This window comes from Pirellulales bacterium (genome assembly GCA_019694455.1).
Taxonomy (GTDB): Bacteria; Planctomycetota; Planctomycetia; order Pirellulales; family JAEUIK01; genus JAIBBY01.
Map to the genome: position 1 here is coordinate 1 of JAIBBY010000046.1, position 40,750 is coordinate 40,750.

Below are 40,750 nucleotides of genomic sequence, written 5' to 3' on the forward strand. Positions count from 1 at the left end.
CTTTGGCGCGGGAAGCTTGGCGCGGGAGAGCGAGAGTGCGCGCGCGCCGCGGGGCGCCAATCAGCCATTGCCGTCCACACGCGAGGAAATGGCTGCTCGCGGTTGGGAATGGGTCGACGTGGTGTTTGTGACCGGCGACGCCTATATCGACCACCCCAGTTTCGCGATGGCGCTGTTGGGCCGGCTATTGGAGGACGAGGGCTTTCGGGTGGCGATACTTAGCCAGCCCGACTGGCGCAATTGCGACGATTGGCGCGAGTTTGGTCGGCCGCGGCTCTTCTTTGGCGTGAGCGCGGGCAACATGGACTCGATGATCAATCATTACACCGCCAACAAAAAGGTGCGCAACGACGACGCCTATAGCCCGGGCGGTCGAATTGGGCTGCGGCCCGATCGGGCGACGTTGGCCTATTGCCAGCGGGCGCGAGAGGCGTACCGCGGCGTGCCGGTGATCGCCGGCGGCGTGGAGGCGAGTCTGCGGCGGTTGGCGCACTTCGACTATTGGAGCGAAAAGGTTCGCCGCTCGATCATCATGGATTGCAAGGCCGATCTGGTGGTCTACGGCATGGGTGAGCGGGCGATTGTCGAAATCGCGCGGCGCATGGCTGAAGGTCAAACCACGCGCGACCTGCGCGACATGCGCGGCGTGGTCTATCGCCTCGGCGCCAGCGAGTCGCCGCCGACGGAGAACACCGTCGCGCTGCCAAGCTACGAGCAGGTGACCGGCGACAAGTTGGCGTTCTGCGACGCCACGCGCCTGATTCATCACGAGACGAATCCGCATAACGCGCGGCGACTGACGCAGCGACACGATCGCGAGACCGTGGTGGCCAATCCCCCGGCGCTGCCGTTGACGGAAGGAGAAATGGACCGCGTGTACGGGCTGCCGTACACGCGGCGGCCGCATCCCATGTACGGCAAGGCGAAGATACCGGCCTACGACGTGGTGCGGCATTCGGTGCAGATCATGCGCGGCTGCTTTGGAGGCTGCACTTTTTGCTCGATCACGGCGCACGAGGGGCGGATCATTCAGAGCCGCTCGCACGATTCAGTGCTGCAGGAGATCGAGCGACTAGGCGATGATCCGACCTTTAACGGCGTGGTGAGCGACATTGGCGGCCCGACCGCCAATATGTACCAAATGCGTTGCACTCGGCCCGAGGTGGAGGCGAAATGCCGCCGGCTGAGTTGCGTCCATCCCACGATCTGCAAATTGTTGGGGACCGATCATGGCCCGCTTGTGCAATTGATGCGCGACGCGCGCGAGCAGCCGGGGGTGAAGAAGGTGCTGGTCGCGTCGGGCATACGCATGGACTTGGCGCGGCGCGATCCCACCTACATGCGCGAACTGGCGCAGCATCACGTGGGAGGGCTGCTTAAGGTGGCGCCCGAACACACCGATCCCGAAGTGCTCGACCTGATGAAGAAGCCGGGCAAAGAGGATTTTCTGGCGTTCGATCGCGAGTTTCAGCGCGCGTCGAAGCAGGCAGGCAAGCAGCAATATCTGGTGCCGTACTACATTGCCAGTCATCCGGGCAGCTCGCTCGACTCAATGATCGAACTGGCGGTGTTCCTCAAGCAGAATGGCTACGAGCCGGACCAAGTGCAAGACTTCATTCCCAGCCCGATCGACATCGCCACCTGCATGTACTACACCGGACTCGATCCGTTCACCAAGCGGCCAGTGCATGTGGCGCGGCATTTGCGCGACCGCAAGCTGCAGCGGGCGCTGTTGCAGTTCTTCAAGCCGGAGAATTATTTCGAGGTGCGTCAGGCGCTGGAGCAGGCTGGCCGGCACGACTTGATCGGCGCCGGCTGCGATTGCCTGATCCCTTCGTCGCCGCCCGTCGAGGCGCTGCGCAAACGGCGCGAGGAGGCGAACCGGCAGATTAAGCGGCGGCAGGAGCGCGACCAGCGATCGCAAGAGCCCGCGGCCGGCGAGACGGGCAAGCGTGGCTATCGGCCGCATCGCAAGACGCACGGCCGCCGGCGCCGTAGTGATTGATTGGTGTCGAAAGGTCGCGTCCGCGCGCAGGCCAAGACAGTTAGGAGTGTCTTGGTCGAAGAACGTCGCGCGCGTTACTCGGCGACGTAGGGGAGCAGGGCCATGAAGCGAGCCCGCTTGATCGCCTCGCTGACGGCGTGCTGGCTCACCGCGGTGCAACCGCTCTTGCGGCGGCTGACGATGCGGCCATGTCGGCTGATGAGCTTGCCGAGCAGTTCCAAATCTTTGTAATCGATGTACATGGGACGCGGCCGCTCGCCGTTGACGAAGACCGGATCCTTCTTCTTGGCGCGAGCGCCGGCGCGAGCGCGTTTTTTGGCGGTGCGAGCAGGGGGCTTGCCGCTGCGCGGGCCTTTGAAAAATGCCATGATGCCGCTAATGGGTTTGAGGTTATGGGAATCGGCTAATATAGCGATCCCCACCTCACCCGTCAAAGGCGTCATTTCGGTGATTCAGGCTCGACTCGCGCGGCGTGGTGGCCGTAAATTATCGCGATTCACTGCGAAAATCGTTCGAGCAGCGGGAAGTCCGCGGTATTGAAGACTTCCCGCACTTCGACGCCCACCTGGCGAAATCCGCCTCCCAGTTCGGTCTGATGGCGAATCTTGCCGCGCAGTTGCGACACCCGCGTCTCGGAGGGGAGCCGGATGCCCAGCAGCACCTCGTCGAACTCCAAGGGGGAGTTGACCACGAACGCCACGCCGCCGACCGAGATGTTTTTGGTGACGGTGAAAAACGACAGATCGACCTGTGGAACCCCGTTGATCATGGGCGTCACGACCACCACCACCGACAGGTCGAATCGCTCGGCCGAGCGGCGAGTGTGATCAAACGCCTGGTCTTGCGCGTGTTGCTCGTAGAGCAACCGGGCGAGCAGTCGTTGCGTATCGGGTTGAGATGGCGATCCTGTTTCGTGAACCTTGTGCTGCGTCATTGGACGAGTGCCCTCTTATGTTTCCAGGTTTTCCCCTCAGGGAACAATTAGCTCAAGACCGCGCGACGGTCCAATGCGGTCGTGCCTGGCGTCCGCACGACGGGTTATGCCAGTCGAGCCGTCTTTACGGCGCTGGACGATTTTGCGAGGGCTGGGAACGTGGATGAGCTATGTTTTTCAAGGCAACCTATCCGCAGCTTTCTGCACGCGGGAGGCAACAAGTGGTCGTGGTGCTCGTCGTATTGGCGATGCTGAATCTGCTCATCGGCTACGTGATGGGCTGGCATCGCGTTTTGGGGCGTCTGCCAGGTTTCAGAGCGGATGAACCGGCGGACTTGACTGGCGCTCGACCGCAGAGCGCGGCGGCGGCGATGGAGGCAGCGCAATCGGCGGAATTTCTGGCGCGGTTGCATGAATTGTCGTCGAACATTCAGGACATCACAGGGCGTCATACGTCCCGTGTCGGCGAGATCACCGAGGAGTTATCGCTGGACGGGGACGAGAGTAATCCGGCCGCAGTGCTGGCGGCCGCCACGGAGTTGATTAAGGCCAATCGGCTGCTGGAAAACGAGCTGGCCGCCACGAAGAACGAGATCGAACTGCAGCACCAAAAGCTCGAATCCACGTTGGCGGTGGCGCGGACCGACGCGCTGACCGGTCTCGCCAATCGGCGCGCTTTCGACGAAGAATTGACGCGCCAGTTGGCGCTAGCGCAGCGCACTGGCGCCGCGCTATCGCTGTTGATGCTGGATATCGATCATTTCAAGCATTTCAACGACCAATATGGTCATCAGGCCGGAGATGAAGTGTTGCGCCGCGTGGCGCGCGTGTTGCAAGATACGCTGCGCCACGACGATGTGGTGGCTCGCTACGGCGGCGAAGAAATCTGCGCGCTATTGCCGGGCGACTCTATCGGTGAGGCCAAGGTGGCGACGGAGCGGGTGCGGGAGGCGATTGAGCGGGCGCGCGTCGAATTTCAAGGCGCCGAGTTGGCGGTGAACGCCAGCTTGGGGCTAGCCGTGGCGACCGCCACCGACACGGGCGAGACGCTTGTGCGCCGCGCCGATCAGGCGCTGTACGATGCCAAAGAGAATGGCCGCAATCGCTCCTATTTTCACAACGGCGCCATGACCGAGCCGATCGCCGTGATGCTGCGCGACAGCCGCCGCTATCATTTCGATAGCGTGCAACAAATTGCTCCTTATCAAAACGGCGTGATTCCGATTGGGTCGCAATTTCGCCAGTACCATTGTGAAGATCTGTCGTCGACCGGCTTCGCGTATATCGCGACCGAGCGTCCTGACTATGAGCAGGTGGTGGTTTCGTTTGGCGCCGCCGACGACCCCTATTTTCGCACCGCGACCATCGTGAACTGCTCTGTGATTGGCGATCCGGAGCGGCCCCTGCATCGAGTGGGCTGCGTGTTCGTCGACCGCATCGATATGGATTCGCTGCACGAAAATGGCGACGGCGCACATGTTGCCATGTCGCCCGCGGTTGCAACTTAGCGGCGGCCGCTATGCGAGCGGATCGTCGTCGTGAGCGATGATCGCATCGACCTCGATTTCGACCAGCATTGCCGGGTCGATCAGTCGCTGGACCTGCACCATGGTGGCAGCGGGGCGAATCTCGCGGAAGAACTCGCCGTGCGCACGGCCGATCTCCTGCCACTGCTCGATATTGGTCACGAACATTCGTGTGCGCACCACATCGGCCAACCGCGCGCCAACACGCTGTAGCGCGTGTTCGATGTTGCGCAGCGCTTGCATTGCTTGAGTATGAGGATCGCCCCGGCCGACGACCTGTCCCTGCTCGTCGGTGGCGGTGGTGCCCGCGACGAACACCTGCTGACCCACGCGCACCGCGCGGGAATAGCCGACTAAGGGCTCCCAAGGGGCATCGCTACTGAGCACCTGGCGTTGCATGGCGTGTCCTTTCCGTGCGCATAGCTTACTCGAACGCCGCTGTCGGTTAGAATCGACTGCGTGATCACCGTGTCGAATTTGGCCCGCGCGAGGGGCAGTTGAATATCGTTGTGAAAACCTGCTGGGGAACAGTGGCCACCGTCGCGTTGGCGACGCTGTGCGCGTCGGCGGCGGCTGACGATTCGAAGTTGCCAGCCGTGAATTTGCTGGCCGCGGATGGAGCGGCCGCGCCTGGGGAGGGCGAAGCGCCGCGGACGGCGCCGGAGGAGTTCGCCCCGACCGCCGAGCCGCGACTGGATGGAATCGAAAACCCCTGGCGGCTGACGCCCCATCTGTATTCTGGAGGCGAGCCACACGGCGACGCCGATTTTGCCAAGTTGGAAAAGCTGGGCGTGCGCACGATTGTGAGCGTTGACGGACAGCGGCCCGATTTGGACGCGGCGCGACGCCATGGCATGCGGTATGTGCATGTGCCGATCGGCTACGACGGGCTGCCGCAGTCGGCGCAATGGGCACTGACTCGTGTGGGTCGTGAGGCCAAGGGGCCGATTTACGTGCACTGCCATCATGGCCAGCATCGTGGGCCGGCGGCCGCCGCCATCGTCTGCCAGGCTGCCAGTGGCATCAATCATCAGCAGGCCCAAGATATCTTGAAGCTCGCCGGCACTGGTAAGCAGTATGGCGGGCTGTGGCGCGATGTGGCTGGCTTTGTTCCGCCAGCGCTCGATCAGGACTTGCCTGAATTGGTCGAAGCGGCGCGCGTCTCTTCGCTTGCCGAGGCAATGGCGGCGCTCGATCGACAGGCCGACCATCTGGGGATGTGCATGAAGGCGGGTTGGAAAGCGCCGCCGGAGCATCCCGATTTGGCGCCCGCTCAAGAAGCGCTGCTGGTTCGCGAGGGGTTGCACGAAGCGCGGCGCTTGCTGTCGCCGCAGCATGCCAAGGAGTTTGGAGCGGCCATGAGCGCCGCGGAAAATGTGGCGGCGGAGTTGCAAACCGCGATTGAAGCGAACGAACCAAGCCGCGCGACCAGCGCGTACGAACAGCTTCGCCGCTCATGCACTGATTGCCACAAGAAGCATCGTGATAAGTAAACAAGTCATTGTGTGGCGGTGGGCCACGGTCGTTGCGCTGGTCGCCTGTATGGCCGGCTGCTGGTCACGCGCTGGCGGCCGCTCGGTCGTTGTCTATTGCGCGTTGGATTCGGAATTTTCGCAGCCGATCTTGGCGGAGTTTACTCGTGAAAGCGGCATTGAGGTGGCGCCCAAGTTCGATGTGGAGAGCACTAAAACCGTGGGTTTGGTCAACGCCATTTTGGCGGAGCAGTCGCGCCCACGCTGCGACGTGTTTTGGAACAACGAGATACTGAACACCATTCGCTTGCAGCGGCGTGGGCTGCTGGCGCCGTATCAGCCGCCCGAGGCCGATGAGTTTCCGACGGAGTTTCAGGCCGCCGATCACACCTGGCACGGTTTCGCCGCGCGTGCGCGGGTGCTGTTGGTAAACACCCAGATTGTGGCGGAGGCGGAGCGGCCCGATTCGATTTACGACCTGCTGGACGCAAAATGGCGCGGCAAAATTGGCATGGCCAAGCCGCTGTTTGGCACCACGGCCACCCATGCGGCCTGCCTGTTCGCGTCGCTTGGCGATGACGCCGCACAAGAGTTCTTTCGGCAGCTCAAAGCGAACGACGCGCAAATCTTGTCGGGTAACAAACAGGTGGCTCAGGGGGTGGCGTCGGGCCAATTGGCGTTTGGAATCACCGACACCGACGACGCGATCATTGAAGTAGAACAGGGACAGCCGGTCGCGATCGTTTACCCCGACCGCCGAGCAGATCAGCTCGGCACGTTGTTCATCCCGAACACCGTGGCCATCTTGCGGGGAGCGCCGCGGCCCGAGGACGCCCAGCGGTTGGTCAGGTATTTGTTGTCACCGCCGGTCGAAGCGGCGCTGGCCCAGGCCGAGAGCGCCCAGATTCCGCTCAATCCGCGGGTCACCGTCGCTCCACGCGTGGAGACGCCGCGCAGCGTGAAGGCGATGCCGGTCGACTTTGAACAGGCGACCGAGTGCTGGGACCGCGCGGCGCGCTTCTTGCGCGACGAGTTCACGGCTGGTTAACGCTGGGGGGTTGGCTCGCGGCTACCAGCCGTAGGAGTCGATGCCGAGCCGCATCCGCAGTTCCTCGAATTGCTCGCGATATTGATCGCTTGAGGAGTGGACGTGCTCGGCTTCGGTGATGAAGCGCATCTGGTCGTTGCAGCGCACGCGTTGGTCGTCCAACACGTCTTCGAAGGCGCGCAATTCTTGTCCGTAGACGATCAGCAGCTTGTGCTCGTCGAACTGCACTTCTTGCGGGGCCATCGGGTTCAAAACGGCGATGCCGGTGCAACCGTCGTTAAGGAGCATATCCTCGTAGTCCCAAAGAATGCTCTTGAGCACCGGCATGTCGATGTGTTCGCGGTACAGATCGTTGTGGCCGCGCTCGTCGCGATTGTGGCTGGTTTCCAGCACCACGTCGACGACGGAGCCGAGCGGGTCGAGCAGTTCCATGAAGACTTCGAACAACTCGCGCCGCGAGGCGGAGGCCATGAGCACCGGCACCGAGGAGCGCGTCTCCTCGTCATGATAGGTGTCGTGTCGATAGCCGGCGGTGGGCACCACTTGCAGGTCGTAGGAAGGGCGAATCGCGTCGGTCAACACGAATTCGCCATAGCGCACGACCCGCAGATGGGCTTCCAGCTCGGCTTCGCTCAAATGATCGAAGCTGCTGGCGCCGTGCGGCACGCCACCGTCTCGAAAAACATTCCGGAATAAACGCTTTAAGAAGCCCATCGGTTTCGCCAATTCAGTGTTCCAGCGACAGTTAACAGCCGGCGCAGTTAGTTCTCGCGGCGCTAGTCGAAAAGACCTGCGAATAACCAATAAAAAGCGGGTCTGCGGCCTGCCGTTGGTCGGCCGCGATGGTTGCACGCAGAATCCGTAACCAGCGTTGAACACGGCGTCTCCGATGCGTGTCCGACCAACTCTAGGTCAGCCGGCGTCGACTATCCGCCAATTGGGGCGGCGATTGATTCGCAGGCGGCGGCCTCGTTACAGGCCGAATAACCGGTAGTCCCGCATCCCGCGTGGGTGGGGGGCCGGCTGCCAGCGAATCTTCGCGCTTAAGTTGGCGTGCGATATCAACGCGCAAGGAGCGTGTTCAAACCAACTCTAGCACCCGTGAGATGGGCGAAACGGAGCTGACGATGGCCGAGCCGCGAAATTCGCGGCCCGGTTTGCGAAGGCCTGCGCCGTGGGAAAAATGTTCCACACGACCAGTCGCTTCACTCGCCACAACCGGATCGTTCGCGGAAGGCGCCCTCAAAAAAAAGAGGAAAGTTCCGCGAACAAAACTTCCCTATTCAAGATCGCGCTGGATCGCCACGGCGATTTCGCGCCGGGCGCAGCGCGTCTGCTATGATTGGCCAGTCTCACTACGCACGCGACGAAAAAAGGGTTCGCATGAGGCAAACCGAATTGCTTTGCGCCGGCGGCAGGTCTGTCGCCCTGGCAGGGGCCATCCTGGCGCTGGCCGGCTGCGCGGCCGGTTGCAGTGGTCGCGCCGCCAGCACCGAAAGCGAATCTGCGCCGAACCAGCAAGCTGGCGTGCTAGCAAACCGCGACTGGTGGGACGCCTTCTACATGGGCGACGCGCGGGTGGGTTACACCCACACCACCACTCGGACGACGATGTGGCACGGCCGACCGGCGATCGAACTGGCCGTTGAAAACCGTCTGGTGCTGGAGCGATTTGGCCAGAAGACGACGCAGGAAGTGACGACCACTGCCCACGAGACGCCGGCAGGGCAATTGCTCGATCTGCGCAACGAGACGCGTGTGGCCCAGGCGCCGATTGTGTTGACGGCCAAGGTTGTCGGGTCTGAACTGCGCGTGGAGACGACCGCCAGCGGGCAAGCGCGGCAAACGGCCATTCCCTGGTCGACGGACATTGGCGGACTAATGGCCGTGGAGCGCAGCCTGTTGGAAAAGCCACTCCGGCCGGGCGAAAAGCGCTCGGTGCGATTGGTCATGCCGATGCTGGATCAGGTGGTGCTGGCCACGAATCACCTGGAAGCCGGCGATTACGAAACGACCGAGATGCCAAGTGGTCCGGTCGAATTGTTGCGCGTAACCAGTCGGGTGGAGTTGCCGGGGGGCGGGATCACCTCCACGATCTGGCTGAACCGCCAGGGAGAAACGCTCAAAACGCGGATCGACGCGCTGGGCATGCAATCGTTCCGCACCACGAAGGAGGTGGCGCTGGGCAAGCCAGAAGCGGCGAGCTTCGACCTGGGCTACGACACGGTGGTGCGGCTGGCGCGACCGCTTGAGAACCCGCGGGCAGGCCGGCTAGCGCGCTACCGGGTGACGCTAAAGCAGGGGGACCCGGCCGCCGTGTTCCCTCATGGACCGACTCAAGAGGTACATGCCGAGGACGCGCATACGGCTCTGTTGACGGTGCGCGCCGTACGTCCTGGCGAGCCGGTCAAAGCAAGCGCTGATGCTGCGCCAACGGCGGCGGACCGGGAGCCGAATTCGCTCATTCAGAGCGACAATGCGCGCGTGACGGAACTAGCGCGCGAAGCAGTGGGCGACGAAACCGACCCGGTGAAGGTCGCGATTGCGCTGGAGCGATTTGTTCATGAGCGGATTCGCAAGAAGAATTTCAGTCAGGCGCTGGCGACCGCGGCGGAAGTCGCCAAAAACTTGGAAGGAGACTGCACCGAGCATGCGGTGTTGTTGGCCGCGCTAGCGCGTGCCAAAGGCATCCCCGCGCGGGTGGCGATTGGGCTGGTTTATATCCCGTCCGAGCAAGGGTTTGGCTACCACATGTGGAACGAACTGTACCTGGACGGCGCCTGGATCCCGATGGACGCCACGATCGGCCGAGGGGGCATTGGCGCCGACCATCTCAAATTGGCGCAGTCCAATTTGCAAGCGGCGGGCGCCTTGACCTGTTTTTTGCCAGTGGCCAAGGTCATGGGACAACTCGGGATCGAATTGATCGAATCGGAGTAGTCAGAGGCGCTGTTAAAAGTTGGGACGGTGCTCCTCAAAGCCGACCGGCTCGATCTGCACCGTAATGTGATCGATGCCAAAACGGTCATGCACCGTCTCGCGAATTTCGCTGAGGATGGCCTGCGGTTGACGATCGCCCTCGACAACGACATGCGCTGAGAGGGCTTCGAAACCGCTGGTGATGGTCCAGACGTGCAGCGAATGGACTTCGGCCGCGCCGTCGAGGCTCAACAGGGCCTCGCGAACTTCGTCGAGATTGATGTGCTGGGGGGCGCTTTCCATGAGGATCGCGACCGATTCGCTGACCACGCCCCAGGCCGAATGGACGACTAGCAAGGCAATGACCACCGAAGCGGCGGGGTCGACCCAGCGCCAATCGACCGTCCAAATCATGATGCCGGCGAGAATCGCCGCCACGCTGCCGAGCGCGTCGGTGAGCATGTGCAACCAGGCGGAGCGCACGTTCAAGCTGCCGGCGCGACCGCCCGATAAAATCGCGAGGCCGGCGATATTCACCAGCAACCCGCCCGCGGCAATGGCCAACATGACCGGACCGATCACGGGGGGCGGTGCGCGAAAGCGACCAATCGCCTCGACGATGATCCAGCCCGAAATAGCCAATAGGGTGGCGCCGTTGACGAGCGCGGCGAGAATCTCGGCGCGGTAGTAGCCAAACGTGCGGCGCGACGTGGCGGGGCGGCGCGCGACCCAGATGGCAAACATGCTCAACGCCAATGCGGCGGCGTCGGAGAGCATGTGACCGGCGTCGGCCATTAGCGCAAGCGAGTTCGCCCAATAGCCGCCGGCAAACTCGGCGATTGTATAAACACTGACCAACACCAGGGCAGCGGCCAAGCGGCGCAGATTGTCGGCCGCGCGCGCGGTTGCGCCATGCGGGTGCTGATGGCCGTGTGCTAGTTGATGCATCCGTTGCAGGCTCCGAACCCAGGCGCGTTGCGCCGCTCGGCTTCAGAGCCTAGCAGAAGTACGACCGAGGGGAACAGATCGCCGGCGTTTGTGAGCGCCGAGCAGGCGCTGATCGACCCATCGCGCTGCGCATTGTGCGCGCAGAAGCGCGAGCTTAAGTATCGCTCGTCGCGGGCGCCGTTAGCTGTTTGTATCCCCTTCCTGGCCGATCGAAGTCTCCGATTCGTGCGAAGGACCACGGCCCTTGCGCGCTGGCGGAAACTTCGGTCCGCAGTCCGCTGCTTGCGGCGGATGATAGCCATGCTCTTCGCGGCGTGTCTCGCCGTAGTCCCCCAGCAATTGTCCAGCGGCATACGAACACGGCGCCGCGGCCGCTTCGCAGGGGCTTGCGTTTGGCTTTTTCTTGACAGTCTGTGCCATCTCTCGGTTCCCCCGAACAGTTCCGTTGGCGAATGCCCCGCCTCTCGCTTGAACTCTAGTGCAAAGCTCAAGCCAAAACCTGGAGAAATTGTTATCCCGTCTTGGGCGCAGCTCGCTATTTCGTTGTCGCCTCGCGACTTGCGGCTAATTTTTCGCTTTGGAGAAGGCTGTCTCCAGTCGCTGTTTCAGACGGGACTCTACCGCTTTTGTCTCGCTCTGAGCGGCCAAATTGACAAGTTCCTGCGGATCTTGCCGATGGTCGTAAAGCTCTGCGGGACCATCGCCCCACTGTGTATAACGCCAGCGATTGGTGCGAATGCTGCGCCCCATGACCGGCTGTTTTTGCCGGTTCCGACGCGTGACCTGAGTGAACGCCACGGCGTCGGTCTCGGTGGCGGGGTCTTGCAGCAGTGGCGCCAGACTTTCGCCTTCCAGGTGGCCGGGATTCGTCAGTCCGCACAACTCGACCAGGGTTGGATAAAGATCGACCAGTTCGGCCGGTTGCGAACACGTGCGCCCCGCTCCCTTGGCGCCGGGCGCGGCGATCACTAATGGCACGCGCGCCGACTCTTCGTAGAGCGACATCTTTTGCCACAGTCCATGCTCGCCCAGATGCCAGCCATGATCTCCCCAGAACACAACGATGGTGCGGTCGGCCAGCCCGAGCCGCTCGAGCGCGTCGACCACCGCGCCAACCTGACGATCGACAAAGGTCACAGCGGCATAGTAAGCGCGGATCGCTGCCCGCTGCTGCTGCTCGCTGAGACCATAGTTGGCGGGCGTCACCGTGAGCGCCATCTCAGGCTTGGTCGCTCGATCCGTGGCGGGAGAAGCGGGGAGCTTGATGTCGGCTGCAGCGTACCGCTGTAGATCGGACTGTGGCACGATCCACGGCACGTGCGGTCGATAGAAGCCAACGGCCAGGAAGAACGGCTCGTCTTGATGTTGCTCTAGCAAGCGAATGGCCGCGGCCGCGCCGAGGCCATCGGTGTGCTCGGCGTCGGTGGCGTCGTCGCCAAAATAGCTGAGCGCGGCGCCGATCTGAAACTGCGGTGTGAGTCGCGTGAGCAGGTCTTCTTCGTCCTTGTCCTGTCCTCGCGGATTGATGACATCTTGCCAACTTGGCGGGTCGTCCAAGCCGTTGGTTCCGATCTGTCCGGGCACGCCGTAGTGATAGAGTTTGCCGACGCGCGCCACATAGTAGCCGTTTTGGCGGAAGCATTGCGGCAGCGTGACCACATTCGGCACGACCTCGCGAAAGTGAGTTTTGTTCTCCAGCACTCCGCTGCTATCGGGGCGCAAGCCGGTGAGCACCGAGGCGCGGCTGGGATTACACAGCGGAAACTGGCAATACGCGCGATCGAATCGCACGCCGCGACGGGCCAGCCGATCGATGTTTGGCGAGGCGACGACGGGGTTGCCATAGCAGCCGAGCGCTGTGTTCAGATCGTCGGCAGAGATGAACAGCACATTCAGCCGAGTCGTCGGTTCGGCGGCCAGCGCGTTTGCGCTGCGCGCGAACACAACAGTGAATAGCACCGTGCGTGCCAATACGCGTAGCAACATGCGATCTCCCCTTCTCGTGACAGCGGGTGGCTATTCGGTGGCGACTTCTTCGCCCGCGCGCGTGGCGAGCGCCTGCCAAACCGCTGTATCGACCTCGTTGCGAACGAAGCGCACCGAACCATCGGCGAAGAGCGCGCCGACGCCGTGTGGGTGCCGACTGCGCGCCGCGCGCCAGCCATATGGCGAATAGCGAATGGCGGTGGGACCGGAGATGCGCACGCCGATGCAGTCGGACTTCACATGGTTTGGCGGGTAATAGTGGTTGTATAACGCGCAGCGATACTCGCCGTTGGCCCAGGAAAAGCCGCGCAGATCGGCGAAGTTCCATTTGCGGGTCGCCTCGCAGGCGCTGTCGGTGAGCGGCGCGGCGAAAATATAGCGATACGCGGTGTCGGGTTCGATCTTGGTCGGGTCGGTGGTGCTCGCCTCGCCGGCGCCGAGCAGGCTTTCTGACATGCAGATCGTATTGCTCGCGCCGTCGCGAATATCGGCAAAGCGAGTTTGCGAGTTCACGTAGAACACGCCGTTGGTGTCGACGGGCGTTCCACCCCCGATGCCTGTGCCAGTGCAGGCGGCGTAGTTGGTGGGCCCATATCCCTCCGCCACCGGTATTCCCTGGTCGCTGGCGCACAGCAGCAGCGGAATCACGATCGCCACCCCGGCCCGATTCTCGGGCGTCACTTGATAATCGGTGCCGTAGAGCGGCAGCGACATACGCAATTGCTGGGTGGCCGTGCCCATCTCGAAGTGGGGGGCCAAGTGCGCGAACACCGACCAGCGATAAAACGTGTGGGGGTGCGACGGTACGCGCTCGTATCGCTTGGCGTCGGCGCCAGGTGGGAAGTGCCCCTGTCGCGATTCGTAGCCGTGCAGCGCCAAGCCCAGTTGTTTGAGGTTGTTGGCGCAACTGGCGCGGCGACTCGATTCGCGCGCGGCCTGCACCGCCGGCAGCAATAACGCGACGAGCAGTCCGATGATGGCGATTACCACCAAAAGCTCGACCAGCGTAAAGCCGCGGCGCCGCACTCTAGGTCTCCCGTTGCGCGCCCGCAACGCGGAATTCCCAAGGCGCGCGGGCAGGGTCTAAATTCTACGCGCGACGGCGGCGCGCCGCGAGCAACAGGGTCAGGCCGCCCAAAAGCGCCAAGGCGCCAGTGGTTGGCTCAGGAATGGCTAGCGCGGCCGTAGCGGCGCCGGAGGTGAAGTTGTCCGCCCACACGGTGTAGTCGGCGCCGTCGACCTTGCCATCGCCGTTGTAGTCGCCTTGGGCAATGTTGTACGTGCCCGGCAGATTGAAGTTGTCTGCCCAAACGGTGTAGTCGGCGCCGTCGGCCAGTCCGTCGCCATTGGCGTCGCCGTAGGTGAGCAGCAGCATTTGCGAGGGGAGCAGCAATAATCCGCCGGGACCGGTGGCCTGGGTCGACGATCCATTGGAGAGATCGAACCGCATCACGCGGCCTGGAATGGTCTTCAAATCTCCCAGTTCGGTGACCAGCAGCGCGCCGTCTCGATCGAGCATCGCGCCGGCAGGGAACGACAAACCGGTGGCGAAGGTGTCGATCGGCGCGCCGGTGACGGCATTGAAGCGCTCGATGTTTCCGCCCACGAGATCGATGACGTACAAGTTGCCGTCGGGGCCGACGACCTGCCCAGCGGGTGTGGCGATATTTGTGCTGTCGATGAAGATCTTGTCGAAGGCGCCGCTGGTTGCGCTGTAGCGCAACACCTGATCGGAGCTAAAACTGCTCACATAGAGGAAGCCATCGTCGGAAAATCGCAGCGCGGTGGGCGCCGACAACCCGCCCCCCGAAGCGAAGCTTCCCAGATGCGCGCCGGTTTGCGGGTTGTAGCGCTCCACGGTCGCGCCGCCGAAGTTGGCGACATACAAATCGCCATCGGGGCCGAAGTCCAGGTCGGAGGGTTGGGCCAATCCGTCGCTGGCGAAGACATCGATGAATGCGCCAGTGGCGCCGTTGTAGCGGAGGATCTGACCATCGCCGTTGGGACCGGCATTTTGAGCGGCGACGTAGATGTTGCCATCGGGTCCGCGCCGCATGCCCACAGGCTGACTGACGCCACCGGCTCCGGCCGTGACAAAGTTGCCTTGAAAGGCGCCGGTCGTCTCGTTGTAACGGGCCACGGCGTTGCCGAGTCGATTCGACACCAAAAGATCGGCGCGAGCGCTGGCGGTTGCCAATGCCAGTATGACGACGAGCGCAACGAGGCGAAGTGAAGTTGCTTGCATGTGAGGGCGTCTTTCTCTGTGAGGGATGGCAGGCGTTCCGCTCGCCTGGGTGGGGTGCCCCGCATTCCTTCGGTGGGACATGCAATTTAGTTGGGCCAGGGCCAGGCGGCAACCAACCGGGGGCGCGAAACGACTAGACCGCCAGATCGGGCTGATCGCCAGCCACGATAAAGGCCGCGCTCACCTCGGGCGGAATGCGCGTAATGCGGCCGTCGACGAATTGAACAAACGCCCAGTCGGTGCTGGCGTCAGCGAGCAGAACTTGGTCAGTGGCGCGAACAATCTTATAGCGCCGCAGCGAGGTCACTCGACGCGTGGACGCGACCCAAGTGCGGACGATCAGCGGCTCGGCTTCGAACGCTGCCCGCAGGTATTCGATGTTGTGGGCGCGTACGACCCAGCCGGCGCCGAGTTGTTGGTAGCGCTCCATAGGCCAGCCTTGGGCGAGCGAGTGGGCCATCGCGGCATCGAGCATCCAGCGCAAGTAGGCCAGGTTGTTGGCGTGCCCAAAGAGATCAATCTCGCTGGGCTGAACGGTATGTAGATGCTCGTAGATGACCGGCACGCGACGGGGCGCTCCCTGGCACGGCGAAGAATATCAGAATCCGAGAGCAAGGTAGCAGATCGGCGCGTTGAGAGCGAAGCGAAGAAAGCGGGAACAAGGTTAGCGATCTTCGAAGGCCAGATCTTGTTCGTTGAGCGCCTTCTCGCTGCGATTGCGAGGCTGGCAGATCAGAATCAATCCCAGTGCAATGCAGAGTGCCACCAACAGGTATTGGTAGACGTAACCCTTTTTGTCAGAGGCGGGGAGCGAAGGCCCCTCGCCAACGGCATCTTGAGCTTCCTGGGCCAGCAGCAGCGCGCTGCCCATGAGCACCCAGGCGGCGGCGGACAGCATGGCCAGACGGCGTGACAGGGATTTCAGGAATTGGCGAATCGGCAACATGCCTAGATTTTGGCCTGAAATCGTCGCAAGCTCAAGTTCCCCAGTCGCGCGCGTAGCGAAAGTCGCGGTCCATGGTGCGATGGGAGAGCTTGGCGATGATCGGCATGCGCCTTTTGTAATGGTTGCGGCGAACCATTTCGGCGACCTTCAAGACGAAATCGCGCTCAAAACCGCGTTGAATCAGCTCTTGGCTCTTGTAGCGACGATCGACCATGAGCACCAGCAGGCGATCGACGGCGTCGTAACTGAACCCCAGTTCTCCCTCGTCGGTCTGCCCCACCCACAAATCGCCCGTGGGTGGCTTGGTGAGGACCGGGTGCGGCACGCCCAGGTGATCGGCGAGTTGCCGGAGTTGCACTTTGTACAGGTCGCCAATCGGATTGATGGCCGAGGCCATGTCGCCGTACAGCGTGCCATAGCCCAAGAGCAGTTCGCTCTTGTTGCTGGTGCCGACGACCAGCCCGCCGAAGGCGGCGCTTTGATCGTAGAGAATCGTCATCCGCTCGCGCGCGCACTTGTTGGCCAGCCGCAGGGGACTGGCATCGGGGAACGCGGAGAAATAAGCGTCGATCTGCTGGGTAATTGGCACATCGAGCGAGTTCACACCGAGGGCCTCGATCACCGCGCGGCTGTCGTCTCGAGTGGCGTCGCTGGAGGTCTTGTACGGCATGGTGACGGCGAGCACGTTTTCGGCGCCGAGGGCGCGCGCCGCCAAGAAGCACACCGTACTGGAGTCGAGTCCGCCGGAGAGGCCCAGCACGGCGCGCTGCAAACCGGTGCGCTGGATCTCGTTGCGAATGAATCGCACCAGGATCTGCTCGACCAGTTCGGGATCGATCCGCAGTTCTGTCGGAACGTGTTCCATGGTGGCGCCGTTAGTGCTCATAGCGTCGACGTTTAATCCGCTGTAGCTCCTCGATCATCATCATCAATTGCGTGTCGCGACCAAGCGGCGAGAGCAGTCGTTGACGGCGCAGATCGGCCAGATCGAATTCGGCGACCAACAGGCTCTCGTCGAAATAGGGCGCGCGGGCCAGCACCTCGGAGCTTGGTCCCACCACCATGCTGCCCCCCCAAAAACAGAGCCCGTCTTCAAAACCGACTCGATGCGCCAAAACCACCGTGGCGCCGAGTGTTTCGGCATAGCAACGGGTAAGCCGGTCGTACGTTTCGGCGGTCGACACGCGCGGGCCCTCGACACCGCGGGCGGGAGAGTTGGCGATGCAGATCAAAAAATCGATTTCCTCGGCCTGCATGACGGCGATGGCCGACAGGTGCCACAGATCTTCGCAGACCAATAGCCCTACTCGGCCCAGTCGCGGTGTATCAAAAGCGCGGAGCCGATCGCCCGGCGCGAAGTAGCGCTTCTCATCAAACAATCCGTAAGTGGGCAAGAACACCTTGCGGTGGACATGCACAATTTGGCCGGCCTCGGCGTACAGCGCGGAATTGTAAAAGCGGTCGTGTGGCGCCTCTTCTACAAAGCCGAGCACCAGCGAGGCATTGCCTGCCGCCTTGACTAGCCGATCTAGCTCGGGCGCATTGGCCGGCAGCGCCACATCGGGCACCATATCGCGAAGGAAATAGCCGGTCAGCGACAATTCGGGAAAAACGATCAGGTCTGCCCGCTCGCGGCGCGCGCGTTCGATTTGCGCCAAATGCAAATCGATGTTGCGATCACGGTCGCCGAGCGTGGGCGCGATTTGACACAAGGCGACGCGCAACTTGGGTCGTAGCGCACCAGCGGTGGATTGCGGCGCCGGCCGCGATTCGGGTTGACGACTGGCAATCGACAAGGTTCATGCCCTCGCAGCGCTGTGAGACAGGCGTGGTCATCCCATGGGCCGACCGCAAGCGGGCGGCGACCACAGGGGAATGGCTGCTAGGCTACTCTAACTCGCGCCACGGAAATTCGCCAATCGGGGGGGTATGGCGAGCACTGCTTGCCAACGTCGCGGCGCGGCGGATTGGCGCGCATACCGCTGCCTGCAAGGCACTTAGCGACAATTGGAACCGCCACTTCTCCGAGCCGCTACGCGGCCTTTTTCTTGGCCGGCGCTGCCGCGCTTTCCGCAGTCTCCGGCTGGAAGAGCTTCACGCAGCGATTGATGGCATCGAACATAAACCGGGCGGCGGTATAGTGGCCGGCGTCGACCCAAACGATTTCCGGTTCGCCAAACGCCTTCCATAGTGACTCGGTGCAGGCCGGCGGCACGATCTCGTCATGCTTGGCGTTGAACATCACGATCTTGCGCCCCTGCACGTTTTTGCCATAGGTGCAGGGATCGATTGGCTTGAGCAGAGCAAAAAGTTCCTCGGTGGTCTTGCCCTCGGCCTGCCAGCGGCCGATGATCTTGGCCGCCTCGGGCGACTCCAAGCCAATGCGGGCAATGTCTCCGCCGGCCAACATCAGAAAGGCCTTTTTGAATCGCGGTTCGGCAGTGAGCGCCAACGAACCAGTGATGCCGCCCAAACTGATGCCGGTGATGCCGAGTTGTTCTGGATCGATCTCTGGTTGCGCGGCGAGCCAAGCGGCGCCTTGGCGAATGTCCAGCACGGCCTGTTTGAAGCCTTTGACCGTCTGCACTGCGTCTTCGGAGATCATTTCGACGCCTGATCCGGGTTGTTCGCGCGGACCGTAATACGGCAACTTGATGAACAGCGCGCCAACGCCGTTGGTCGCCAGCGCGCGAGCGACCAGCCGCGATAGCTCGAAGTCACCTCCCAGAATATGCAGCACGATCACGCCTGGATGCTTGCCCTCGCTGAGGGGACGAAAGTATTCAGCGTGTACCGTGTTGTTGTTGGGATGCGGTGTTTCGACCGGTGAGGGGAAGCGCACATGCGACCATTCCATTTTTTTCGAAGTGCCGGGAATGATCTCCTGTTCGAACTCGAAATCGTGGGCCGGCATGCAAAAGAAGTCGGGGATGCCTTTTTCGTTCTTGGCGGGCTCATAGTGGGCCTTGCCGGTGCGATCGACCTTCGCCCAGGCGGTGTGAGCTGACAAAAAAAGCAAAACGAGCGCCAAGGCAAGGTGCTTTCGCATGACGGGTTCCGATGGGCTGGTGGGGATCGAGGCGGGAGTAAGGCAAACAAGGGGCGAATGGGACCGCCTGAAGTAATACTCCGGCGGCGATCGCCTGGTTTGGCCGCCGGCAGGCTCGTGTTCCGTTGTTTTGGGCGGCCCGATACGATACCGCTAGATTTTAACCTCGCGGGCAGGCCTAAACCAGCGGACGGCATGGACGCGCGCATACCGCTCGATCAACTCAATCCTGGCCGGATTTGCCTCATCAAACCGAGCGCACTGGGGGACGTGGTGCAGTCGCTACCGGTATTGGCTGGGCTGCGGCGGCGCTGGCCCGACGCGCACATCAGTTGGGTGATCCATCGTGGACTGGCTGGCATCCTGGCGGGACACCCACAGATCGACGAGTTGATACCGTTCGATCGCGCGGCGCGCGGCTGGCAGCGCATCGGCAGTAGTTGGGGTTTAGCGCGCCGTCTGCGGCAATCGAGGTTCGACCTGACGATCGATTTGCAGGGGCTCTTGCGCACCGGTCTGATGACCCTTTCGACTGGGGCCGCGCGGCGGGTGGGGTTTGCCAGCGCGCGTGAGGGGGCGGCCTGGTCCTACACCGACCGCGTTGAGGTGGAGAATCGACTGCAATCGGCCGTGACTCGCTATTGGCTTGTGGCACAAACATTGGGATGCACGGAGCCAATGCCGCCGGCGGCGCGGTTTGGTCTGACTCCTGCGCTGCGTACGTGGGGTGCGGAACAACTAGCCGCGCTGCCGCGCCCGCGATTGGCAATTCATCCTGGCGCGCAATGGGCGACCAAGCGCTGGCCACCAGAACACTTTGCCGCGCTGGCCGAGCGGGCGCAGCGCGAATTTGGCGCGGGCGTGCTGTTGGTGGGTGGGCCGGGAGAGCGAGCACTTGCGGATCGCATCGCCGCCCGGTTGCGCGGACCCTTTGTCAATCTGGCGGAGCGGACCAACTTGTTGGAATTGGCGGCGGTGCTCGCTGGCGTTGATGTCGCTTGCTCCGGAGACACCGGTCCCATGCACCTGGCGGCGGCGCTCGGCACGCGGGTGGTGGCGGTGTTCACCTGCACCAACCCGGTGTTGGCGGGCCCCTACGGGACAGGGCATCGTGTGGTGGCGACGCATGTGCATTGCGCTGCCAGCTACCGGAAAACGTGCCCCACGATGATTTGCATGGAGGAATTGACGCCGCAGCGTGTCTGGCCGGCGCTGGCCGCCACGCTGGGCGAAATCGTCGCGCGGCCCTCCGTGCAAGCAGGTTAATGTCCAATGTCACTTGTAACGACGTGGGCGGTACAATGACTCGTATTCTCTATTTGTCGCCGGTGGACATGCAGCACACGTCGCGTCGGAAATTGATGATCGCCGGATTCGCGGCGGCGTTATTGGCCCTGGTGGCGGTGGCGGGGGTGATCGTGGGAGGAGGCAGCGCGGCAAATGCTCCGCGCCGTGGCGCCGCGCGACAGATTCCCTTCGACGGCGCCGCCGCCTACGAGTATCTGAAACAGATTTGCGATCTGGGACCGCGTCCGAGTGGATCGCAAGGCATGTTGGCGCAACAGGCCCTGCTGGCCAAGCACTTTCAGCAACTTGGGGGACAGGTGCGGATGCAGCGATTTCGCTATCGGCATCCGCAAACTGGCGCTCCGGTGGACATGGCGAACCTGATTGTTGAATGGCACCCGGAGCGCAAGGATCGGGTGCTCCTGTGCGCTCACTACGACACGCGCCCCTTTCCAGATCGTGACCCAGTCAATCCGCAAGGCACATTCCTTGGCGCCAACGACGGCGCCAGCGGGGCCGCGCTATTGATGCAGCTTGGCAAACAAATGGCGGCGCTGCCGGGACCGGTGGGGGTCGACTTCGTGCTGTTCGACGGTGAAGAATTTGTGCTGAGCGACAACGACCCCTACTTTGTGGGATCGGAGTGGTTCGCGCGGCAGTATGTCGCCAACCCGCCGGAGCATCGTTACCGGGCGGCGGTGCTGCTGGACATGGTGGGGGACGCGGACTTGCAGATATTCCAAGAGCGCAACAGCATGTGGTGGCCCGAGTCGCGCCCGATGGTGGAAGATATTTGGCGCACGGCCGCGCGGCTGGGCGTGCGCGAGTTTGTGGCCAAGCCAAAGCACGAAGTACGCGACGACCACTTGAAGCTGCACCACGTCGCCAAGATTCCGGCCTGCGACATCATCGACTTCGACTATCCCTACTGGCACACCGAGGCCGACGCGCCGGATCGCTGCTCGGCCGACAGCCTGGCCAAGGTGGGCTATGTGATCCACGAGTGGCTCAAGACGTTGAAGTAGGCTGCAGATGACTCCAGCGATGTCGGTTGAGAATTTGTATCGAGTATCGCGCAGCTCACTCGTGTTCTAGAATCGAGCCTCACGGCTGGTTTTGCTTGTCCCGGGAGCTTCGCATGGACCCCTTTCGGTTGTCGCTAGCGCTGGCGCCCTTGGCCTGTTATCTGCTCGCCTTGGGCATCATCAACTATTCACGGCGGGCGACCGTGGTCGCAGGCCCGCGCGACACGCTGGCGCTGGGACTGGCGCTATCTGGGCTGGTGATCGTGGGGCCGATGGAACTGTTCATGCCCCTTTCGGCCACGGCCTTTTTTGGGCCGCTCGTTTGGTGGTTGCTCTTGGCGTTTTATGGGCTGTGCCTCTTGTTCCTCATGCTCATGGAGCGACCAAGACTGGTGATCTACAACCTCGACGGCGACGCCGTGCGTCCGCTTTTGGCGTCGATCGCGGCGCAGATCGATCCCGACGCCCGCTGGGCGGGCGACTCCGTGGCGCTGCCGAGCCTGGGCGTGCAATTGCGGATTGAGGAAACCCGCCCCATGAAGAGCGCCGTGCTGTTGGCCAATGGCGACGAGCAGAACGTGGCGGGCTGGCGGACGTTGCATGGCGCCATGCGGCGGCAACTGGCCTCGGTCGATGTGGAGCGTAATTTGAAGGGGCTGAGCCTGATCAGCTTTTCTGTATTGGCGATGCTCTATGCGCTCTACAGCGCGGCGCGCGATCCGGCTGCGGTGGCCCAAAATCTAGCGCAATTGTTGAGACTGTAGCGGCCGTGGGCTACGATCCGGCGTCGTCGATGCCGCATTGACCATCGACGCGCGACAGGTACTCGACTTCTTTCCTCAGAGGAGATCGCACCATGAAAAATTACTTGCTTCGTTGCTGTCTGACGTTGTGCGCCGCGCTCGCCGCCGCCGGCGCGCCGGCCGCAGAACTCCAGCCGGGTGATCCGGCGCCCGACTTCGCTTTGCCAGGAAGCGACGGCAAGACGCACAAGCTGAGCGATCATCTCGGCAAGGAGGCGGTGGTCATCGCCTGGTTCCCGAAGGCCAAGACGCCCGGCTGCACCTTGGAATGCAAGTCGATGCGCGAAAATGGCGACGCGCTGCGCAAGTTGGAGGTGGCCTACTACACGGCAAGCTGCGACAAGCCGGAACTGAACAAGGAGTTCGCCGAACAACTCCAGGTCGATTACCCGATCTTGAGCGATCCAGAAAAAACCGTTGCGGCGGCCTACGGCGTGAGCGACGGCAAGATTCCGTTCGCCAAGCGTTGGACGATCTACATTGGCAAGGACGGCAAGGTTTTGGCCATCGACAAGGAAGTGAAGACCAAGACCCACGGCGCCGATGTGGCGGCCAAGCTCAAAGAACTGGGCGTGCCCGAGAAATAGAGCAAAGGCCGGCGCGCACAATCGCCCCACGCAGACCCAGGAATTTTATTCCTGGGTCTGTTTATTTTCGAGGGGCGGAGTGTCTTGACCGGCGTCGGTGCTGGGTGTGGTGGTGGGCGAAGGCGGCTCGTGCTCTCTGAGCACGTCGGCCAGGATGAAGTCCTCCGGAAATTCCTCGTCCAACTCCTTCAGGCAGCGGCGATAGTGCTGCACCACATCGACCAGATCGGCGCCGGTCATGCCGTCTTTGATCAGTAGCGCAAAGCGCTCGTTGTCCAACAACTTGCGCCACTGAACGAAGCCGGCCTCGTAGGCGGCGCGCGCCTTCTCCAGTTCGACCTCGTTTTGCGCTTGTTGCCCCTCAAAGAATAATCGGCGCGCGGCGAGCGCTTCTTCGGTCTGCTCCGCTCGGCAGCGGTTGAGCCAGTAGACGTAGTTGACGATGTCGCGACTGGTGTTGATGGTCGCCTTGAGATCCTCGTAGCGCATCTGGTCGGCGGCCAGCTTAAGCGCCTGGGCGCGTGTTTCCGGCGGCGCGTGGGCCGCGATCTCCAGCGGCATTACGCGAATCTTTTGCAGCGCTTGATCGGCCAGTTGATATTGCGTGCCTTCGCGATCCGAGAACGGCGTGTCGAGCGCCTGGCGTTCTTCTTCCGAGAGCCCAGCGCGTTTTTCAGCTTCGAGTCGTTTTTCAACGCCTGGCGCCAACTCGGCGATTTTGGCCTTGGCCGTGTCCGATTCACGAACGTAGTCGTCGTACATCGACATGCGGGTGGTCACGCCAGTGACAATTTCGATCGGCTTGTCGCCGTAGCTCAGCCAATCTTGTTCCGCTCGGCCCCAGGCGGCGCGGGCGGCCTGGTCGAAGGCGCCTTCTTCCTCCATGGTTGCAGCGTAATAGATCTGGCACAGCGGCGCCTCGGAGAGGTAGATCAACGGGGAGGCGCCTTCCGCTTCTCCCTGCGAGCCGATGCCGCTCTTCATGCGCTTGCCGCCGGTTTCGACCGCCGTCACGGCGCGCTCGAACCACTCTTTGCCGACCAGCCAGTTGTCGCGCTCGCCCACCGGGCGGGCGCCGTGGAAGTCGTCGTCCTGGCGGAACAGCCGTCGGAACTGCACGCGCTCGTCCGCGCGGCCGATCTTTTGCGAAACAGTGCGGCCAATTTCGCGCATCAGCGTGGGCTCGTCGCGATTGTATTTGAGCCCTTCCTGTACGAAGTCGATGCCGCGAATCACCCAGTGATAGCGGTCGTGGTAGTCGTCGAACTCGACAGAGATGTTGTACGAGAGGTTCCAGCCTTGAAAGATCCACACGCGAATGAAGTTGGGTTGCAGCTTGGCGATTTGCTCGAGCGTGGCCGACAGACTGGTGAAGTCCTTGACCTTTTGATAATGCAGCACCTTCGACCACAACAGGTTGACCGCCACACCGCGCATGCCGAGCGTGGCCAGCTTCATGGTTTCGCTGGCGGGGTCGATTTCGCCCAGGCTGGCCTGACTCAGTCCGGCGCTAGCGCGCTCTTGAGCGATGCGGCCGCCGGGGCGCTGGCTCGACGCAGGCTGCGCCAACCAGGAGAGCACCGGCAGCAGCAGCATGATGCCAACCAGGTACGCCATTTTGCGAGCGAATGGAGTGTGCAAGTTCATCGCGCCACCTCGCGCGTCCGGAAAAACAAAAATCCCGCGATGAAGATCGGCACGAGATACGCGATGCCCTTCACCACATGCGTCCACAAGAGGTCGGCGGGGATGTCGAAACCGTAGGCCACATAGTCCACGTTGCTCAGACCGGCGAAGTCGGGCACGATGGCCAGCACCTTGCCCAGCGCGAAGCGGAACGCCTGGTCGCACATGTTGATGAATGTCGTGCCGGGTCCCGGCTCCAGCGGCACCGTGACGTTCATGCGCGAGACGATGCGATACAGCGCCTCGACCGGCCCGCCGCCCAGGAATGTGCCCGTGGAAATCTGCTGCAAAAAGGGAATAAAGAAGCCGGCGATCACCCCGGCCAAGGTGGCGAGCATCGCCACGGCGCCGTTGAGGAAGGTGCTGAACATCACGCCGGCGGCGGTGACCAGCATCATCTGCAGCCACATGCCGAGATAGCCTTTGATGAAATTCTGCGTGAACGAGGCGTCGCTGGCGCGGATGTAAACATCGGGCTGCGCCATGCCGAAGTATTGGCCGGGCTGCAGGCATTGCAGTTCGACCTGCAAGCGGCCGTCAGCGACCAGATCGCGATACAAATCGAGCGGGTTGCCGTCGGCGTCGGAGAGGCGGGCCGGAATATGGTGGACGTCGGTGGTGAATTCCTTGGCGATGAAATTGCGGGCGGCGCTCGCTTTGCCCGTCTGCGGATTGCGCAACACGAGCGAGCCGAGAATGCCCTTCTCGATGTCTCCCTTGTGGGTGCGGAAGACGCGAATGGTCATTTCGATCGGCAAGCCGCCGGCCAGTTGATCGGCGGAGAGATTATCAAAACCCCAGACGGCCGTGGCCAGCGTGCCTCCCTCGATGTAGCTGCGGTAGGTCCATTCCTCGCCGACGTTCACTCCCTTAGCGATCGGACTGCCGGTGCGATCGCGGAAGGCGAGCTTGCCGTAGATGGGCACTCGCGCGACCAGCATGCCGATCGGGGGGGTGACCACAAATTGGTCTCCCTCCTGCCGCACGCCGTGGTAATGTCCCTGTTCCGTGTCGGTCCGGCCAACGCCGTTGGCGTCGACAAACACTTGATGGCGATGATTGCTGGCGAGTTCGGTTTGGCCGCGAAAACCGCCGTCTTCCTCGGCTGAAATGGGGGTCATCCGGCTGGCCACGATTGTATGCGTGTGATCGAGTCCGCGGACCACGAAGAAGTAGCTCACCACGCCGGTGACCGCGAGCATCGCGGTGCCCACTGCCCCGAACCCGAGCATGCGGCCAAGCACCAGTTCGCTGGGGCGCACCGGCTTGGTGACCACGGTGTAGATCGTGCGATTTTGAATGTCGGACGGCAGGCTGAACACGCTGACGAACAGCCCCAAAAGCAGCGCCAGATAGCTGGTGGTGGTGAGCACAAAGCTCAGATAGAGCCGGGCAGGCTCGTCGCTGGCGGTGTCGAGAAACCAGCCGGCGAACAACAGCACCAAAATAAAGACACCAAACGCCACCAGCACGCGGCGATGGATGGCTTCTTTAATCGATAAGCGCGCGAGAGCGATTACCCGGCGGGGCGAAATGCGCAACAGGTCGCCGAGCGCGGCGCCGAGACCCGAAAGCGTGATTTCCAGCGCCCGGACTGGCCCATTGCGCACCGCGGCGATAAAGAACGCCAAAAGCAGCGCCGCCAGCGCGAGTAGTCCAACCACCTGCAGCCAGGTGTTGAGGGCCTCGGGCAGCCATTGGCCAAAGGGAAGTGGTTCCGTTTCGAGGACCATGCCTAATTCCGTGTTCCGCTTACCGTCAACAGGCCGCCGATCATTCCGCCTAGTTCTTGGCGCCGCCAGATTGCGAGGTCACCGGTTCGCTGGGTGAGTTCGCGGTGATGCGCCTTCCCGGTCGTGCTTCGCTGTCCATCACGATCTTGAGGAACAGTTCCTCAAGGGTGGTGGTGGGGTTTTCCATGCTGAGCACCTGGCCGTTGTTGCGGCGAATGACATCGGCAATTTGATTCTTCGCTTCCTCGCTCAGACCAGCGGCGCGGATCTGCACCTCGTCGCGAATCTTGAGCAGGCTGTCGACGCGTCCCAGTTCTTTAAGCTCGCCCTGATGGAGAATCGCGATGCGGTCGCAGACGTCTTGCACGTCCGCGAGCAAATGGCTCGACAAAAGCACTGTTTTGCCTTGGTCGCGCAGCTTGATAATCAGGTCTTTGATCTCGCGCGTGCCGATCGGATCGAGGCCGCTGGTGGGTTCGTCGAGCAGGATCAACTCGGGGTCGTTGATTAACGCTTGGGCCAAGCCAATTCGGCGGACCATTCCTTTGGAATACTCGCGCAGTTGCCGCCGCCGGGCGCCGCTCAGACCGACCAGTTCGATCAGTTCGTTGGTGCGTTCACGGCGCACCCGAGCCGACATGTCGAACAGCCGGCCGTAGAAGTCGAGCGTCTCTTCGGCATTCAAAAAGCGGTATAGATACGACTCTTCTGGCAGATAGCCGATGCGCTCGTTCTTGGTGACATCGGTGGCCGCCTTGCCAAACACCAACGCCTCGCCACTGGTGGGAAACAGCAGTCCCAGCAGCAGCTTCATCGTGGTGGTCTTGCCCGAGCCGTTGGGGCCCAAGAGGCCAAATACCTCGCCGCGTCGCACTTCGAGGTCTAGCGCCTTGAGCGCGCGGACCTTTTGGCGACCCCAGAAATCGCGATAAACCTTGGAGAGGTTTCGAGTTTGGACGATCGTTTCAGACTCGCGGGGCGGTCGCTCCATACGTTTGGCTCGCGGCGGTCGGAATGAGACAGTAAGAAAAGTAACGCCCAGCGGGGGGCGATAGTGACGGGGGCCCGGCACGAGTGGGATCGACTTGCGCCAATCTGTGGCGCACATTCACTTTACGCCGCTCGTGCTAGTCGGGTTCGCGCCGCGCGGTCGCTTGACCGGTACGGCGCGAAAACCGGAATGTTGCATCATAGGTGAGCCTGATAGCAGCCTCAAGCGCCATGTTCGTGCCGCAATCGGCGACAGGCGAAATCGAGCAGGAGCTATTCGTCGCGATTATCAGGCGACTCCAACCGCACGAAGAAACTCCGGTGTGAGTAGCCAACCGTTGCCAGACATTTCAACCGCGGTTGAGGGCCAAGGGCGGTTTCCTCTATACTGTTTGGCTTGATTTTGCGGGCGAAAGCGAAGTAGTGCAGGCAACCAGCGCAAAGAAAGACAGAGGAACTCAATTATGGCCGGCCTGATCCCCCCCCATGGCGGACTTGATGCACCGCTAGATCTCACGATTCCGGAAGCGGAGCGCAAGGCCTTTCTGGCGGAGGCCGCCAATTTGACCAAAGTGCCAGTGTCGGACGCCGATCTTTCGACGGTCTATCGCTTTGGCGATGGCGCCTTGAGCCCGCTGACCGGCCCCATGGACCGCGCCACCTACAACCGCGTGCTGGACGAGGCCTGCATCGAAAACGGCGGCAAGCGCTACGCCTGGACCATTCCGCTCAGTTTTCCGGTCACCAGCGAACTGGCGGCCAAGCTCAAGCCCGGGCAAAAGGTGGCGCTGGTCAATAGCGCCGGTGAGCCGGTCGCCGAGTTGACACTGAGCGACGTGTTTGAGTGGGACAAGCCGCGCTATATCAAATCGGTGTACGGCACCGAGCGAACCGATCATCCCGGCGCCGACATGGTGCTGAAGGGGGACGCGGACAAGACGCATTTGATCGGAGGCAAGATTCGCACCTTGCCGCAGCCCAAGAACCCGCGTTTTGGCAAATATGTGCTGTCCCCGCGCGAAGTGCGCGAGTTGTTGGCCAAGAAGGGCTGGGATCGGGTCGTGGCGTTCCAAACGCGCAACCCGCTGCATCGCGCGCATGAGTACGCGTTGGTTTACGGCCTGGAAAGCTTGCTGCGCGACGGCCACAACGCCGGCGCCTGCCTCAATCCCTTGATTGGCGAAACCAAAGGCGACGATGTGCCCGCCGCCACGCGGATGGAAACGTACGAGGCGCTGATCGAGTCGCGCGGGCTGGGCGAGGGGGACAGCGACCAGGAGCTGTGGGGGCCACGCAACGAGTCGGTGCCCGACCGCACGATCTTGCTGGGCATGGACATCAAGATGTTCTACGGCGGGCCAAAAGAGGCGGTGATGCACAGCATCTACCGTCAGAATTTTGGTTTCACCAATATCGTGATTGGCCGCAAGCACGCCGATGTGCCATACGCTGATGGCACATCGATCTGGGGCGACTTCGACGCTCAGGAGATGTTTGGCAAACTGGGCGGCGACCTGAAGATTCAGCCGGTCAAAGTCGGCTTTGCCGCCTTCTACGAGTCGCTGGGGCGCGTCGACCTGACGCAGAACCACAAGGAGGAGAAGCCGGTTTCGATCTCTGGCAAGGACGTCCGCAAGGCGCTGGTCGAAGGTCGGGAAGTCGATCCGCGGATCATGCGACCGACCACCTCGCGCATCTTGGCCAAGGCGATGGCCGGAAAGTAGTCAGCGGACGCACGCTGGACAAGCAGCAGCTACAAGAGCCTCGGGAGTTCGATCTCGGGGCTCTTTTTTTGCGCAATGAGCGCTTGTTGCTGTCAGCCGCCGCGCTAGATGTAGTACATATCCTCGGCGCTGCGAGACGCGCGATCGACTAGGTCGGCGAACGTGATCTCGCGCAGCATGCGCTCTTCGACTTCGGTGATTTCGCGCCAAACCTCGGTCAGCACTCGACCAGCCGGCGAATCGGGGGCCGAGGCGCTGACGGCGGCCATTTCGCGGGGACCTTCGATCACCGTCATCACCTCGCCGAGCGAGATTTCTGCCGGGTCCTTGGCCAATTGATAGCCGCCGGCGGCGCCGCGCGTGCTGCTGACAAAACCGGCTCCCTTGAGTTGCAACAAGATCTGCACCAAGAAGCGGGCGGGCACCCCGTGATCTTCGGCGATTTTGCGAATGCGCACCGGCTCGCCCGAGCCATAGCTGGACGCCAACTCCAGCATGGCGATACAGGCGTACTCGGTTTTGGCCGAAACTCGCACGGTTGGCTGCTCGGAAGTAAGTGCTGATGACTTAGGGGCAAAGCGCCCGCAAGAGTTGTGCCCTCAGGTCGTCACCAATCGGTCTGTCGGCCAACTCTTAATGGCTTTCGAGCGTGTGCAATCCGCATTCGCGTTTGCCTGTGCCGCTCCAGCGGCCCGCCCGCTCGTCTTCTCCCGCCGTGACGGCGCGGGTGCAAGGCCAGCAGCCGATGCTGGTGTAGCCTTGGTCGTGCAGCGGGTTGTAGGGAATCTTCTCGTCGACGATCAGCTTCCAGACATCCTTCTTGGTCCAGTTGGCCAAGGGGCTGATCTTCACCAAACCAAATTTACGGTCCCAGCCAACGATGGCGGCCTTGGCGCGATCGCTGCTTTGATCGCGGCGGATACCGCTCATCCAGGCGTTGAGGCCAGTTGAAGCCTCGCGCAGCACCGATAGTTTTCGTTCGGCGCAGCAACGGTCGGGATCGGACTTGTAGACCGGACCACCGTTGGCGGCCTCGTATTCGGCGACCGATAGCTTGGGGCGCCGCAGTTCGACGTTCACCCCGTAGCGCTCGGCGATGCGATCGCGCAGTTCGAGCGTTTCTTTGAATTGATAGCCCGTGTCCAGGTTGAACACGTAAACGCTGGGGTCGATCTTGGCCAGGTAATGAATGATGACGCAGCCCTCGGGACCAAAGGCGGTCGCCATGCCTAGCTTAGGCTGATAGTGCTGCGCGGCCCAGCGAATGATCTCCTCGGGCGAGGAGTCTTCCAGCTTCAGGCTTTGCTCTTTGAGCCAAGCCAAGCCTTCTTGCGTGATGGTGCGAATGCCGTCAGATCCCGCCGGTCCTGGAACAGGAACCTGGCTCGCGGAAGCGGGCACGCTAGTGGCGGCGTTCGACATGAGCAGTGTTGCCGGAGGGGTCATGGCACTTGCTTTCGCTTTGGGAAAGCCAATCCTATGAATGTTACTCTACTAAGTCAACAATCACTATTATCGGTTCGATTTGCATCGATACTCCACCTTTTGCCGGCCGTGCCGCCTATGCCAGCATGGAGCGCATGCTGCGACAAGGTGTTACGCGGCAAAGGCTTGACGATGTGCCGCCGACCGGTCACCATCGCCACTTTGTGCTGAAAACTGGCCCCGGACCCAAGCGGATATGGCCAATCAGGTCTACTTGGCCGTTGATCTTGGCGCCTCTAGCGGGCGTGTGCTGTCGGCATCGTTTGATGGTCGCCGGCTATCGATCGACGAGACGCACCGTTTTGAGAATGGGCCCGTCCGCGTGGGTACGTCGATCTTTTGGGACCTGCTGGGGCTCTGGCGCGAGGTGCTGATTGGTCTGCGAGCCGCCGGCCAGCTCCACGGCCGAGCGGTCGCCAGCGTGGGAGTTGACACCTGGGGGGTCGACTTTGGCCTGTTGACCAGTGACCAGTTGCTGCTCTCGAATCCGTATCACTACCGCGACGCGCGGACTCATGGCGTCATGGAACGAGCGATCGACGAATTAGGACGCGAGGCGATTTTCGCGGAAACCGGCTTGCAGTTCTTGCAGTTCAATACGCTGTTCCAACTGCTGGCGATGAAATGGTCTGGCTCCTCGTTGTTGGAAGTGGCGCATCGGCTGCTGATGATGCCCGACCTGTTTCACTGGCTCCTTTCCGGCCAGCGGACGAACGAGCGGACCAACGCCAGCACCACGCAGTTTTACAATCCACAAACGGCAGATTGGGCCTTCAACCTGCTTGAAACGTGCGGACTGCGCACCGACATTCTCGGCGACATCGTCGAACCTGGCACGTCGCTCGGGGCGCTTTTGCCAATGGTGCGCGAGGAAACTGGTCTGAGCGCGGCACAGGTGATTTTGCCCGCCACGCACGATACCGGGTCGGCGGTCGCGGCCGTGCCGGCAGGTCCTGAATCGGGGCGCTGGTGCTTCATCAGTTCCGGGACCTGGTCGCTGATGGGGGCGGAACTGTCGGCGCCGGTGCTAAGCGCTGCCTGCCGCGAGGCCAATTTCACCAACGAAGTTGGCGCGAACCAAACGATTCGCCTGCTGAAGAATATTGGCGGGCTATGGCTGTTGCAGCAGTCGCGCGCCGCTTGGAAAAAACAGGGGCGCGCCTGGTCGTGGGACGAACTGGCCGCCATGGCCGCGGAGGCGCCGCCGCTCGCCTCGCTGATTGACCCGGATTATCAGGGCTTCTTGTCACCCAGCGACATGCCTGCGGCGATTCGAGATTATTGCCGCGACACTCGGCAGCCGGTTCCGCAAGACGAGCGCGCGGTGACGCGAACGATCATCGAGAGCCTGGCGCTCAAATATCGCTATGTGCTGGAGGCGCTGGAGCGCCTGGTCGGCTACGCGTTCGACACGATACACATTATCGGCGGCGGCACAAAGAACCGGCTGCTCTGTCAGGCGACAGCCGATGCCTGCGGCCGCCGTGTGGTGGCAGGTCCGGTCGAGGCGACCGCCATTGGCAACGCGCTGGTGCAGGCGATCGCGGCGGGGTCGATTGGCAATCTGCAAGATGGTCGACGCGTGGTGCGCGAGTCGTTTGCGACAAACGAGTATGCGCCGCGCGACACCGCGCGGTGGAGCGAGGCCTACCAGCGGTTTCAAGCCTTGATGACGGCGACCCCGTAAAAGACGAATCCTCACGACTCAACAAGAAGCGCGCCATGGTCAATGTCGGCATTGTCGGTATCGGGTTTATGGGCCTGATTCACTATCTGGCCTATCAGCGGATAAGTGGCGCGCGGGTGGCAGCAATTGCGTCGCGCGACCCCAAGAAGCTCGCGGGAGACTGGCGCGGAATTAAAGGTAATTTTGGGCCCGCTGGCTCGCAGATGGATTTGGGCAATGTTCGCCGCTACGCCGAGCTCGATACGCTGCTGTCGGATTCCACCATCGATCTGGTCGATATTTGCCTGCCGCCGGCGCTGCATGCCGAGGCGGCAATCGCGGCTCTGCGGGCAGGCAAGCATGTGTTGTGCGAAAAGCCGATGGCGCTGAATTCCAAGGACGCCGCGCGGATGATGGCGGCCGCTGAAAAGGCGGGGCGCCTGTTGATGGTGGCCCATGTGTTGCCGTTTTTCCCGGAGTACGCCTTTGCGCTTGCGGCAATTCAATCGGGCCGCTACGGCCGGCTGCTGGGCGGACACTTTCGCCGGATTATTTCTGACCCGCTCTGGATCAAGGATTTTTACGATCCGGACCAAGTCGGCGGACCGGTGATTGATTTGCATGTGCATGACGCGCATTTCATTCGCGCGATCGCTGGCATGCCACAGGCGGTGTTCAGCAGTGGGCGATTGCGACCTGGCACAGAGGTCGTTGAGTTCGTCAATACGCAGTTCTTGTATCCAGCCGGCGGGCCGACCATCACCGCCGCCAGCGGCGTGATTCACCAGCAAGGGCGTGGATTTGCGCACGGATACGAGATTTATCTGGAAAAGGGGACACTCTTGTTCGACTTTGCCGCGCTGGCCGACGGCGCGCAGGCCACTCCGCTGACCGTGCTCGGCAAAGGGGGCAAAGTGACGCGTCCCGCCTTGGGGGCGAGCGATCCGCTCGATGGCTTCGTCGCCGAGTTGAAAGAGGCTTGCCGAGCTGTCCAGCGTGGCCAGCCTTCGAGCACGCTCAGTGGAGAACTTGCGCGCGACGCTTTGGTGCTGTGCGAACGGCAATCGCGATCGGTCCGCACGGGCAAAATCGTGCGCATGTAGCGGTTATGCGCCGGTCAAGTCACCCCCACTGGCGAGCGGGGGCGAGCTGTCGCCTCGTGTGTCTGCGACCGCCTGTATCGCAGCCGCAGCGGCGGCTCGCGCGCACGGCAAGTTCGCTAGTTTCCGCACGGCAGGACACAGGGTATGCGCGTTGTAACGGTAGACGCGGACACGTTTTCAAACGCTTTTTTTGACCACCAGCCAACCGTGTCCTATACTCCAGTTGGCCGAACTGCTAGACCCGCATTCGGCGCTGCCACCAAGCTTAGCCCTCTGCGATTGCCTTGGCCTTGGATTTCTATGGGAACGGAAATCCCGGGTGACGCTGCGGAACGCCACCGCGCTGGCAACTCGCTCTGATGGAAATACCGAATGCGCAGTTGGGTCCGCCGTTTCCCCTCAGCTTTGTTGCTGGGCCTGAGTCTGATCGTGTTGCCGGCCAATGCCGCCGCGCAACTCGCCTTCGCGCCGAGCGTCAATCGGCCTGCGTCCGATCCCGTTACCGAGATCCTGCGGCACGGGCAATCACTTGAGCATGATCGGCGTTGGGCCGAGGCGCTTACCTACTACGAGGAATCGCTACGGAAACATCCGGGCAACCGGTTTCTGGAAGAGCGTTTCACCTCGTCCAAGCTGCACTACGACCTCGCCCGGCGCTACAGCGACCATAGCTTTAGCCAGTCGCTGGCCTCCTTAAGCGAGCAAGACGCGCTGGGCCTCTATGCCGAAGTGCTGCTGAAAATCCAGTCGCATTATGTTGATCCGCCGAATTGGGACCAGTTGGTCGAGCGCGGCACCACCGCGCTGGAGGCGGCGCTGCAAGACCCCGTCTTCACTGAGCGAAATGGCCGCCAGGTTTCGTCCGCAGATCTGCAACGCTTCTTCAGCGAGTTGCGTGGGCAGCTTGCTCGCCGTCAGATTCAAGATCGCCACGCCGCCCGCGACGCCGCCGCGCTGGCCGCATACACGGCCAAAGCCCGACTCGGGCTGACCGGCACGCCGGTGGTGTTGGAGTACGTTTGCGGCGCCACCAACGCGCTGGACGATTATTCAGCCTATCTCACGGCCGATCAGCTCAACGAAGTGTATTCGCAGATCGACGGCAACTTTGTGGGACTGGGTATTGAGCTCAAAAGCGCCGAGGGCGCGTTGACGATCGTCAAGGTCATTCCGAGCAGCCCCGCGGAACGCGGCGGGCTGCACGGCGGTGACTCCATCGTGGCGGTCGATGGTCGCGCCACGGCCGACATGAACACCGACGAGGCCGCCAACCTGCTACAAGGTCCCGAAGGGAGCACGGTGCGCGTCACCGCCGTCGCGACCGGCGGCAAGCCGCGAGTGGTGACCCTGGTACGTCAGCATGTCGAGATTCCAAGCGTCACCGACGAATCGATCATCGATCCCGATCGCGGCGTAGCCTACCTCAAGCTAACCTGCTTCCAAAAGACCACCTCGCGCGATCTCGACACGGCGCTGTGGAAGCTGCACCGATTGGGCATGCGCAGCCTCATCATGGATTTGCGCGGCAACCCGGGTGGATTGTTGACCTCGGCCGTGGAAATTGTCGACAAGTTCGTCGAGGCGGGCACGATCGTCAGCACGCGTGGACGCAATCCGAGCGAAGACTTCAACTACTCCGCTCACAAGGCGGGCACTTGGCGCGTGCCATTAGTGGTGCTGATCGACGGCGACAGCGCCAGCGCCAGCGAAATCTTCGCCGGCGCGATGCGCGATCATCGCCGCGCGGTGATGGTGGGCGAGCGCAGCTACGGCAAAGGTTCGGTGCAGGGAATCTTCCCGCTGAATCTATCGCACAGCGGACTGCGGCTGACCACTGCCAAGTTCTATTCGCCCAACGGATTGCCGTTCAGCAAAGTTGGCGTCGAGCCAGATGTGGTCGTGCATCAGGTCGCCAAACCGGTGGTCGACGGGGACATCGCCACCAATCAACAAAGCGCGCTCGTGGCAGACGCCATGCTGGCTCAGGCGTTGACCATCGCACAATCCAATATCGCCCGCAAATAGCCGGGCGTCATCCCGTTCAGTTCCTGCTCTCCTCCCCAGCCCCAAGACACTGGTCTTGGGGCTCTTTTATTGGTGTATCGGGGTCGGGCCGATCTAAGTGCGCCGGCGCAAATGCTGGCGGCTCACGTCGCCGTTGTGTACGATTGGCGTATGGATCTGGGCCGCTGCGATCGTCATCGCGCCTATGCCAACCCCGCCTGATTGGCCCAAGTAAGTTTTTCCCGCCCGCCACTCCCCCGCTGCATTCGGCATGTTTGGAGCGCTCGGACATTTTGTGACGCGGCACTGGCTGCTGGTCATCCTGGCCTGGGGCGTGGCCGCGATTGGCATACATCTCATTGCGCCGCGTTGGGACGACGTGACCCACGATGGCGATCTGGCCTACCTGCCAGCCGAGATGACCAGCGTCCGCGCCGAACGCCTGCTGGCCAAGGCGTTTCCGCAGGATCGGTCGCGCAGCCAAATGGTGTTGGTGGTCGAACGCGCCCAGGGACGACTGACGGCGGAAGATTACGCGGTGGCCGATCAATTGATCGAACGGCTAACGCCTGTCGAACCGGTTGAGGTCGAAGGGGCGAAGGCTGCCCAACCGGTTGCCGCGCCGTCCGCGCTGCCAGTCGTCGACGTGTGGTCGTACCGCACGCCGGTGCTGGGCAAGAAATTGACAAGCGCCTATCAGCCCGCGACGGGACAAGCGACCTTGATCGTGGCGCAGCTTTCCACCGAGTTCATGGCCACACAGAACATCGAAGTGCTCGGCGCGGTGGAAGGTCTGCTGGAGGAGCTTCAGCGGGGCCCGGCATTTCCGCACGGTCTTAATTTAGGTATCAGCGGCTCGGCAGCAGTGGGGGGCGACATGCTGGCGGCCGCCAAGGAGAGCATCGACAAGACTGAGCTCACCACCGTCATTTTGGTGGTGGCGATTCTGCTGATTGTTTATCGCGCGCCGCTATTGGTCGTGGTGCCACTGGCGGCGATCGTGATTTCGGTGTCGATGGCGATGGATTCGATCGCGCTGGCCACGCTGTTCACCGACCGCGTCGATTGGTTTCATTTCAAGGTATTCAAGACGACCAAGATCTTCATCATCACCATTCTGTTTGGCAGCGGCACCAATTACTGCCTGTTCTTAATCGCCCGCTATCGGGAAGAACTCGGCCGGGGGCTGGCGACGGCGCCAGCGCTGGCGATCACCATCCGCCAGGTCGGGGCGGCGCTGGCCGCCAGCGCGATGACCACCATTTTTGGTCTGAGCATGATGGTGTTCTCCGACTTCGGCAAATTCCGCTACAGCGGGCCAGTGATCGCCGTTTGCTTGAGTGTTTGCCTATTGGCCTGCGTGACGCTGGCGCCGGCGCTTGTGCGCGCGCTGGGGCCCAAGGTTTTTTGGCCCTTCAAGGTGGATCCCACTAGCTCTCAGCGAGATCGCCGCCCCAGCCTGATGGATCGCCTTTGGATGGGGACCAGCGATTGGATCGTGCGCCGCCCCGGCCCGATCTTGGCCGTGAGCATCGTCATTTTGCTTTTTCCGGCAGTTGCGGGTTGGACGGTTCCCATTTCGTACAACCTGATCAACGAGCTCAGCGCCGACCGCGCGAGCGTGGTCGGCACGGCGATGCTGCGGCGCCACTTTCCGGCGGGCGACACCGGTCCGGCGACAGTGGTGGTGCATCAAGAGAACGGCCAGTTCGACTCGAAAGCGGGCGAGCGCCGCATCGCTGTCCTGACCAAGGCGCTTTACGAGGTGCCGGGAGTCGTGGCCGTGCGCAGTTTGGCGGAGCCGCTGGGGGACAAGCCGGGGTTTTTCAATCCCTTTCGAGCCAGTGGTCAGCGCAAGATCATCGCCAAGCACAACCCTCGGGCGACCGCCAAGTTTCTCAGTCACGCGCCAGAATATCTGGGCAGCGTCACGCTGCTGGAGGTGATCTTCGAGGACGACCCGTTCTCGCAGGCAGCGACAGCGACGCTGGATCGCATCACCACATTGCTCCATGCGCGTGCCAGCGATGAGTCATCGGATTGGCATGGCGCGCAGTTCGATGTCACCGGCACGACGGCCGGCACGCGCGATCTGCGGGTGGTGATCGAAAGCGACCAGTGGCGAATCATGCAGTTGGTCACCATTGCGGTGTTGGCGGTGATTATCGTCTTGTTGCGGCGGCCGGTGATTTGTCTCTACCTCATCGCCTCGGTGGTGTTCAGTTATCTGGTCACCATCGGCATCACCGAGACCTTCTTTGCGTGGCTGTACGCCGGCACGTTCGAAGGGCTCGACTGGAAGGTGCCCATGTTCTTGTTCGTGATCCTGGTGGCCATCGGCCAGGATTACAACATCTACCTGGTGACGCGAGTCTTTGAGGAGCAGGAGCGCCACGGGGCGATTGAGGGGTTGCGACGAGCGGTGACGCAGACCGGTGGAATCATCACGAGCTGCGGCATTATCATGGCCGGCAGCTTCATGTCGATGCTGACCGGTTCGCTGCGTGGCATGCTGGAACTAGGCTTTGCCCTGACGCTGGGCATTTTGCTCGACACCCTGGTCGTTCGGTCAGTGCTGGTGCCGGCATTTTTGGCCATTTGGTTCCGCCGTTATGACCAGGCTCCGGTGCGGCCCATCGAAGTGCTTGCCACCGAGCCAGCGGCAAACAAGCCGGCCAGCGACGTCGACGAACTGCTGGGCGCACCGGCAGCGCGTGGAGGCTGGCTCTAAGCTACCTGCCGATTGTCACCGCCTGCCACTAATCGCTCTTGCCCCAAACGGGCGATTTGGGGCATTCTGCTGGTTGGTTCCGCATCGCGGGCGCCGCGATGCCGCCAATTATCAATCGCAATGCCAAGGACTCGGCATGGCCAAGCCGATGCACGCCACGTTGGAGCAACTCACCGGCGTCGACGTACCGCCGATTGTCGAATTGTGGCTCCCTGTCGCCATCTTTTTGTTGTTGATCCCGGTGGCGCAATTGACGTTGGCGGTCCTGCGCCGTGTCTGGCTGGCAGGAGTGGCCAAGGCGCCGCTCGATCGAGCGCGGGCGCGGCAGCGCGTCGACACGTTGATTTCGTTCATTCGCAGCGTAGTCTATTTCGCGTTGGTCTTGCTGGCGATGATGCACGCGCTGCAGGCGCTGTTTCCCGGCTTTAACGCCGGCACCGCCACCGGCGCCTTGTCGATCGTGGCTCTGGTGTTGACCGGGATGTTTCGCGATTTGGTCGTCGATGTGGTGAAAGGACTCGACATCCTGTTTGGCGGTCATTACGGGGTGGGCGACTATATCCGCGTGGGCAACTATTCCGGCTATGTCATCGATTTTCAGCTCAAATACACGAAGCTGCGGTCGGCCGCCGGCGAGGAAGTGATTGTGAACAACGCCGCGTGCATCCCTTCGCGCCGTTTTCCCGAGGGGTGGGTGGCCAACTACGTCGACATTGTGCTGGAGAACCCCGGCGACGAGGCAAAGGCCAAAGGGGTGTTGAACGAACTGGGCAAATCTCTCACGGAATTGGTCGAACCAATCAAGGCCGAGCCGGAGTTTCGCGCCGCTTTTGCCCAGCCGGCCACCGGCGCGCTGACGCTGCGGTATGTGGTGCGGGTATTGCCGGGCGCGGATTGGGCGTTATCGGATCGCTATTTGCCGATGATCCGCACGGCGCTGGAGAAGGCGGCGATCCCGCTGGCCCGCGACGTTCAATATTTCTTCATGAACGACTTGCAGGAATTTCGCGAGTTGTTCGACCGCCAAGCGCCGACGCCCGTCGAATCGCACCCCCGGCGCCGGCGACGATAGGGTCTCCGCCGCCTGTAGAGGCCCATGCCAAGTCTGCCCAAAGCGCCGTCAACGAGTGCCGATTTGTTAAGCACGCCGGGTCCGCGTCGACAATTTGCGAGAATTGGCAAAAAAAGCGCAAGCTGCTTGCAACCAAGCGATTAAGCGCTAAGATGATCGGCCAGCAACCGGTGTGGCGGCGCCTGGTTTGCGTTCCCCGCTCGGCTTCGAGCCGCCGATGGCGCTTCTTGTCACGAGAGGCGCACCCGCCTGGCGAGCCTGAGCCAGCTCCAAGAGCGGCGCAGCAAGATCTGTTTCGAGGGCGGCGGCTCGTACCATCCTTCTGGGTCCGTCGTATTTGTTGTTGGAAAGGAAGATTCCGTGAAGCCACAAGAGGTATTGGCGCTCTGCCGGGAGCGAAACGTCAAGGCAATTGACCTGCGTTTCATCGACTTTCCCGGTTTGATGCAGCACTTCACCATCCCGGTCACCAAGCTGGACGAGGACACCTTCGAAGACGGTCTCGGCTTCGATGGTTCGAGCATCCGCGGGTGGCAGGCGATCAACGAGAGCGACATGCTCGTCGTGCCGCAGCCCGACACGGCCTTCATCGATCCGTTCTGCGAGCTGCCGACCTTGGCAATGCTTTGCAATATTCAGGATCCGATCACGCGCGAGGATTACACGCGCGATCCGCGCAATGTCGCGCGCAAGGCGGTCAATTATCTGAAGAGCACCGGCATCGCCGACACCTGCTTCATCGGGCCGGAGGCGGAGTTCTTCATCTTCGACGACGTGCGCTTCGATCAGAAGAACTACGAGGGCTTTTATCACCTCGACAGCATCGAAGGCGAATGGAACCGCGGTCGCGACGAAGGCCCCAACCTCGGCTACAAGCTGCGCTACAAGGAAGGCTACTTCCCGGTGCCGCCGGCCGATCAACTGATGAATCTCCGTAACGAGATGATGCAGACATTGATCGACGCCGGATTGGACGTCGAAGCGCAGCACCATGAGGTTGGCACCGCCGGTCAGAGCGAAATTGACCTGCGCTTCAACGAACTGGTCAAGATGGCCGACGCGATGATGCTCTATAAGTACATCATCAAGAACGTGGCCAAGCGCAATGGCAAGACCGTCACCTTCATGCCCAAGCCGCTCTTTGGCGACAATGGCTCGGGCATGCACACCCACATTTCGTTGTGGAAGGGTGGCGATCCGTTGTTCGCAGGCAGTGGCTATGCCGGTTTGAGCGAGATGGCCATGCACGCCATCGGTGGTCTGCTCAAGCACGCGCCGGCGATTCTGGCGTTCTCCAACCCGACCACGAACAGCTACAAGCGACTCGTGCCGGGTTACGAAGCGCCGGTCAATCTGGCGTACTCGCAGCGGAACCGCTCGGCCTCGTGCCGCATTCCGATGTACAGTCCCAGTCCCAAGGCCAAGCGTGTCGAGTTCCGTTGCCCCGATCCAAGCTGCAATCCGTATCTGGCTTTCTCGGCCATGCTGATGGCCGTGATCGACGGGATTCAGAACAAGATCAATCCGGGCGAACCGCTCGACAAGGATATCTACGATCTGCCGCCCGAAGAATTGGCCAAGGTGCCGAAGACGCCGGGTTCGCTCGACGAAGCGCTGAACGCGCTACACGCGGATCACGAGTTCTTGCTCCGCGGCGAGGTCTTCACCAAGGATGTGATCACCACCTGGATCGACTACAAGATGTAGAAGGAATTCAACGCGGTGCGGATGCGTCCTCACCCGTACGAGTTCTGCCTCTATTTCGACATGTCATCT

At 62.0% G+C, this 40,750-nt stretch carries 34 protein-coding genes and 1 pseudogene; 16 read left to right on the plus strand and 19 right to left on the minus strand.

What is annotated here, in order from left to right:
* Positions 1-88 precede the first annotated feature (88 nt).
* A complete protein-coding gene (locus tag K1X71_16340; protein MBX7074712.1) occupies positions 89-2,005 on the plus strand; it encodes a YgiQ family radical SAM protein in 1,917 nt (638 codons plus the stop codon).
* A 74-nt stretch (positions 2,006-2,079) separates the two neighbouring features.
* Here K1X71_16340 and rpsR read toward each other — a convergent pair whose 3' ends face one another.
* Both rpsR and K1X71_16350 read right to left on the minus strand, forming a co-directional pair.
* A complete protein-coding gene (gene rpsR / locus K1X71_16345; GenBank protein MBX7074713.1) occupies positions 2,080-2,247 on the minus strand; it encodes a 30S ribosomal protein S18 in 168 nt (55 codons plus the stop codon).
* A gap of 254 nt (positions 2,248-2,501) precedes the next feature.
* A complete protein-coding gene (locus K1X71_16350) occupies positions 2,502-2,939 on the minus strand; it encodes a PilZ domain-containing protein (protein ID MBX7074714.1) in 438 nt (145 codons plus the stop codon).
* A gap of 170 nt (positions 2,940-3,109) precedes the next feature.
* Between K1X71_16350 and K1X71_16355 the strand changes: the two genes are divergently transcribed.
* Positions 3,110-4,447, plus strand: a complete 1,338-nt coding sequence (locus K1X71_16355; protein ID MBX7074715.1) for a GGDEF domain-containing protein — start codon at positions 3,110-3,112, stop codon at positions 4,445-4,447.
* Between the two features lie 9 nt (positions 4,448-4,456).
* Here the strand turns inward: K1X71_16355 and K1X71_16360 are convergent, their stop codons facing one another.
* Positions 4,457-4,864, minus strand: a complete 408-nt coding sequence (locus K1X71_16360) for a RidA family protein (GenBank protein MBX7074716.1) — start codon at positions 4,862-4,864, stop codon at positions 4,457-4,459.
* Positions 4,865-5,061: 197 nt separating this feature from the next.
* Here K1X71_16360 and K1X71_16365 point away from each other — a divergent pair, with 197 nt between their 5' ends.
* Positions 5,062-5,958, plus strand: coding sequence for a hypothetical protein (locus K1X71_16365; GenBank protein MBX7074717.1), 897 nt, complete (start codon positions 5,062-5,064; stop codon positions 5,956-5,958).
* Positions 5,948-6,985: an extracellular solute-binding protein gene (locus tag K1X71_16370; protein MBX7074718.1), complete on the plus strand. Its 1,038-nt coding sequence runs from the start codon at positions 5,948-5,950 to the stop codon at positions 6,983-6,985. Before K1X71_16365 ends, K1X71_16370 begins: the two co-directional genes overlap by 11 nt.
* A gap of 21 nt (positions 6,986-7,006) precedes the next feature.
* Here K1X71_16370 and K1X71_16375 read toward each other — a convergent pair whose 3' ends face one another.
* A complete protein-coding gene (locus K1X71_16375) occupies positions 7,007-7,699 on the minus strand; it encodes a hypothetical protein (protein ID MBX7074719.1) in 693 nt (230 codons plus the stop codon).
* Between the two features lie 669 nt (positions 7,700-8,368).
* Here K1X71_16375 and K1X71_16380 point away from each other — a divergent pair.
* Entirely contained in the window at positions 8,369-9,925 is a 1,557-nt protein-coding gene (locus K1X71_16380; GenBank protein MBX7074720.1) for a transglutaminase domain-containing protein, read from the plus strand.
* A 12-nt stretch (positions 9,926-9,937) separates the two neighbouring features.
* Here the strand turns inward: K1X71_16380 and K1X71_16385 are convergent, their stop codons facing one another.
* The 10 genes from K1X71_16385 to K1X71_16430 form a co-directional block, all read right to left on the minus strand.
* The gene (locus K1X71_16385; GenBank protein ID MBX7074721.1) at positions 9,938-10,852 is read right to left on the minus strand and encodes a cation diffusion facilitator family transporter; all 915 of its coding nucleotides are present in this window, start codon (positions 10,850-10,852) and stop codon (positions 9,938-9,940) included.
* 180 nt (positions 10,853-11,032) lie between these two features.
* Positions 11,033-11,272, minus strand: coding sequence for a hypothetical protein (locus K1X71_16390; protein MBX7074722.1), 240 nt, complete (start codon positions 11,270-11,272; stop codon positions 11,033-11,035).
* A 144-nt stretch (positions 11,273-11,416) separates the two neighbouring features.
* Positions 11,417-12,838 carry a sulfatase gene (locus K1X71_16395; GenBank protein MBX7074723.1) on the minus strand — a complete coding sequence of 474 codons (1,422 nt, stop codon included), beginning with the start codon at positions 12,836-12,838 and terminating at the stop codon, positions 11,417-11,419.
* A 30-nt stretch (positions 12,839-12,868) separates the two neighbouring features.
* Positions 12,869-13,864: a DUF1559 domain-containing protein gene (locus K1X71_16400; protein MBX7074724.1), complete on the minus strand. Its 996-nt coding sequence runs from the start codon at positions 13,862-13,864 to the stop codon at positions 12,869-12,871.
* Between the two features lie 64 nt (positions 13,865-13,928).
* Positions 13,929-15,083 carry a hypothetical protein gene (locus K1X71_16405; protein MBX7074725.1) on the minus strand — a complete coding sequence of 385 codons (1,155 nt, stop codon included), beginning with the start codon at positions 15,081-15,083 and terminating at the stop codon, positions 13,929-13,931.
* Positions 15,084-15,216: 133 nt separating this feature from the next.
* Entirely contained in the window at positions 15,217-15,648 is a 432-nt protein-coding gene (locus K1X71_16410; GenBank protein ID MBX7074726.1) for an acyl-CoA thioesterase, read from the minus strand.
* A gap of 99 nt (positions 15,649-15,747) precedes the next feature.
* Positions 15,748-15,981, minus strand: a complete 234-nt coding sequence (locus K1X71_16415; GenBank protein ID MBX7074727.1) for a hypothetical protein — start codon at positions 15,979-15,981, stop codon at positions 15,748-15,750.
* 79 nt (positions 15,982-16,060) lie between these two features.
* Complete coding sequence (locus K1X71_16420; protein ID MBX7074728.1) at positions 16,061-16,915, minus strand: NAD+ synthase; 855 nt, start codon at positions 16,913-16,915, stop codon at positions 16,061-16,063.
* Complete coding sequence (locus K1X71_16425; GenBank protein ID MBX7074729.1) at positions 16,905-17,741, minus strand: hypothetical protein; 837 nt, start codon at positions 17,739-17,741, stop codon at positions 16,905-16,907. The genes K1X71_16420 and K1X71_16425 overlap by 11 nt, the downstream gene beginning before the upstream one ends.
* Positions 17,742-18,061: 320 nt before the next feature.
* Positions 18,062-19,078, minus strand: a complete 1,017-nt coding sequence (locus K1X71_16430; GenBank protein ID MBX7074730.1) for an alpha/beta hydrolase family protein — start codon at positions 19,076-19,078, stop codon at positions 18,062-18,064.
* A 195-nt stretch (positions 19,079-19,273) separates the two neighbouring features.
* Here K1X71_16430 and K1X71_16435 point away from each other — a divergent pair, with 195 nt between their 5' ends.
* From K1X71_16435 to K1X71_16450, 4 genes are all read left to right on the plus strand, one after another.
* On the plus strand, positions 19,274-20,344 hold the full coding sequence (locus tag K1X71_16435; protein MBX7074731.1) for a glycosyltransferase family 9 protein: 1,071 nt from the start codon (positions 19,274-19,276) through the stop codon (positions 20,342-20,344).
* A gap of 68 nt (positions 20,345-20,412) precedes the next feature.
* Positions 20,413-21,390 carry a M28 family peptidase gene (locus tag K1X71_16440; GenBank protein MBX7074732.1) on the plus strand — a complete coding sequence of 326 codons (978 nt, stop codon included), beginning with the start codon at positions 20,413-20,415 and terminating at the stop codon, positions 21,388-21,390.
* 113 nt (positions 21,391-21,503) lie between these two features.
* The gene (locus K1X71_16445; protein ID MBX7074733.1) at positions 21,504-22,154 is read left to right on the plus strand and encodes a hypothetical protein; all 651 of its coding nucleotides are present in this window, start codon (positions 21,504-21,506) and stop codon (positions 22,152-22,154) included.
* Positions 22,155-22,246: 92 nt separating this feature from the next.
* Complete coding sequence (locus K1X71_16450; GenBank protein MBX7074734.1) at positions 22,247-22,780, plus strand: peroxiredoxin; 534 nt, start codon at positions 22,247-22,249, stop codon at positions 22,778-22,780.
* A 45-nt stretch (positions 22,781-22,825) separates the two neighbouring features.
* On the opposite strand, the gene K1X71_16455 is transcribed toward K1X71_16450, so the two are convergent.
* From K1X71_16455 to K1X71_16465, 3 genes are read right to left on the minus strand one after another with little or no spacing between them, the layout of a single operon-like run.
* On the minus strand, positions 22,826-24,427 hold the full coding sequence (locus K1X71_16455) for a hypothetical protein (GenBank protein MBX7074735.1): 1,602 nt from the start codon (positions 24,425-24,427) through the stop codon (positions 22,826-22,828).
* Entirely contained in the window at positions 24,424-26,199 is a 1,776-nt protein-coding gene (locus tag K1X71_16460; GenBank protein ID MBX7074736.1) for an ABC transporter permease, read from the minus strand. Before K1X71_16460 ends, K1X71_16455 begins: the two co-directional genes overlap by 4 nt.
* Before the next feature lie 49 nt (positions 26,200-26,248).
* Positions 26,249-27,190 (minus strand): ABC transporter ATP-binding protein, encoded by a 942-nt coding sequence (locus K1X71_16465; protein ID MBX7074737.1) that lies wholly within the window; start codon positions 27,188-27,190, stop codon positions 26,249-26,251.
* A gap of 463 nt (positions 27,191-27,653) precedes the next feature.
* On the opposite strand from K1X71_16465, the gene K1X71_16470 reads away from it, so the two are divergent.
* The gene (locus tag K1X71_16470) at positions 27,654-28,913 is read left to right on the plus strand and encodes a hypothetical protein (protein MBX7074738.1); all 1,260 of its coding nucleotides are present in this window, start codon (positions 27,654-27,656) and stop codon (positions 28,911-28,913) included.
* Positions 28,914-29,017: 104 nt separating this feature from the next.
* Here K1X71_16470 and K1X71_16475 read toward each other — a convergent pair whose 3' ends face one another.
* Together K1X71_16475 and K1X71_16480 are read right to left on the minus strand one after the other, a co-directional pair.
* Positions 29,018-29,449, minus strand: a complete 432-nt coding sequence (locus K1X71_16475; protein MBX7074739.1) for an Rrf2 family transcriptional regulator — start codon at positions 29,447-29,449, stop codon at positions 29,018-29,020.
* A gap of 97 nt (positions 29,450-29,546) precedes the next feature.
* Positions 29,547-30,359, minus strand: coding sequence for a phosphoadenylyl-sulfate reductase (locus K1X71_16480; GenBank protein MBX7074740.1), 813 nt, complete (start codon positions 30,357-30,359; stop codon positions 29,547-29,549).
* 235 nt (positions 30,360-30,594) lie between these two features.
* Here K1X71_16480 and K1X71_16485 point away from each other — a divergent pair, with 235 nt between their 5' ends.
* From K1X71_16485 to glnA, 6 genes and pseudogenes are all read left to right on the plus strand, one after another.
* Positions 30,595-32,085 carry a rhamnulokinase gene (locus K1X71_16485; GenBank protein ID MBX7074741.1) on the plus strand — a complete coding sequence of 497 codons (1,491 nt, stop codon included), beginning with the start codon at positions 30,595-30,597 and terminating at the stop codon, positions 32,083-32,085.
* Between the two features lie 35 nt (positions 32,086-32,120).
* Complete coding sequence (locus tag K1X71_16490) at positions 32,121-33,167, plus strand: Gfo/Idh/MocA family oxidoreductase (protein ID MBX7074742.1); 1,047 nt, start codon at positions 32,121-32,123, stop codon at positions 33,165-33,167.
* 372 nt (positions 33,168-33,539) lie between these two features.
* Complete coding sequence (locus tag K1X71_16495; GenBank protein ID MBX7074743.1) at positions 33,540-35,192, plus strand: S41 family peptidase; 1,653 nt, start codon at positions 33,540-33,542, stop codon at positions 35,190-35,192.
* 250 nt (positions 35,193-35,442) lie between these two features.
* Complete coding sequence (locus tag K1X71_16500) at positions 35,443-37,902, plus strand: MMPL family transporter (GenBank protein ID MBX7074744.1); 2,460 nt, start codon at positions 35,443-35,445, stop codon at positions 37,900-37,902.
* A 136-nt stretch (positions 37,903-38,038) separates the two neighbouring features.
* Positions 38,039-38,974 (plus strand): mechanosensitive ion channel family protein, encoded by a 936-nt coding sequence (locus K1X71_16505; GenBank protein ID MBX7074745.1) that lies wholly within the window; start codon positions 38,039-38,041, stop codon positions 38,972-38,974.
* Positions 38,975-39,334: 360 nt separating this feature from the next.
* Positions 39,335-40,750 (plus strand): annotated as a pseudogene (gene glnA, locus K1X71_16510) (type I glutamate--ammonia ligase).

Coding starts and splice junctions, on each gene's coding strand:
- K1X71_16490 (MBX7074742.1), top strand. CDS start 32,121: ATGGTCAATGTCGGCATTGTCGGTATCGGGTTTATGGGCCTGATTCAC.
- K1X71_16390 (MBX7074722.1), bottom strand. CDS start 11,272: ATGGCACAGACTGTCAAGAAAAAGCCAAACGCAAGCCCCTGCGAAGCG.
- K1X71_16375 (MBX7074719.1), bottom strand. CDS start 7,699: ATGGGCTTCTTAAAGCGTTTATTCCGGAATGTTTTTCGAGACGGTGGC.
- K1X71_16430 (MBX7074730.1), bottom strand. CDS start 19,078: ATGCGAAAGCACCTTGCCTTGGCGCTCGTTTTGCTTTTTTTGTCAGCT.
- K1X71_16350 (MBX7074714.1), bottom strand. CDS start 2,939: ATGACGCAGCACAAGGTTCACGAAACAGGATCGCCATCTCAACCCGAT.
- K1X71_16460 (MBX7074736.1), bottom strand. CDS start 26,199: ATGGTCCTCGAAACGGAACCACTTCCCTTTGGCCAATGGCTGCCCGAG.
- K1X71_16455 (MBX7074735.1), bottom strand. CDS start 24,427: ATGAACTTGCACACTCCATTCGCTCGCAAAATGGCGTACCTGGTTGGC.
- K1X71_16385 (MBX7074721.1), bottom strand. CDS start 10,852: ATGCATCAACTAGCACACGGCCATCAGCACCCGCATGGCGCAACCGCG.
- K1X71_16485 (MBX7074741.1), top strand. CDS start 30,595: ATGGCCAATCAGGTCTACTTGGCCGTTGATCTTGGCGCCTCTAGCGGG.
- K1X71_16360 (MBX7074716.1), bottom strand. CDS start 4,864: ATGCAACGCCAGGTGCTCAGTAGCGATGCCCCTTGGGAGCCCTTAGTC.
- K1X71_16340 (MBX7074712.1), top strand. CDS start 89: ATGGCTGCTCGCGGTTGGGAATGGGTCGACGTGGTGTTTGTGACCGGC.
- K1X71_16450 (MBX7074734.1), top strand. CDS start 22,247: ATGAAAAATTACTTGCTTCGTTGCTGTCTGACGTTGTGCGCCGCGCTC.
- K1X71_16500 (MBX7074744.1), top strand. CDS start 35,443: ATGTTTGGAGCGCTCGGACATTTTGTGACGCGGCACTGGCTGCTGGTC.
- K1X71_16470 (MBX7074738.1), top strand. CDS start 27,654: ATGGCCGGCCTGATCCCCCCCCATGGCGGACTTGATGCACCGCTAGAT.
- K1X71_16405 (MBX7074725.1), bottom strand. CDS start 15,083: ATGCAAGCAACTTCACTTCGCCTCGTTGCGCTCGTCGTCATACTGGCA.
- K1X71_16505 (MBX7074745.1), top strand. CDS start 38,039: ATGGCCAAGCCGATGCACGCCACGTTGGAGCAACTCACCGGCGTCGAC.
- rpsR (MBX7074713.1), bottom strand. CDS start 2,247: ATGTACATCGATTACAAAGATTTGGAACTGCTCGGCAAGCTCATCAGC.
- K1X71_16420 (MBX7074728.1), bottom strand. CDS start 16,915: ATGAGCACTAACGGCGCCACCATGGAACACGTTCCGACAGAACTGCGG.
- K1X71_16380 (MBX7074720.1), top strand. CDS start 8,369: ATGAGGCAAACCGAATTGCTTTGCGCCGGCGGCAGGTCTGTCGCCCTG.
- K1X71_16395 (MBX7074723.1), bottom strand. CDS start 12,838: ATGTTGCTACGCGTATTGGCACGCACGGTGCTATTCACTGTTGTGTTC.
- K1X71_16440 (MBX7074732.1), top strand. CDS start 20,413: ATGCAGCACACGTCGCGTCGGAAATTGATGATCGCCGGATTCGCGGCG.
- K1X71_16465 (MBX7074737.1), bottom strand. CDS start 27,190: ATGGAGCGACCGCCCCGCGAGTCTGAAACGATCGTCCAAACTCGAAAC.
- K1X71_16355 (MBX7074715.1), top strand. CDS start 3,110: ATGTTTTTCAAGGCAACCTATCCGCAGCTTTCTGCACGCGGGAGGCAA.
- K1X71_16495 (MBX7074743.1), top strand. CDS start 33,540: ATGCGCAGTTGGGTCCGCCGTTTCCCCTCAGCTTTGTTGCTGGGCCTG.
- K1X71_16415 (MBX7074727.1), bottom strand. CDS start 15,981: ATGCTGTCCGCCGCCGCCTGGGTGCTCATGGGCAGCGCGCTGCTGCTG.
- K1X71_16435 (MBX7074731.1), top strand. CDS start 19,274: ATGGACGCGCGCATACCGCTCGATCAACTCAATCCTGGCCGGATTTGC.
- K1X71_16480 (MBX7074740.1), bottom strand. CDS start 30,359: ATGACCCCTCCGGCAACACTGCTCATGTCGAACGCCGCCACTAGCGTG.
- K1X71_16445 (MBX7074733.1), top strand. CDS start 21,504: ATGGACCCCTTTCGGTTGTCGCTAGCGCTGGCGCCCTTGGCCTGTTAT.